Source organism: Croceicoccus hydrothermalis (assembly GCF_022378335.1).
In the GTDB taxonomy this organism is placed as follows: domain Bacteria; phylum Pseudomonadota; class Alphaproteobacteria; order Sphingomonadales; family Sphingomonadaceae; genus Croceicoccus; species Croceicoccus hydrothermalis.
Map to the genome: position 1 here is coordinate 57672 of NZ_JAIQCI010000009.1, position 48461 is coordinate 106132.

A 48461-nucleotide genomic window follows, 5' to 3' on the forward strand; every position below is an offset into this window, starting at 1 on the left:
CGCAAGATCCGCAATATTTTCACCCAGCGTAAGCCGGCCGTCGACCGCCGCATCCGCGAACGGGCGATAGCGCGAATATTGTTCGGCGAGGTCCTGCCCCCTGCGGCGAAACTCCTCCGCGTCCGCCGCACCCCACCAATTGCGCATGCGGCCGTCGGCATCGAAGGCCGCGCCGTTATTGTCGAAGCTATGGCTGATTTCATGGCCGATGATCGCACCGATCGCGCCGTAATTTGCGGCCGGGTCGGCCTCCGGATCGTAGAACGGACGTTGCAATATGCCCGCCGGAAAGTTCAATGCATTCTGAACCGGCAGGTTGAGCGCGTTGACCACGTGCGGCGACAGCCACCATTCGCTGCGGTCGAGCGGTTTGCCAATCTTCGCCAAGGCGCGGCGATAGGCCGCCCGCTCCGCCGCGACAGTCATGCCATAGGCCGATTTGCCCGTCAGTTGCAGCCCGTCATACCGGTCGTAACGGTCGGGGTAGCCGATCCCGACCTCGATGCCCTTCACCTTCTTCAACGCCTCGCGCCGGGTCGCGGGGTCGAGCCAGTCGAGCGCACCGACCCTTTGCGCAAAGGCGCGCTTGACCCGTGCGACCATGATCTCGATATCGCGGCGCTGATTGGCGGAGAAGTTGCGCTCCACATACAGGCGGCCCAGCGCATCGCCGAAATTTTCGCCAAGTGCCTTGATCGCGAGCGTTTCGCGCGACGGCTGCGTGTCGAGCCCGCCGAGCACCCGACCGTAGAAATCGAAATGCGCCCGGCCGATCGGCGATGGCAGCACGTTCGCATACTGGCTGAGCCTGTGAAAGCGCAGCCAATCCTTCCACACGTCGAGCGGCTGGCTCGCGACCAGCGCGGAAATTCCGGCTATGGCGTCCGCGTGATAGGCGGCAAAGCGGTCCTGCTCGGCGAGCGATGCCGCACCGAAGAAGGCATCCCAATCGATACCGGGCGCCTTTTCTTCGAAATCGCCGCGCGACCATAGCGTGGAGGATCGCGTAAAATCCTCGCTCTGTTCGCGGGGTACATGCGCGCGTGCGATCGCGGTTTCAAGCGCGATAATATCGTCCGCGCGCGCATATCCGTCCTTCACACCGACGGTGCCGAACATGCGCGCGATATAGTCGCGATATTCGCCGCGGATACGAACCATGTCGCGGCTGTCGGACAGATAATAATCGCGCGAGGGAAGGCCTAACCCGCCCTGAAGCACATAGGGCACGACGTTTTCTTCGGTCAGCGCGCGGGTCACGAACAGGCCGAAAAGGTTTTCGGTATGAAAATCCATCGCGTTCAGCGGATCGACATCGGCGCGCATCTGCCGGCCCAGAACGCGCGACAGGTCCGCGACGTCATCGATCGCGGCATAACGACGAAAATCGTCGCGCATGGGGCGAAGTCCGCGCCGGTTGATCGCGCGCTGATCCATGAAAGCGGTGTAGTAGCGGGCGATCATGCCCTCCGGCGTATCGTCGTCCTGCGGCGTGCCGGCCACTTCTTCGACCAGCATGCGGAGCCGTTCCTCGGCCCGTTCCTGCGCGATGAGAAACGACCCGGTCGAGGACCGATCCGCCGGAATCTGCGTCGCGTTCAGCCAGTTGCCGTTGGCATACAGAAAGAAATCGTCGCCCGGATCGACCGATTTGTCGATCGCCTCGATATCGATGCCCACGCCCGTCCCCTGAATCGGGGAAACCTGCTCGCTCACGTCCGGGGCGCAGGCGGTCACCGCCGCAACCGAGCCGGTCACCAGAAGCAGAGGCAGAACGAGGTTACGATAGGGCAATTATGGGTCCGAAAACGATATGTGGCAAAAATGGGGCGCTCCACCTCTAGGGAAGAGCGCCCCATATCGCAATCGGCCCGGTGCCTGTTTCGCGCCGAAACCGCCGTTTTTCGTAACGAGGGATTATCGCGGCATCACCCCGCGAGACGCCCGAATGCCGCGCGGCCAGGATACCATGCACTCGCGCCGAGCTCTTCCTCGATCCGAATCAGCTGGTTATACTTGGCAAGCCGGTCGGAACGGGCGAGCGAGCCTGTCTTGATCTGTCCGCAATTGGTCGCCACGGCGAGATCGGCGATGGTGCTGTCCTCGGTCTCGCCCGAACGATGGCTCATCACCGCGGTGTATCCGGCGCGCTGCGCAATCGTGACAGCCTCCAGCGTTTCGGTGAGCGTCCCGATCTGATTGACCTTTACCAGAAGCGAGTTGGCCAGCCCCTTGCCGATGCCCATGGTCAGACGCTCCGGATTGGTCACGAAAAGGTCGTCACCGACAAGCTGGACCCGGTCGCCGACCTTGTCGGTGAGCGCCTTCCACCCGTCGAGATCGTCCTCACCCATGCCATCCTCGATCGAGAGGATCGGATAGGCCTCGCACAGTTTTGCCAGGTAATCGGCCATTTCGGCCCCGTCGAGGGAAAGCCCCTCGCCCGAAATCTCATACTTTCCGTCGCGGTAGAATTCGGTCGCCGCGCAATCGAGCGCGATGGCGACATCCTCGCCCGGCTTGAAGCCCGCCTTCTCGACCGACTGCATGATGAAATCGAGCGCGTCGCGCGTGCCCGCAAGGTTGGGGGCAAAGCCGCCCTCGTCGCCCACCGCGGTCGAAAGCCCCTTTTCCGACAGGCCTTTTTTCAGCGTGTGAAAGATTTCCGCGCCCCATCGCACCGCCTCGCTCAGCGTGTCGGCGCCGACGGGCATGACCATGAATTCCTGAAAATCGATGGGGTTGTCGGCATGTTCGCCGCCATTGATGATATTCATCATGGGCACCGGAAGCGTGTGCGCCGAAACCCCGCCGACATAGGAATAAAGCGGCAGGCCGCGCGCCGCCGCCGCCGCCTTCGCGACAGCGAGGCTGACGCCAAGCATGGCATTCGCGCCGAGCCGCCCCTTGTTCGCCGTGCCGTCGAGGTCGATCATGGCGAGGTCGATGTCGCGCTGATCCTCCGCGTCGAGGCCCATGATGAGGTCGGCGATTTCGCCGTTCACGCCATCGACGGCCTTCGTGACGCCCTTGCCCATGTAGCGATCCTTGTCGCCATCGCGCAGTTCGACAGCCTCGTGCGCGCCGGTCGACGCGCCGGAGGGGACCGCCGCCCGCCCCATCGAACCATCTTCGAGAAGGACGTCGACCTCGACCGTGGGGTTGCCCCGGCTGTCGAGAATTTCACGCGCATGGATGTCGATAATGGCGGTCATGGCTCAATCGTTCCTTCTGTCTGGCGATACCCGGCACGGGCCGGTTGGCGACCATCGGCAAGATATTGGAAAAGCGTCGCAGGCAATATGCTTACGTCTCTATCCGTAAAGCGCCCTAATTCCCGGAACCTTGACTGGCAACAGCCGTTAATGCGGCAACAAGCGCGGGAGAATAGCGCTCCCCCCGTGCACGATTGAAAGAACCGCCGGAAATATTGCGCATCCGGCCACAAGACCGCCCGAACGCCGGGGCGAACAACGAAGGGATTACAATTATCATGGCAGACCCCATCAGCACCGAACCGACCGCAACCACCACCCCGGCCATGGGCGCGACCACCGCGACCGACCGCGAAACGCTGGGCGTCGATCACAAGACGGAGGCGAAGTCGCGCTTCTCCAACGCGCTGAACGAAGCGAAGGCGGGTGCCGCCGCGCTAAAGGCCGAGGCGTTCGATCGCGGCAATCAGTACAAGGAACGCGCCAACGAAAAGGGCGGCCAGTTCAAGGGCGACGCCGCCGCCTATGGCGATCAGGCAAAGGCCAAGGCCAACGATTATGCCTATCAGGGCAAGGCGAAGGCCAGCGAAGGCCTGACCTCGCTCAGCCGCATGATCAACGAAAACGCCGCGACTCTCGATGAAAAGCTCGGCCCGAAATATGGCGATTATGCCCGTTCCGCCTCGCGCACTCTCGAAGAGCAGGCCGCCAAGCTTGATTCCAAGAGCATCGAGGAGCTGACCGAGGATACGCGCACCTATATCCGGTCCAACCCCGGCACCGCCGTCGGCATCGCTGCCGCGACCGGTTACATGCTTGCTCGCCTTTTCCGTTCGGGCAAGTGATCGCCTCGACATCGAAAACGATGATCCGATCGACGGGCGCCATTTCGGCCCGCGATAATCTCCAGGCGATCGAAACGGGGCCGCTGGCATGACACAAAGCTATACCGACGCAGGCGATCCGCGGGTGAACCCCGCGGACCCCTACGATACCCATATCGAAACCGATCCGGCGGCCGAACGCTCGCTGCTCGATGACGTTCGCGCGCTCATCGACGATGGCAAGATGGTGGCCGAGGCGGAACTCGATTTTCAGAAGAAGCGCGTCGCCTATGGCGCCGGACAGGCTGGAGGTATCGTCGGCAGGTTCGGTGCGGCGGCGGTCGTTGCGCTGTTGGCCGGTATTGGCTTTACGGTCGGGCTCATCATCGCGCTGGGCACGCTCATCACGATCTGGGGCTCCACCGCCGTTGTGACACTGGTCTATCTGCTCGTGGCTTTGGGCCTGGCGAAGTCCGGTCAGAAGCGGCTCCGCCATGTGCAGACCGTCATTTCCACCACCGACCGGACGGAGAGCCGTTAATGCCTGTCACAGAAAGCGAAGTCCTGGAGGCGAAACGGCTGCGCGGCGCCGCCCATACCGTGTTCGACACGCAAAAGGCGCTCGTGCAAGCCGATCTCGACGCAGCCGGCGTCGGCACGCGGATCAAGAACCGCCTCACCGAAGAAGGCAGGCACCTGTCGGACAAGGCGAGCGAAACGGCATCCGAACATCCCCAGGCGGTCAAGGCCGGCGCGGCCGCGCTCGTTGCGTGGTTCGTGGGACGGCCGGTGCTCGGTGCCATGATCGGCGGTATCGCCGGCCTGTTCGGGTTCGGATCGGACGACGAGGACTATTGATCCCGCGCGAGGCCATACCCCCCAATTACAAGGAATTTTTCATGCAGAACCAAGCCAATACGGAGCTTTATCCCGAACCCGAAACCAAGCCGACCCTGTCCGACCGCGTGTCCGCGGCGCAGGATCGGATCGCCGAAAGCACCGCCCCTGCGCGCAGCAGGGCCGGCGACGCGGCGGTTGCCACGAAGGATTTCGTGAGCGAACACCCGTTCATCGCGGTCGCGGGCGCGCTCGCGGTCGGCGCAATCATCGCGGTGTCCCTGCCCGGCCGTCCGGGCCGCAAGGTCCGTGGTTCGGTCATGGCCGCGGGCGGCACGATTGCCGAACTGGCCGCGACCTATGGCGCGCAATTGCTCGAAATGGCAGAGGACGCCAGCAATGCGAGTCAGGAAAAGCTCGAGGAAATCGGCGACAGCATCGCCGAGGCGACGAGCGCCCTTACCGGAAGCGCGCGGATCGCGGGCGAAAGCGCCATCGACAGCGCATCGCGCGCGGGTGAGCGGACCGCCGACACGCTGGAACGCGCGGCCCATTCCACCATGCGCGAGGGCCGCACCCTTGTCTCTCGTCTGCGCCGCTGATTGCGTAACGTCGAAAAACCGGCTTTGGGGCAAGGCTTGCAAGTCTTGCGCCGAAGCCGTTTTCGTTTACCGCACGCAAGCGAACTGCGAGGAACGACGCGCGGTCGCTTCTCGTCAACAATATTCCGCAGCATAAGGTAGCAACGCGCGATGGGACAGAAATTGCATCTCGTTCTGGGCGGCCGGGTCAAGGACCCGCGCGGCATCGAATTCGAGGATCTCGAGCAGGTCGATCTGGTCGGTGTCTACCCCGATTTCGACAGCGCCGAGAACGCCTGGCGTAGCGCGGCGCAGCGCACGGTGGACGATGCCGAAATGAAATATGTGATCGTGCATCTTCATCGCCTGCTGGAGCCGCATCTCGCCGATCATGAAAAGATTGCCGACCCCGAATAAGAAAAAGGCCCCGGATCGCGCGATCCGGGGCCTTTTTCCATGTCCTATCCGGCATGGTTCAGATGAATTCGATCTTGTCGATGAGGTAGAACCTTTCACCCGACGGCACGGTGACCTCGATTTCCTCGCCAACCTTCTTTCCGATCAACGCACGGCCCATCGGACTGGAATAGCTGATGCGGCCTTTTTTCGCATCGGCCTCCGTCTGTCCGACGATCTGATAGCGGATCGGTTTGTCATCCTCGTCCAGCATGCTGACGGTTGCGCCAAACACGACCTTGTCGCCGGAAAGCGTGGCGGGGTCGATGATCTGTGCACGGCTGACGCGATCCTCAAGATCGGCAATGCTCGCCTCGACCTGTCCCTGACGCTCCTTCGCCGCGTGATATTCGGCGTTTTCGGACAGGTCGCCATGCGCACGCGCCTCTTCGATGGCGTCCACGATCCGGGGGCGTTCCTCGCGCAGCGCCTTCAGATCCGCCGTCAGCTTTTCGTAGCCCTCGGCCAGCATGGGGACTTTTTCGACGGCCATTTTGAAACCAATCCTTACTCTTGTGGGACAGGAAAACCGGCCGCCTTGCCAGATGGAAGGCGACCGGTTTGCCCGCTAAATGCGATGTGTCGTCAATTCATCCGCTATAATAGGACTGAAGCGATCGTACTTCAAGCTTTCCGCCGCGTTGTGCGATGATCGCATCGGCGGCGGCCACACATGCCGCCGCGGTGGTATAGGAGGGCACGCGCTCTTCCAGCGCGGCGGTGCGGATCGACTTGCTGTCCTTCAGGCTTTGCCAACCCTCGGTCGTGTTGAAGATGAGCGCCACATCGCCATCCACGATCCGGTCGACGATATGCGGACGGCCTTCCGCGACCTTGTTCACGATATCGACGGCAATGCCGTTTTCGGACAGGAAGCGCGCGGTCCCGGAGGTGGCGATGACATCGAAACCATTGTCGGAAAGCTTGCGCACCGCGGGCAGGATCGTCTGCTTGTCCGTCGACTTCACCGATACGAACAGGATGCCCTTTTCCGGAAGGCTCGCGCCCGCCCCGAACTGCGACTTGATGAAGGCGGCGGTGAAGTCGGCATCGATCCCCATGACCTCGCCCGTGGATTTCATTTCCGGCGACAATACGGGGTCCGTGCCGGGGAAACGGGCAAACGGGAACACGGCCTCCTTCACCGCGACATGGTCGACATGCCGGTCGATAACCGGAAGATCGGCGAGCCTTTCGCCCGCCATCACGCGCGCGGCGATCTTTGCGATCGGCTGCCCGATGGCCTTCGCGACGAAAGGTACGGTCCGGCTCGCACGCGGGTTCACCTCGATCAGGTAGACCTCCCCGTCCTTCACCGCGAACTGAATGTTCATCAGCCCGACGACTTTCAACGCATGGGCGAGTGCCTCGGCCTGACGCTCCATCTCCGCGATGACCGTGGCGGGCAGGCTGTAGGGTGGGAGCGAGCAGGCGCTGTCGCCCGAATGCACGCCCGCTTCTTCGATATGCTGCATCACGCCGGCAACGACAACGTCGGTCCCGTCGCAGATCGCATCCACATCGCATTCGATCGCATCGCGCAGATACTGGTCGATCAGAACCGGCTGATCGCCCGACACGTGCACGGCGGTTTCCATGTACTGATCGAGCTGCGCCTCGCTATCCACGATTTCCATCGCGCGCCCGCCAAGAACATAGGACGGGCGGATGAGCACGGGAAAGCCGATGCGCGCCGCGATCGCCCGCGCCTCTTCCTGACTGCGCGCCATGCCGTTCGCCGGCTGCTTCAGCCCCAGCTTGTTGACGAGCGCGGAAAACCGCTCCCGGCTTTCGGCAAGGTCGATGGCGTCCGGCGAAGTGCCGAGGATGGGAATGCCCGCATCCTCCAATGCCTGCGCGAGTTTAAGCGGCGTCTGCCCGCCGAACTGTACGATCACACCATGCAGCGTGCCACGCGACCGCTCCACATCGAGAATCTCAAGCACATCCTCCGCCGTCAGCGGTTCGAAATAGAGCCGGTCGGAGGTGTCGTAATCGGTGCTGACCGTTTCCGGGTTGCAATTGATCATGATCGTTTCGTAACCGACCCCGCCCTTGTCCGCATCGCCGAGCGCGAAACAGGCGTGGCAGCAGCAATAGTCGAACTCGATCCCCTGACCGATCCGGTTCGGACCGCCGCCAAGGATCACGACCTTCTTCGCGTCGGTGGGGTCAGCTTCGTTCTCCGCCTCCCCGAACAATGGCTGTTCATAGGTGGAGTACATGTAGGGCGTGATCGCCTCGAACTCCGCGGCGCAGCTGTCGATACGCTTGAAGACCGGCCGCACGCCGAGCTTGTGGCGCAATTCGCGGATCTCGTCTTCAGACGTGCCGCCCGCCATCGCCTTGATCGCATCGTGCAGCAGGCCGGACCGCTTCGCCTGTGTCTCCGCCATGCCGCCCGCCACGCCAATGCTGCGCACGGCAAGCGTCGAGAGCCGCTTGTCCGAAAAGCCCATCGCCTTGAGCCGGAGCAGACCCTCGCGCGTGCGGGGCACACCTTCCTTCAGGATGATGCTTTCCTCGGCGATGATCTGGTGAATGTGGCGCAGGAACCATTTGTCATATTTCGTGACGGCATGGACCTCGTCCACGCTCAGCCCCTCGCGAAACGCCTGCGCCGTGACGACCAGCCGTTCGGGCCGCGCAACCGACAAGGCCTCGACGATCCGATCCTTTGTCGCCCCTTCGAGTTCCTCGATCCGGTTGAAACCGTCCAGCCCGATCTCCAGACCGCGCAGCGCCTTCTGCATCGATTCCTTGAAATTGCGGCCGATCGCCATGACTTCGCCCACTGATTTCATCGCGGTGGAGAGGCGATTGTCGGCGCCCTTGAACTTTTCGAAGGCAAAGCGCGGGATCTTCGTCACGACGTAATCGATCGTCGGCTCGAAACTCGCCGGAGTGGCGCCCGTGATCTCGTTCGTAATCTCGTCCAGCGTATAGCCCACCGCCAGCTTCGCGGCGACGCGCGCGATCGGAAAGCCCGTTGCCTTGGACGCCAGCGCCGACGACCGCGACACGCGCGGGTTCATCTCGATCACGATGAGGCGGCCATCGTCCGGGTTGACGGCGAATTGCACGTTCGAACCGCCGGTTTCCACGCCAATCTCGCGCAGCACCGCGATGCTGGCGTTGCGCATGATCTGATATTCCTTGTCGGTCAGCGTCAACGCGGGCGCCACGGTAATGGAATCGCCGGTGTGCACGCCCATCGGATCGACGTTTTCGATGGAACAGATGATGATGCAATTGTCGTTCCGGTCGCGGACGACTTCCATCTCGTATTCTTTCCAGCCGAGCAGCGATTCCTCGATCAGAACTTCGGTCTTGGGGCTGGCCTCCAGCCCCTCGCGCACGATCTTCTCGAACTCTGCGCGGTTATACGCAATGCCGCCGCCCGTGCCGCCCAGCGTAAAGCTCGGCCGGATGATCGAGGGCAGGCCCGTGCGTTCCAGCACGGCGAGCGCGTCCTCCATCGAATGGGCGATGCCCGAGCGTGCGCTTTCGAGGCCAATCTTGTCCATCGCCTCGCGGAAACGCTGGCGGTTTTCGGCCTTGTCGATGGCGTCGGCATCGGCGCCGATCATCTGCACGCCATATTTGTCGAGCACCCCCGTTTCGGCCAGCGTCAGCGCGCAGTTCAGCGCGGTCTGCCCGCCCATGGTCGGCAGGACGGCATCGGGCCGCTCCTTCGCGATCACCTTCTCGACAAATTCGGGCGTGATCGGCTCGACATAGGTGGCGTCGGCCATTTCCGGGTCGGTCATGATCGTGGCCGGATTGGAATTGACGAGGATGACGCGGTAGCCCTCCTCCTTCAAAGCCTTGATCGCCTGCGTGCCCGAGTAGTCGAACTCGCAAGCCTGCCCGATAATGATCGGCCCCGCGCCAATGACGAGGATGGATGAGATGTCAGTGCGTTTGGGCATAATTAAGGCTATTAACCTCCGATAATCGCAAGAGGAGCTTTTGGATGGATATCATCAGGAGAATAGAAGCCGTTGCAACCTCGGGCACGGAGATACCCAAGCCCGAGGCAAAAACTCGTTTTTGGGTAAAAGGCTGGGGCCGGAGGCGGGGCGAACGTGCTTTGATCTACCTTATCCCTAACAACCGCGGCGGACGACCATATGAAGAAGGCGTCACCGAATCCGAATTAATCAGAGCCTATGAACAGCTCTTTCGTACAGGTTCGTTCACAAAGTCTTTGTTCAATTCTGAACTACCCGGAGCTGCGAAAGAGGGTGGCTGTAACTTCACCACCATCGGAGGGGTCTTTCGCCTTGTTGGGGAAGCCAGACATGCAACGCGTGGTATCTATTCAAAGATCTGACCCTCACCCCAACTCACCCACGAACCTCTCGAACAGGTAGAAACTGTCCTGCGGTCCCGGCGAAGCCTCTGGGTGATACTGCACTCCGAACGCCTTCTTGCCGCGGATCGAAATCCCGCAATTGGTCCCGTCGAAAAGCGAGCGGTGCGTTTCCACCACTCCATCGGGCAGCGTGTCGCCATCGACCGCAAAGCCGTGGTTCATGCTGGTAATCTCGACCAACCCTTGGGTGTCGCCCCAGGTTTCGCCGACGCGCTGCACCGGGTGGTTGGCGCCGCGGTGCCCCTGATGCATCTTGGTCGTCTTCGCACCGGCGGCCAGCGCCAGCATCTGATGCCCCAGACATATGCCGAAGATCGGCACGTCGCGATCGAGCAATGCGCGGATCACCGGCACCGCATATTCGCCCGTCGCCGCCGGATCGCCCGGCCCGTTCGACAGGAACACGCCATCGGGTTCGAGCGCCATGATCTCATCCGCCGTGGCGCGTGCCGGGACCACGGTCACCCGCGCCCCTGCCCGCACCAGATTGCGGAAAATGTTGTCCTTCGCCCCGAAGTCCATGGCGACAACATGCGGGCGCGCCTCGTCCGCCGCGGCGCCATAACCGGTGCCCAGTTCCCACACGTCGCCGGTCCAGCTTTCCTGCACCTCGCGGCTCGCGGGTCCGGCAAGGTCCAGTCCTTCGAGCCCCTGCCACCCCTGCACCCGGGCAAGCAGCGCGGGAATGTCGAAATTGCCATCGGGATCGTGCGCGATCGCGACATTGGGCGCCCCCTGCACGCGGATGCGGCGGGTCAGCGCGCGCGTGTCCAGCCCGGCGATGCCGATCTTTCCATTCTCCCGCATCCAGGCGGGAAAGTCGCCCATGCTGCGAAAATTGGACGGGTCGGTGACATCCTCGCGCACGACGCATCCGACCGCGCTATCCACCGCGCCCTCGACATCCTCCGCATTCGATCCGACATTGCCGATATGCGGGAAGGTGAAGCACACCACCTGCGCGGCATAGGAGGGATCGGTCATCACCTCCTGATACCCGGTCATGGCGGTGTTGAAACACATCTCGCCAACCGCGTGGCCGGTCGCGCCAAAGCCCCTGCCCCACGCCACATGACCATCCGCGAAAACCAGAGCGGCGGTCGCTCCCTTTGGTTGTGGCGCATGCGTAGTTGCGGCGTCGGCCATGTGTGGGCGCTCCGTTCTTGTCCAGTGGTTCGGCGATGTTCGCTAAGGCCCAGCGGCTAGCCTCGCGCGGGGCGGCGGTCAAGCTAGGAACGCGACGTTTTTACCGCTACCGACGCGGTTCAACCAATCTCCTATACGAATGGACATGGCACATGCTGCGCGACACGATCAAATCCGCCCAGATTCAGGCAATGAAGGACAAGGACAAGGAACGGCTGGCCGCGGTCCGCCTGATTCTCGCCAAGATCAAGGACCGCGACATCGAGATGCGCGCTGGGAACGCATCGGGCCAGCCGGCCGATGACGATGCCATGGTGATCGAGGTGCTTCAGAAAATGGCGAAGCAGCGCAAGGAATCGATCGCGATGTATAATGAGGGCGGCCGCACCGAACTCGCACAGGCGGAACAGGGCGAGCTCGCCGTGATTGAGGAATTCCTGCCGCAGCAGATGAACGAGGCGGAAACGAAGGGCGCGATCGAAAAGATCAAAACCGACACCGGCGCCACCGGGATGAAGGACATGGGCAAGGTCATGGCGGAATTGAAAGCGCGGCACGGCGCGGTCCTCGACATGAGCAACGCCAGCCGCCTGGTAAAGGAAAGCCTGGCCTGATGATGGGGCGGATTGCAGAAACGCCGCGCCTCGTCGCGATGGGCGCATTGACCGTCGTGCTCGGCGCGTGTTCGCAGGGCGAACCGGCTCGGCAAGAAACCGTTGCCGAGCAGGTGATCGACGATGCCGAGCCGGAAGATGGCGAGCTTCTCCATACCGAAGATTTCGCGCGAAGCATGATTGGCCCCCGCATTCAGGGTCCGCGCGGGCCGATGATACGGTCCAGCTTCGAAGGGCCGGACGGAACCACGGGCACGATCGAATCCTTCGTCGCCTGTCCGATCGAGACCAGCGGAACCGCCTGCAACCCGGCCGAACTGCCCGAAACCACGATCTTCACCTATGTAATGCGCGTGACCCCGGACGAACGGGCGAGCGCGTTTCGCACCGCCGTCCCCGTCTTCGGCTATGCGGGCGTGGCCGGGTTCGCGGAAGCCGAGGCACAGGCCGCGCTCGGCGGCGATGCACGGCTCGAGGTTCGCTGCGTCAATGGCGGGCTGTTCTATTCCGTGGTCGGCGGTGAGGGTTGGCGCGCAGGGTCGCCGATCACGTTCTTCTGGCAGGGCACGCTGCCGCCCGCCGGTCCGGCGCAGGCCTATCAGCTTATCGCCGGCGGCAGGATCGGCACGGCCGAGGGCCCCGCCCCCGCACAACAGGCGACGGGCGGCTGCTGAATCGGCGAACGTCGGCGGAGCCGCGAGGGGGCGTCGCAAGCGCGGCTTGATTTCGGCGCTTCATCCGCGCAGGGAGGCGGCCATGGCGCTTTCCCCGCAATGGCTGGACGAATTGCGATCGCGGATCACGCTTTCCGCGGTCGTCAACCGGACCACGCGCCTGCAGAAGGCGGGGCACGAGTTCAAGGCGTGCTGCCCCTTCCACAACGAAAATACGCCCAGTTTCTACGTCAATGACGCAAAAGGGTTCTACCATTGCTTTGGCTGCGGTGCGCATGGCGATGCCATCCGCTGGCTTACGGATCAGCGCGGCCTGCCCTTTATCGACGCGGTCAAGGAGCTGGCGAGCGAGGCGGGCCTTGAAATGCCCGCCCCCGATCCCCGCGCGGCGCAGGCGGCCGAACAGCGCGCCACGCTGCACGACGTGCTCGCCGAGGCGCAGGCGTGGATGGTCCGCAATCTTGCCTCCGACATGGGGCACATGGCGCGGCAATACCTTGGCCAGCGGGGCTTTTCGGAAAAAGCGGTGCGCGAATTCGGGTTCGGCTATGCACCCGATTCGCGCGGCGCGATAAAGGAAGCGCTGTCGGGCTTTCCGACCGAAATGCTGGTCGAGGCGGGCCTGCTCATCGATGTCGAGAACAAGCCCCCCTATGACCGGTTTCGCGGGCGGCTCATGCTCCCGATTCAGGATCGCCGGGGACGCGTCGTCGGCTTTGGCGGGCGGATACTCGATACCGCTATCAAGGCGCCGAAATACCTCAATTCGCCCGAAACGCCGGTCTTCGACAAGGGCCGCACGCTCTATAACCTCCACCGTGCCGCACCTGCGTCGCGGCAGGCGAACCGGATCGTCGTCGTCGAAGGGTACATGGATGTCGTCGCACTCGCCGATGCGGGAATTGCGGATGCCGTGGCCCCGATGGGCACCGCGCTGACCGATGCGCAGCTGGAGATATTGTGGCGGCTCGTTCCCGTGCCAGTGCTGTGTTTCGATGGCGATGCGGCGGGGCAACGCGCGGCGATGCGGGCGATATCGCGGGCGCTTCCGATGCTGCGCCCGGGACACAGCCTTCGGATCTGTACCCTGCCCGAAGGCATGGACCCCGACGATCTCATCCGCCGCGACGGCGCCGGTGCGTTTGCCGAACTTCTCAAACAAGGCGAGGGGCTGGCCGAGATCATCTGGCGCCACGAACGCGCCGCCGCGCCGCTTTCGACGCCGGAGGACAAGGCGGGTTTGAAGAGCCGCCTGCTCGCCCATGTCGACACCATCGCGGACAGTGACATACGCTCGCTCTATCGCCGCGAACTGCTCGATCGCTACGGGGCGTTCGCCTTTCCCCGGCGCGAACGGGGCCAGGGTTTCGTGCGGCCACCGGCGGGAAATCGCGGTTTCGACCGGCGGCCCGCGATTGCTCCACCCTCAGCTAGTATCAAGGCCAACACTCTACGCGCAGCCGCAGGTCGTCTCACAGCCGCGATCCTCGTCGGATTGATGCGCCATCCCGAATGCCTGGACCATTATGCCGAGCGGCTCGCCCGGCTTCATCCCGACAATCCGCAGCATGCTGCCTTGCTGGACGCGATGCTCTCGCTTGTCGATGAGAGCATGGCCAATGACGGGACAGGGCGCAGAAAACCGCTTGAAACAAATGATATTGCGGCCATATTGCAAGCACGTGGACTGGCCCTGCCCGACAGGGAGACGATCGGCGGCATGCGATTTGCCTTCTTGACCGATCGAACAACGCCGGCCGAAGCCACGCAAGAACTGGCGGAAGCCATCGGACTGCTGGTCGAAAAACCGGCGATCGAGGCGGCGCTGGCCGACGCGACCGCGCGTTTCGCAGAAGATCCGCAGGGAGCTTTTGTGGAGCAGCAGCGTTTGCTTAACAGAAAACTGGAATTCGAACGCCGTCTTGTGCAAATGGCAGCCTCGCGAGGGACACCATCCGCAAATGTCGCGGACGATACGGCAGGAAAGAGCAGAACGACCGAACATGGCTGACAAGGGCGAAACCGGCGATGCGCCGCTCATCGATCTGAACGAAGGCGCGATCAAGAAGCTGATCGCGCGTGCCAAGAAGCGCGGCATCATCACCTATGACGAACTGAACGAGGCGCTGCCCCAGGATCAGATGTCGTCCGAGCAGATCGAGGATGTGATGTCCGCGATCAGCGAGATGGGTGTCAATATCGTGGAAAGCGACGACGATTCCGAAGGCGACGGCGATTCGGACGGTTCGGATGCGGGCGGCGTCGATGAAATTGCCGACGATGCCGCGGATGCGAAGGATCCCAAGACCGAGCATCAGGCCCCGGCCAAGAAGAAAGAGACGAACGAGCGGACCGACGATCCGGTCCGCATGTATCTGCGCGAAATGGGCGCGGTCGAACTGCTCAGCCGCGAGGGCGAGATCGCCATCGCCAAGCGAATCGAGGCGGGCCGCGACATGATGATCATGGGCCTGTGTCAGAGCCCGATCACCTTCCACGCGATCATCCACTGGTCCGAAGCGCTCAATAACGAAGAAATGCAGCTTCGCGAGATTCTCGATCTCGACGCGATGCTGTCGAAGGAGCCGGCGCCCGAAAACCTCGAGAACGAGGATGACGGCAAGGACGGCGAAATCAGCGAGGAAACCGCCGGCCCGTCGTTCAAAGACGACGATGACGACGACGACGACAGCGATTCCGAAGATGGCGAGGACGGCGAAAAGTCGAAGCGCGACGACGAGGAGGAAGAGGACAACACGCTCTCCCTCGCGCAGATGGAAGCCGCGCTCAAACCCGATGCAATCGAACGTTTTGCCCGGATCACGACGCTGTTCCGGCAGTTCGAGACATTGCAGACCGACCGGATGGAATCGCTGGCCCGCGGCGACAGCTTTCCCGAGGCGCGCGAGACGCAATATGAGAACCTGTCGGACGAGCTCACGGCCGAGGTCGAGAGCATGCAGTTCCACGCGACGAAGATCGAGTTTCTCGTCGACAATCTCTATGCCTTCAACCGCCGTCTGACCGCGCTTGGCGGGCAGATGCTTCGCCTTGCCGAACGGCACAAGGTGAAGCGCGCCGACTTCCTCAAGGAATATATCGGCAAGGAACTGGACGAAAACTGGCTCTCCGAAATGGCGGGCAAGGACAAGAAATGGGCCGCCTTCGCCGAGAAGGAGGCCGATTCGGTCGAGCGTATCCGCATCGAGATTTCGGACATCGCGGCACAGACCGGCATGAGCCTGCCCGAATTCCGCCGCATTGTGAACATGGTGCAGAAGGCGGAGCGCGAGGCACGGATCGCGAAGAAGGAAATGGTTGAGGCGAACCTGCGCCTCGTGATTTCCATCGCCAAGAAATACACCAATCGCGGGCTGCAATTCCTCGACCTCATTCAGGAAGGCAATATCGGCCTGATGAAGGCGGTCGACAAGTTCGAATACCGCCGCGGTTACAAGTTCAGCACCTATGCGACATGGTGGATTCGTCAGGCCATCACGCGGTCCATCGCCGATCAGGCGCGCACGATCCGCATCCCGGTCCACATGATCGAGACGATCAACAAGCTGGTCCGTACGAGCCGGCAGTTCCTGCACGATCAGGGCCGCGAACCCACGCCGGAGGAGATGGCCGAAAAGCTGTCCATGCCGCTTGAAAAGGTTCGCAAGGTGATGAAGATCGCCAAGGAACCGATCAGCCTCGAAACGCCGATCGGCGACGAGGAGGATTCGCATCTTGGCGATTTCATCGAGGACAAGAACGCGATCATTCCGGTCGATGCCGCAATTCAGGCCAATCTGAAGGAAACGGTCACCCGCGTCCTCGCCAGCCTGACCCCGCGTGAGGAACGCGTTTTGCGCATGCGGTTCGGCATCGGCATGAACACCGACCATACGCTGGAGGAGGTCGGGCAGCAGTTTTCCGTCACGCGCGAACGTATTCGCCAGATCGAAGCGAAGGCGCTGCGCAAGCTCAAGCATCCAAGCCGCAGCCGCAAGATGCGCAGCTTCCTTGACCAGTAGGCCCGCCTGATCCAAGCCCCTCTCCGACCGTTCGGAGAGGGGTTTTTTGCATGATGTCCAACATGATTCGCATGGGATTTCCCATGGCCGCCATGATCGGTGCGCTCTTCGCCGCGCCGGCCCACGCGGATGAACAAAGCGCGCTCGCCCTCGCCCGGCAGATTGTTGCCGACGCCTATCCGGAGGAAGAGCGGGCCGCAATGTTCGGCGGTGCCGCCGATGCCGCGGTGGCGCAGATGATGAGCGCCGTAGGCGCAGATGTCCCGCCCGGCGTGCGCGCCATCGTGGAGGAGGAAACGAACCGTTTTCTCGCCGATAGCAAGGACGTGCTGGCGCGGCACATACCCGCGCTCATGGATTCATATGCGATCGCCTATCGCGACGAGTTCACCGAAGCGGAATTGCGCGACATTGCCGATTTCGTCAAAACACCGACCGGTTCGACCTTTCTCACGCGGTCGGTGAAGATGATCGGCAATCCCGCATTTGCCGCCGCGAACCAGGCCTATATGGCTGAAATCATGGCCATGATGCCCGAACTGCGCCAACGCGTTGAGACGCGGGTGGTCGCCTATCTGAAGACGCAGGACGCGGAATGAGCCGCGGTTTCGGTCGATAAATCGCCGCTGCCATGCGCCAAGGGGGTGGCGCATCGCGGGATCGCGCCCTATGGGCGGGCGCATCTGTTGCAGGAGCTTCTCTCATGCTTATCGCCATCGCCTCCGACCATGCCGCCGTCGCGTTGAAGGCGGAATTGCGCGACTGGCTGATCGAGCAGGGGCACGAGGTCGCCGATCTCGGCCCTGAAACCGACGCGCGTGTCGATTACCCCGATTACGGCTACGCCCTCGCCTCCGTAATCGCCGATGGCACCGCGCAATTCGGCGTGGCGCTGTGCGGCTCCGGCATTGGTATTTCCATGGCGGTGAACCGGAACGCCGCGTGCCGCTGCGCACTGGTATCCGAACCGCTTTCGGCCGCGCTGGCCCGCGAACACAATGATGCGAACTGTATCGCCATGGGTGCGCGGCTGACCGGCCCGGACATGGCGAAAGCCTGCCTCGACGCCTTTCTCTCGACCGAATTCGGCGGGGGCCGCCATGCGGGCCGCGTCGACAAGCTCTCCAATCCTTCCTGCTGAACCGCCGATCCCTCTCGTTGCAACGGACCTGATGCCATGACCACCCAAACCGCGATCCGCGCCCCCGGCTTCTTCACCGACGACCTTGCCAGCACCGATGCCGCCGTGGCCGACGCCATCGGCGCCGAGTTGAATCGCGAGCAGAAGCAGATCGAGCTGATCGCGTCGGAAAACATCGTGTCGAAGGCGGTGCTGGAGGCGCAGGGCTCGGTCCTCACCAACAAATATGCCGAGGGCTATCCCGGCAAGCGTTATTACCAGGGTTGCGGCCCGTCCGATGCTGTCGAAACGCTGGCCATCGATCGGGCAAAACAGCTGTTCGGATGCGACTATGCCAACGTACAGCCGCATTCGGGCGCGCAGGCGAACGGCGCGGTCATGCTCGCCTGTGTGAAACCGGGCGACACGATCCTGGGCATGAGCCTAGACGCGGGCGGGCATTTGACGCATGGTGCGCGCGCCGCGATGTCAGGAAAATGGTTCAACGCGGTGCAATATGGCGTGCGCAAGGACGACCATCTCATCGATTATGACGAGGTAGAGCGCCTCGCGACGGAGCATCAGCCCAAGCTGATCATCGCGGGCGGAAGCGCCTATCCCCGCATCATCGATTTTGCCCGCATGCGCGAAATCGCGGACAAGGTCGGCGCGATCCTGCATGTCGACATGGCGCATTTTGCAGGGCTGGTCGCGGCCGGTGCCCACCCCTCCCCCTTCCCCCACGCGCATGTCGCGACGACCACCACGCACAAGACATTGCGCGGTCCGCGCGGCGGCATGATCCTGACCAATGACGAGAAGCTGGCGAAGAAGCTCAATTCCGCCGTGTTTCCCGGCCTTCAGGGCGGGCCGCTCATGCATGTCATCGCCGCGAAGGCCGTGGCGTTCGGCGAAGCGCTGCGCCCCGAATTCAAGGATTACGCCGCGCGCGTGATCGAGAATGCCCGCACGCTTGCCACCACGTTGAAGGAACGTGGCGCCGAAATCGTGTCGGGCGGCACTGATACGCATGTCGTGCTGGTCGATCTGACCCCGCTCGGCGTGACGGGCAAGGATGCGGACGAGGCGCTGGAACGCGCCGGCATTACCTGTAACAAGAACGGCATTCCGTTCGATCCGCTTCCGCCGGTCAAGACGAGCGGCATTCGCGTCGGCACGCCGGCGGGCACCACGCGCGGTTTCGGTCCGGAGGAGTTCCGCGAGATCGGCAACATGCTTGCCGATGTGCTCGACGGATTGCGCGCGAAGGGTGAGGACGGCGACGCCGATGTGGAACGCAATGTCCGCGAACGCGTCGAAGCCTTGTGCGATCGATTCCCGATCTACGCATGAGGACCGATGATATGAACGATTACGACAAACGCCCGAACGAAGGCATGACGCCGGAAACCAAGACCGCTTTGAAATGGGGTGCGATCGGCGCCTTGATCGCCATTCCGGTGCCGTTCGTCGGCCCGCTTATCGGCGGCGTCGTGGGTGGCGGCCTCGGCTATGCGAAGGCAAAAGGAAAGATCTGATTGCGCTGCCCATTTTGCGCCAATGACAACAGCCAGGTAAAGGACAGCCGCCCGACCGAGGATAACACCGCGATCCGGCGGCGGCGCCAATGCGAAGGCTGCGGCGCCCGCTTTACCACGTTCGAGCGCATACAGCTTCGCGAGATCACCGTGCTCAAGAGCGGTGATCGCCGCGAGGCGTTCGACCGGGCGAAGATCGAACATGCCGTATCGCTCGCCTGTCGCAAGCGCGACATCGCGCAGGAGCGCATCGATCAACTGGTGTCCGGGGTGCAGCGGCAGGTGGAAACCCGCGGCGAGCCGGAAATCGACGCGGCGGCAATCGGCGAAATGGTGATGGAAGGCCTTCGTCAGCTCGACCCTGTTGCCTATATCCGTTTCGCCAGCGTCTATCGCGATTTCAGCGAAGCCCGCGATTTCGAACAATTCGCCAGTGCGGTAACCGGCGCGGCGGCAAAACCATGACCGCCCCCGTCATCGTGCTCGTGCGGCCGCAACTGGGCGAAAACATCGGCAAGGCGGCGCGCGCCATGCTGAATTTCGGTCTGGTCGAAATGCGGCTCGTCGCCCCCCGCGACGGATGGCCCAACCCTTCGGCCGGGCCGGCGGCGGCGGGCGCGGATGTCGTGCTCGAACGCGCGCGAGTGTTCGACACGGTGGCGGATGCGGTGGCCGATTGCGAGCATGTCCATGCAACGACCGTGCGAAAGCGCGGCGTCACGAAGCCCGTCCTCACTCCGGAAGCCGCCGCCGATGCGATGATCCGCGACGATGGGCGACACGCCATCCTGTTCGGGCCGGAACGGTCGGGCCTCGAAACCGACGACGTCGCGCTTGCCCGCACGATTGTGACGGTGCCGATCAATCCGGAGTTTGGTTCGCTGAACCTCGCGCAGGCGGTCATCCTCCTGTCCTACGAATGGTCGAAGGCGGCGGGACGCGAGCGCCCCCTCGCCCAACCGACGCAGGAGGACACCCTGCCTCCCGCTCCGCAGGCCGAGCTTGAGGGGATGATCGGGCAGCTTGAAACCATGCTGGAGCCCAAAGGCTATTTCCTGCCGCCAAGCCGCGCGACCGCGACGCGGCGGACCCTGCGCACGATGCTGACCAAGCCTGGCTGGAATGCGCTGGAGGTGCGGGCGATGCGCGGGGTGCTCTCGGCGCTGGAGCGGAGCCCGCGCGACTGATCCGGGCGTCTATCCGCCGCGGCGCGCGTCCCAGTGGCGCATTTCATATGCGATCGACGTTTCGACCATGTCCTCCCACATGCGGGCGACGAAATCGGCGGGTATCTCGTGATTCTCCGCCTCGGCGATGGCGGCGTCGATTACCGCACGCTTGCGCGGTTCGTCGCGCACCGCGTCGCGCGTCGGCTTGATCCGGGAGGCTGCGCGCATATAGGCAAAGCGTTCTGCGAGAAGCGCGACGATGCGCCGGTCGGTGTCATCGACGCCGGCGCGCACCTCTTCCATGGTGGTGCATTGGCTGGCGGGTATTGTCGTATCGGTCATGCCCCACGTCTGCCTGTACCGCGCGCCATTGTCGAGACGCTTGACGCCGCGGCGCATATCTGCGATGGGCGCGCCACGCAAAATGGCTCCGCACCCCGGTGAAGCGGCAGCCACGGCGGGCATTGCGGCCCGCCGGAGCGATACCGGGTTGAAGCGCCGCCATTCCGGGCGGCGATTGCATTTTTGAAAGGACATGTCATGTCGAAGCGCAAGAGCGCCAAGCACAAGCTCGATCGCCGGATGGGCGAAAACATCTGGGGTCGTCCCAATTCCCCGGTGAACAAGCGTTCCTACGGCCCCGGTCAGCACGGCCAGCGCCGCAAGAGCAAGGTCAGCGATTTCGGCCTGCAGCTTCGCGCGAAGCAGAAGCTCAAGGGCTATTACGGCGACGTCACCGAGAAGCAGTTCAAGAGCACCTATCAGGAAGCCGCGCGCATCAAGGGCGATACCAGCCAGAACCTCATCGGCCTGCTCGAGCAGCGTCTCGACATGATCGTCTATCGTGCGAAATTCGCGCCGACGATCTTCGCCGCGCGTCAGATCGTCAACCACGGCCACATCAAGGTCAATGGCGTGAAGTGCAACATCCCCTCGCGCCGTTGCTTCGTCGGCGACGTGATCTCGCTCGGCGACAAGGCGAAGGAAATGGCGCTCGTCATCGAGGCGCAGAGCCTGCCCGAGCGTGAAATTCCCGATTACGTGTCAGTCGACGGCGACGACAAGGTGACCTTCACCCGCGTGCCGACCCTCGACGAGGTGCCCTATCCGGTGAAGATGGAGCCCAATCTGGTGGTCGAGTTCTACTCGCGCTGATCGGTGTTTCCGACACGCTACGAACGATGGAAAGGGCGGGTTATTCCCGCCCTTTTTCATGGGCGGCGTACGCCTGCTATGCCCTTATGTTTCAATGTGTTTCGCCGGGAACCGTCTGCGATGTTTGCGCATTGTTCCGCTACTATGGAATATCGCTTCATCACTCCGAACAAGACCGGCAAATGGTATCCGACCCTTGCCATTGCACAGCGTCACGCCTGTTCGATCGGCGCCGGCTATCTCAACGACGGCAGCGGCGAATTCTTCCAATATTGCGAAACGAGGCTGGAGATGCGCGAGGTCGAACCGGCGGCCGCAACGTCGATTGCCGCATGACCGCGCGAACCGGCTGCTATTACCGCAGGTAATCGCTCCGGAATTGCGCCGCGAATTGCGCAAAACGCCCCGCGCCGATCGCGTCGCGCATCGCCTGCATCAATTGCTGATAAAACGACAGGTTGTGTTCCGTCATCAGCATCGCGCCCAAAATCTCGCCGGAACGGACAAGGTGGTGCAGATACGCCCGCGTATATTTGCCGCAGGTCGCGCAGGCGCAGCGCGGATCGACCGGGTCCGTATCTTCGGCAAAGCGCGCATTGCGAATATTGATCGGCCCATTCCATGTGAAGGCCTGCCCGTTGCGGCCCGACCGCGATGGCAACACGCAATCGAACATGTCGACACCGCGCTCCACAGCGCCGACAAGGTCGTCGGGCTTGCCCACCCCCATGAGATAGCGGGGCCGGTCGTCCGGCAATTGCCCCGGCGCGAAATCCAGCGTGGCGAACATGGCCTCCTGCCCCTCACCCACGGCGAGCCCGCCGATGGCATAGCCATCAAAGCCGATCTCGGTCAGTTTTTCCGCTGAAATCCGGCGCAAATCCCGGTCCAGCGCGCCCTGCTGTATGCCGAACAGCGCGGCGCGCTGCGCATGCTCGCCCCCCGCGTCGAAACCGTCGCGGCTGCGTCTGGCCCAGCGCATGGACATTTCCATGGAGGCCGCGATGACATCGCGCGACTGATCCGCCCGCGGGCATTCGTCGAACGCCATCACGATGTCGGAGCCGAGCAGACGCTGTATCTCCATCGACCGCTCCGGGGTCAGCGCATGCTTCGAACCGTCGAGGTGGCTTTTGAACGTGACCCCTTCCTCGGTGATCTTGCGCAGATCCGACAGGCTCATCACCTGATAACCGCCGCTGTCGGTCAGGATCGGGCGGTCCCACCCCATAAACGCATGCAACCCGCCGAGCCGTGCCACACGTTCAGCGCCGGGCCGCAACATCAGGTGATAGGTATTGCCAAGGATGATGTCCGCGCCGGTCGCGCGCACGTCCTCCACCTTCATCGCCTTGACCGTGGCGGCGGTGCCGACGGGCATGAAGGCGGGCGTGCGGATCGTGCCGCGTTGCATGGTAATGGCGCCGGTGCGCGCCCGGCCGTCGCGGGCGTCGATGGAAAACGAAAATCGGGTCATGCGGCCGTTCTTAGCCGCGTTGAAACGCGCCGTCACGCCTGGCGTTGCGGGCCAGCGAACGGAATGTCACCGACCAACGCGGCGCGTTCATGGGGAGGATGGAATGCTCCCAATCGCGCCGCGCCACGCCGTCGAGCCGGTAGGCCGCACGTGGGATGAGCGGCACGCTGAACCGCTCAAACCCGCCATCTGTGCGCCGCAAACGCAGCCGCATCTCCGCCGCCGCGCCGAGCGAAAGCCCCATCACGCGCCCGAACTGCGGTCTGTCGCGATGCCAGCCGATCCCCGCCCCCGGATCGTAGCGGATGACCAAAGCCTGCTCGAACGCCGCGGCATCTTCGCCGAATGACGCCGCAATGGTGCCGCGCAACCGCAGCAGCCAGTCGGGCAGCGGCTCGCCCCGGCGCAGGCCGCCGCCCGTAAAATCGTAATGCCACCCGAACGAGCGGGTCAGCCGCTTTCCCGTCCACTGTTGAAAGCGAAAGGGTTCCAAACCGCTGTCGTCGATCTTGCGCGCCAGACGGCGTTCCCATTCCGCGTCGATCGCCGGTTCGGCGAAAGTCAGGCCGGGCGGCGCTGCGGGCGGCGCTTCGTCGGCGAAAAGGTCGGGCTGAACAGGCATTTCGCGCGATATGGTTGCGCCGCCTTCTCTGCGCAATGGGTTCACAGACGGCACGATTACGCTAAGGCGCATGGCATGGAACTCGAACTATGGGTCATTGCGGCCCTCGCCCTTGTCGCGGTGCTCACCGGCTTTATCGATTCGATCGCGGGCGGCGGCGGGCTTATCACGGTGCCTGCGCTGCTGTTTGCTGGGCTGCCGCCGCAACTGGCGCTCGGCACGAACAAGACGCAGTCGATCTTTGCCACCACCATGGCGTTCCGCAACTATACGAAGGCCGGGCTCGTCGACTGGCGACACGAAAAATGGCTGGCCTTGCTGGCGTTTGCGGGCGCGGCATTGGGCGCGTTCATGGTGCAGCGGATCTCGCCGGCGGTGCTGCAACTCATCGTGCCGCTGTTCCTGATGGCGGTCGCGCTCTACGTGCTGCTTTCCCCGCGCATGGACGACGTTCCTTCGCAGGAGCGCCTGTCGCGGCGGGGTTATGCGCCGGTGGCGACGGGGATCGGGTTCTACGACGGGTTCTTCGGTCCTGGAACGGGCAGCTTCTTTGCCGCATCGCAGGTCGGATTGCGCGGCGAAGGGCTGACGCGGGCGACGGCGAATGCAAAGCTTTTCAACATGCTGACCAATCTTGCCAGCGTGCTGCTGTTCGCGTTCGGTGGCAAGGTCATCTGGGCTGTCGGGCTGAGCATGGCGGTGGGTTCGATGACCGGCTCCTGGATCGGTTCGCACTTCGCGGTGAAACACGGGGCGAAGTTGATCCGGCCGCTGCTCGTGGTGATCAGCATCGCACTGACGGCGCGGCTGGTATGGGACTGGTTTTCCGGCTGATCGCTTAAAAATCGTAGATCAGCGTGAAACGCGAAAGCGTGTCTGTCTTGAGCGCGCCATCCGGCGGCCCGGTTTCATGTTGCAACGAATAGGACAGCCGCGCCTTCAGCCCGTCGCCGATCCCCGCTTCCACCCCGCTCAGCGTGTTGAAACTGCTGTTACCGGAGCGCAGGAACATGTTGGCCTCCTGCGTCACGCCGATAACCTCGGTCACCTGCCAGTCGAGGTCCATCGCCCCTAGCGCCGCAATGAAGCGTTCGTTCCCCTCCGGCACGAGCTCTGCCGAACGCAGCGCCGGCCCGCCCTTCACCGACAATTGCAGCCCGTCGCGTTCGAACACGCGATACCCCACCCCGCCAGACGCGGAATAGCGCGAGGTAAATCCCTGAAACCGGTCGCGCTCATACTGGAACAGACCGAATACGAAGCCTTTTTCGGAGAAATTGTAATTGGGTTCATACGATGCGCGATATTGTTCGCGCGTGGTATTGCCCGAACTGCGCTGATAATCGACGCGGGCGGCGATCCGGTGCTGCCAGTCGATCCCCACACGTTCGAGTGACAGCGCGCCAGTAAACCCCGTATTGCGCGTGTTCCCGGTTGACCGGAATGCGCCGACCTCACCCTTCCCTTTCCAGTAATCGAAGAGATGGGCGTTGCGGATCGCCTTTTCCTTGCGCCGCTGCTCTTCGGCAAGGCGCGTGCGGCGGCGATCCTGAAACTCCTGATACAGCGTGTTGATCTCACGCGTGTCGGCCGGGTGGGTCTGCCGCGCGAGTTCGACCACCGTTTCCACCTTTGCAAGGTCGCCCGTCGCGATCGCCGCCTCCACCATGGCGCGCACACCGTCGGGCAACGCGGCATGGGCCGGTGCGGGCAGCATGGCGGTGGCGAGGATCAGCGGTGCGGCAGCAATCTTCATGCCAGCGCGCTTACCAATCAGTCGCGCAGACGCCAACCGGTCTTGAAGATCCACGCGATGATCGCGATGCAAAGCGCGAGGAACGCCAGGGTCAGCCCCGCCGCGACGCCAATGCTGACATCCGCCTCGCCATAAAAGGTCCAGCGCAGCCCGCTCACCAGATAGACGACCGGGTTGAACAGCGCGATGGTTCGCCACGGTTCGGCCAGCATGTCGATCGAATAGAACGTGCCCCCGAGGAAGGTCAGCGGGGTGAGGACAAGCAGCGGAACCATCTGCAATTTTTCGAACCCTTCGGCCCACAGGCCAAGGATGAACCCGAACAGCGAAAAGGCGCAGGCCACCAATATGATGAAACCGAAGGCCAGCAGCGGATGCTCGATCCGGTAATCGACGAAGATCGTCGCGGTCGCGAGGATGATCGCGGCGAGAATAAGCGATTTCGTCACCGCCGCCCCGATAAAGCCGATGAGCGTTTCGCCCACCCCCACCGGAGCCGACAGCAATTCGTAAATCGAGCCGGTAAAGCGCGGCATGTAGATGCCGAAACTGGCATTGGACGTGCTTTCGGACAAAAGCGTGAGCAGGAGCAGGCCCGGCACGATGAAGGCGCCGTAATCCACGCCGCCGACATTGTTCATCCGCCCGCCGATCGCCGCGCCGAACACGACGAAGTACAGACAGGTGGTGATGACCGGCGACACGATCGTGCCGAACACGGCCCGCCATGCCCGGTATAATTCATTGCGATAGATGGCGAGTGCGCCGCGTGCGTTGAAACCGGCGTTCATGCGTCCTGCCCTTCGGAGATGTCTTCTTCATTCTGGACGAGATCGACGAAGATATCCTCCAGGCTGGATTCCTTCTGATCGAGCGCGGTGAACACGATTCCCTCGATGGTGAGCGTGCGGGCGAGTTCGGCCACCTCCTGCTTGCCCTTGCCCGATCCGTCGCCGCCGCGATAGCACAGCACCGTGCCCCCGTCGGCGAGCGTCACGGGGAAACGGTCCAGTGCCCCGGGAACGTCGCGCATCGGTTCGGCAAGAGTAAAGCGCGCCTCGGTCCGGCCGAGCCGGGCCATCATCGCATCCTTTTCATCAACGAGCAGGATGCGCCCCTTGTCGATCACGCCGACCCGGTCGGCCATTTCCTCGGCCTCCTCGATATAATGGGTGGTGAGGATGATCGTCGTGCCATTGTCCCGCAATTGCGCGATGAGCCGCCACATGTCGCGGCGCAGTTCCACATCGACACCCGCGGTCGGCTCGTCGAGGAATAAAAGATCCGGATCATGTGACAGCGCCTTTGCGATGAGCACGCGCCGCTTCATCCCGCCCGAAAGCGTGCGGATCTGTGCGTCCCGCTTGTCCCATAGTTGGAGGGACCGCAGCACTGCCTCGATCCGGTCCGGGTCCGCCGGCGCGCCGAAAAGCCCGCGGGAATAGGCAATGGACCGGCCCACGGTTTCGAACATGTCAAAGCCCAGCTCCTGCGGAACCAGCCCGATCTTCGCCCGCGCCCGGCGCCAGTCGTCGGCCATGTCGTGCCCGAATGCGACGATGCGCCCGGATGTCGGCCGCACCATTCCGCACACCGCCCCGATCAACGTGGTCTTGCCCGCGCCATTGGGGCCGAGCAGCGCGAAAATCTCGCCCCGGCGTATGGTAAGGTCGGCATTGTCCAGAGCCTTTACCGCAGGAGCGCCGCCGCGCCCCGCGTATTGCTTCGTCAGCCCGCGAATTTTCAGAATGTCAGCCACGTCCGCTTAGTGGGGCCGCAACCGGCGCATTACAAGTCAGGGAATGAGAAGCGAGGCATCGCCATAGCTGTAGAACCGGTAACGTTGCGCAATGGCGTGCGCGTAAATCGCCTGCATCCGGTCCAGCCCCATCAATGCGCTCACCAACATGAACAGCGTCGACTTGGGCAAGTGGAAATTCGTCATAAGGCCATCGATTGCGCGAAAGCGATAGCCCGGCGTGATGAAGATGTCGGTATCCCCCTCGAACGGGCGGATAATGCCGTCGTCCCCCGTCGCGCTTTCCAGCACGCGCAGCGACGTCGTGCCGACCGAAATCACGCGCCCGCCCGCGCTGCGCACCGCATTCAGCCGGTCCGCCGTCGCCGCATCGATCCGGCCCCATTCCGAATGCATGGCGTGGTCGGCGGTGTCGTCGGCCTTTACCGGAAGAAAAGTGCCCGCCCCCACATGCAGCGTCAGCGTTTCACGGCCCACGCCCGCATCGTCAAGCGCGGCGATAAGCTCCGGCGTGAAATGCAGAGCGGCGGTCGGTGCGGCGACGGCCCCGTCCTTTTGCGCGAACATGGTCTGATAATCGCGCCGGTCCTGCGCATCCGTGCCGCGCTTGCCCGCGATATAGGGCGGCAAGGGCATGGTTCCCGCACGTTCGAGCAGCACCTCGACCGGCTCCTCGCCCGCGAAACAAAGCGTCCAGCTGCCGTCGTCGTGGCGGGTTTCCGCAGTCGCGGTCACCTCGGCGGGAAAGCGGATCTCGTCTCCTTCGCGCAGGCGCTTCGCATTCTTGACGAAGGCCTGCCACCGGCGCAGGTCCACCCGCTTGTGCAGCGTGGCGCCGATGCGAGCCTCCCCGCGATAACCTTCGAGCCGGGCGGGAATGACGCGCGTGTCGTTGAAGATCAGCACGTCCCCGCGCCGCAATACGGCAGGAAGATCGCGGACGCCTGCATCGCGGATCCCGGCGGCACCCTCCGCGACGAGCATGCGCGCGGCATCGCGCGGCCGCGCCGGGCGCAGCGCTATGTTTTCGGGCGGAAGTTCGAAATCGAAAAGGTCGACACGCATGGCGCGCCCTTAGGCCGGGTGCGCCTTATTGCAAAGCGCCGGATTTCGAAAAACGGACCCTGGCGCCGACGCTTATTCGTTTGCGTCCGCCACCGGGGCGTTCAACATGTCGGCGGTCACGTCGCTCGTGGGCGCGGTGTTGATCGCCGGGCGCGGTGCGTTCTCGCTGCCGAGAGAGGCCTGTACGATGCGTGTCGGATTGGCGGGCGGTTCGCCGCGATTGATCGCGTCGGCATATTCCATGCCGCCGATGACGCGCCCGAAATTGGTATAATCCCGGTCGAGCGCCATGCGCGGATAGAACACGATGAAAAACTGGCTATTGGCCGAATCGGGATCCTGCGTGCGCGCCATCGATACCGTGCCGCGCAAATGGGGCACGCGGTTGAATTCCGACTTCAGATCGGGGAGCGAGGAACCGCCATTGCCGGTGCCCGTCGGGTCGCCGGTCTGTGCCATGAAACCGTCGATCACGCGGTGAAAGATGATGCCGTCGTAAAACCCTTCGCGGGTCAGCGTCTTTATCCGTTCGACATGGTTCGGCGCCCATTCGGGTTTCAGGCGGATGGTCACCCGCCCGCCATTCGACAGGTCGAGCAGCAGGACATTGTCGGGATCGACGCTCGCATCCGTTTCGATCTGAAAATAGGTGGGGCCGATCGCCGGCGCAATGGCGGGCCGGTCGGTGCCCGATGCCTGCGCGGGTGCTTCCTGCGACGCTGTATCTGGCGCGGCGTCCTGCGCCGTGGCGGGGGCGGCCGCGAACAGGGACGTGGCCATGCCCAGACCGGTCAGCATGCGAAATTTCATTGCAGTGTCGTTCCTGTATCGACGCATTGGGAAAGCTTGCGGTTAGAGGCGCGATGCTGACGATACAATGAATATTCCCGGTTCAGGCGCCCGCAACGCCAGCCGCCACATCGCCGCCCGGTTTCGCTGTCAATAATCGCCCTTCTGCCCGTCGCGCGCGACGCGGGCAACGACCTCGCCCCGCACGTGATCGCTTACGAAAGGGGAAATATCGCCGCCGAACCAGGCGATCTCCTTCACCAGCTTCGACGCGATCGGCTGAAGGCAGACATCGGCCATCAGGAAGATGGTTTCGATCGTATCGTTGAGCTGCTGATTCATGCCCGCCATCTGATACTCATACTCGAAATCCGCGACGGCGCGCAGGCCGCGCACGATGACCGTGGCACCTTGCGTCTCGGCGAATTTCATGAGCAGGGCATTGAATCCGACCACGCTCACATTGTCGATCCCCATGGCCGCGATCTCGCGCTCGACCATGCCGATACGCTCGGCCGGGCTGAACATCGGGTTCTTCGACGGGTTGGTGGTGACACCGATGATCAACCGGTCGACGAGCTTTGCCCCGCGGCGGATAATATCGCAATGGCCGCGGGTGATCGGATCGAACGTGCCGGGATAGACTCCGGTTCTTGGTTCACTCATCGTTTCGGCCTCCCCCGGCCCTTATTGTTTTCGTTCGATAACGAATTGCGCCAATGCGCGCAGAAGATCCGCCTCGTGGTCGTAAACGGCGAGATGGCCGATCGCCTGCGTGATCAGCGCCTGCGCCTGTTCGCGCGCGCGTTCGGCGCCGAGCAGCGACACGAACGTCGCCTTGCCCGCATTCGCATCCTTGCGCAGCGCCTTTCCGGCAAGCGCCTCGTCGCCTTCGTGATCGAGCAGATCGTCCGCGATCTGAAACGCAAGGCCGATGTCATGCGCATAGAGCCTGAGCGGGGTGCGCGCATCCACCGGCACCCGGCCCAGGATCGCGCCCATTTCCACAGACGCGCCGAGCAAGGCCCCGGTCTTGAGCTGCTGCAAGCGCGTCACCGTCGGCAAGTCGAAGCTTTGCTCTTCGGCGACGATATCCATCATCTGCCCGCCGGCCATGCCGGCCGACCCGCTAGCCCCCGCCAGCGTCATCATCAGCTCGGCGCGAAGGATCGGGTCGGTCACGATGTCGGGCGCGCCCAGAATTTCGAACGCCAGGGCATGCAGCGAATCGCCCGCCAGCACCGCCGTGCCCACGTCGAAGGCGCGATGCGCCGTCGGCTTTCCATGGCGCAGATCGTCGTCGTCCATGCACGGCAGATCGTCATGCACCAGCGAATAGGCGTGGATCGCCTCGATCGCGCAGCCCACGCGCACCGCGACATCGCGCGACACGCCGAACATTTCCGCAACCGCGACACACAGCAGCGGGCGCACCCGCTTGCCCCCGCCGATCGCGGCATAGCGCATCGCCTCGATCAGCCGCTTGCGCGCGTCGTCCGGCACCGGCAGCATCGCATCGAAACAGGCATCGACCTCGCCTGCGATGCGGGACAGTGCGCCCGAAAGGCTGTTGCTGATGTCCGTCACGCGGGCCGGCCCGACATCGCCATGGTCAACCCTGCGCCTCGTCAAACGGGCGGGTCGCCGTCGGCTTTCCCTCCGCATCCGCGACAATCGCCTCGATCCGGGCCTGCGCCGCGTCGAGCCGCGACTGGCAATGCTTGCGCAATTTTTCGCCGCGCCCGTAAAGCGCGATCGATTCGTCGAGCCCGGCTTCCCCGCTTTCCAGCTTGCGGACCGTATCCTCAAGCTGCTTGAGCGCCTGCTCGTAGCTCAGCGCGGCGATATCGTCGTTGCCCTCGTCCATGGCGCGCAGCTTTGGCGGGGCGCGGCGTCACGGTCAAGCCTGCGGATCGAGGAACCGGGTGTCGAAAGCCCGGCAAAAATGCTGGCAGTCGGCGCGCGGCGTGGCTAAGGCGCGGCGCATGGCTGAAATCACTCCCGACGTCGTCGAGGCCCATGGCCTTTCCACCGAAGAATATCAGCGCGTGCTCACAGCGCTCGGCCGTGAGCCCAATCTGGTCGAACTCGGCATATTCTCCGTCATGTGGTCGGAACATTGCAGTTATAAAAGCAGCCGCTTTCACCTGAAGCAGCTTCCGACCGAGGCGGACTGGGTCATCTGCGGACCGGGCGAAAACGCGGGCGTCATCGACATCGGCGCCGGGCCGGACGGGACGAAGCTGGCGGCGATCTTCAAGATGGAAAGCCACAACCACCCCAGCTATATCGAGCCGTATCAGGGCGCGGCGACAGGCGTCGGCGGGATCCTGCGCGATGTGTTCACGATGGGCGCGCGCCCGGTCGCCAACATGAACGCGCTGCGTTTCGGGCGGCCCGATCACCCGAAGATGAAGCATCTGGTGCAGGGCGTCGTTGCCGGCATCGGCGGATACGGCAATTGCGTCGGCGTGCCGACCGTGGGCGGGGAGACGAATTTCGATCCCGCCTATGATGGAAATATCCTCGTCAACGCGATGACGGTGGGCGTCGCCGATGCGGACAGGATATTCTACTCCGCCGCGACGGGCGTGGGCAATCCGATCGTCTATGTCGGGTCGAAGACGGGGCGCGACGGCATTCACGGCGCCACCATGGCGAGCGCCGATTTCGGCGACGACATCGAGGAAAAACGCCCCACCGTGCAGGTGGGCGATCCCTTCGTGGAAAAGCTGCTGATCGAGGCGTGCCTGGAACTGATGGCGACGGATGCCATCGTCGCAATTCAGGACATGGGCGCCGCCGGCCTCACCAGCAGCAGCGTCGAGATGGCCACCAATGGCAAGACCGGCATCCGGCTCGACATGGATGCCGTGCCCTGCCGCGAGGATGGCATGACGCCGTACGAGATGATGCTGTCCGAAAGCCAGGAGCGCATGCTCATGGTCCTCAAACCCGGGCGTGAGGCCGAGGCGGAGGCGATCTTCCGCAAGTGGGAGCTGGATTTCGCGATCATCGGCGAGGTCACCGATACGCAGCGGATGGAGCTGACCTTCGGTGGGGAAACGGTGTGCGACATCCCGCTCGGCCCGCTTGCCGACGATGCGCCGGAATATGAGCGCCCCTTCGTGTCGGACGCCGAATACAGGGCATGGGCCGATGTGGCCCCGCTCGGCCATATCCCCGAAAGCGACGTGGGCGCGGACCTGCTGCGCCTCATGGGTACGCCTGCCCTCGCCTCCCGCCGTTGGATATGGGAGCAATACGATTCGCAGGTCGGCGCCGACACGATGCAGAAATCGGGCGGCGATGCGGCAGTGGTGCGCGTGCATGGCACGGACAAGGCGTTGGCCATGACGACCGATTGCACCCCGCGTTACTGCTATGCCGATCCGTACGAAGGCGGCAAACAGGCCATTGCCGAGGCCTATCGCAATCTGTGTGCGGTGGGCGCGCGGCCGCTCGCGGTGACCAATTGCCTCAATTTCGGCAATCCGCAGCGGCCCGAGATCATGGCGCAATTCGTCGGTTGCCTGAACGGGATGGGCGATGCGTGTCGCGCGCTCGATTTCCCGATCGTCTCCGGCAATGTCAGCCTTTACAACGAGAGCAAGGCGACCGGTGGCGGCAGCGCGATCCTGCCCACCCCGGCGATCGGCGGGGTGGGACTGCTCGACGATCTTTCGAGCATGGCGACCATCGCGTTCCGGAACGAAGGCGATGCCATCTGGCTTGTCGGCGGCGAAGGCACCGACCTTGGTCAGTCCGTCTGGCTGCGCGAGATTCACGGGCGCACGGCGGGCGATGCGCCGCGTGTCGATCTCGCCGCAGAGGCCCGCAATGGCGCCGCGGTGCGCGAGGCCATCGCCGATGGCATCGCAAGTGCCGTCCATGATGTGAGCGATGGGGGATTGCTTGTCGCGCTTGCCGAAATGGCGATGGCGGGCGGGCTTGGCTGCACGCTCGATGCCCCGCTCGACGCCGCGCGGGCGTTTGCCGAGGATCAGGGCCGATACATCGTCACGATCGCGTCCGATGCGACATTGCCGGATGCGGTGCGCATCGGGACGGTGGGCGGCGACGCGGTTGCGGGTGTTTCACTCGCCGCGCTGCGCGATGCGCATGACAGCTTTTTCCGCGACTGGATGGCGGGTTAGTCGACCCATTCATCCTTGGGAATGTCGAACAGTTCGAGCACGGCGGTAAGATCGCCGCGCTCGATCCAGCCATTGGCCGCCTCGCGCGCCTTCGGCTTCGCGCGATAGGCGATGCCGTAATCGGCAGCCTCCAGCATCGGAATGTCGTTCGCGCCGTCCCCCATCGCGAGGCTGCGCGCATTATCGCCGAGCCGGTCCATCTCCTCGCGCAAGGTCCGCGCCTTCACCCCCGAATCCACGATGGCGGAGGCAAGCTTTCCGGTCAGTTGCCCGTCCGCGATGGCGAGCCGATTGCCAACCACCCGTTCAAATCCGATCATGGCCGCCACCGGGTCGGCGAAACTGTGGAAACCACCGGTGACCAACACCGTATGGGCCCCGCGCGACCGAAGCGTCTGCACCAGCTTGCGTGCGCCGCGAACCGGCTCGATCCGCTCGGCCAGGCATTGCGCGATGGTATCCTCCGCCAATCCGGTCAACAGCCCGACACGTTCGGTCAGTGCCGCCTCGAAATCCAGTTCGCCGCGCATGGCCCGCTCGGTAATGGTGGAAATCTCGTCCTTCAATCCGGCAAAATCGGCGAGTTCGTCGATGCATTCCTGCCCGATCATGGTGGAATCCATGTCGGATACCAGGAGATGCGGCACCTCGATCGGGCGGTCCGACATCAACAGATCGCACGGGCCGAAAGATTGGTCGAGAATGGCCGCGACCGCCGATGGCTCACCCTCGGGCAGGGAAATCTGAAGGACGTCGCCGCAGAAATCCATCATCTGCGCACCCGCGATCGTCCAGCCGCGCTCGGCCAGCTTCGCCGCCGCGGTGTCGATGCCGGTTTCCAGTTTCGCGCTGTCTGCTATCAATCGGGCAATGAGCAAGGCTTCGAACTCCGCAGATCATGTTGGCATGTGCCGTCCGGTTGGCGGCCATTCCGGCGGCGAAACGCACGATGGCAAGCCGCCGCTCATGCTCATCGCAGGACCGACGGCCAGCGGCAAGAGCGATTGCGCCGTCACACTCGCGCAGGCCGCGGCGCGTCACGGAACCCGGGCCGTCATCATCAATGCCGACAGCGCGCAGGTCTATGCCGACTTGCGCGTGCTGTCGGCCCGTCCGTCGGCGGACGAGATGGGCGGCATCGAACACCGGTTGTTCGGCGCATGGGACGGGGCGAACCCATGCTCCGCCGCGGATTGGGCCGAAGCGGCGCGACACGAGATCGATGCGGCGCATGGCTCCGGCGTCGTGCCCATCCTCGTCGGGGGCACGGGGCTCTATCTGCGCAGCCTGATCGACGGCATCGCCCCTGTTCCCGCCATCGACCCCGCCATTCGCACCGCAGTGCGCGCCCTTGCCGTCGCCGACGCCCATGCCGCGCTCCTGCGCGAGGATCCGGAGGCCGCCGCCCGCCTCGCCTCCGCCGACACGACGCGGGTGGCGCGCGCGCTGGAGGTGGTGCGCTCCACCGGGGTGCCGCTGCGCCAGTGGCAGGAGCGCAAGGCCGGCGGCATCGGGGGCCGGGTCGCGCTCTCCGCATTCGTGCTCCTTCCCGACCGCGAGGAATTGTTCGCGCGTTGCGACCGTCGCTTCGCGATGATGATGGACAACGGCGCCGTCGCGGAGGTCGAGGGGCTGCTGTCTCGCGGGCTGGACCCCGGGCTGCCTGTCATGCGCGCCATCGGCGTCCCCGAAATTGCCGCATGGTTGCGGGGGGATTGGACGCGGGAGGAAGCGATCGCCGCAGGCGCGCAGGCGACTCGCCGCTATGCCAAGCGGCAATTCACCTGGTTCCGGCACCAACCCCCCGCCGATTGGACCCGGCTCGACTGGGATTCGAACAGCATGGACGGTAATTTCGCAATTATATTGCGTAGCTTGGGCTTGACATGACATTACATTTCACTTAGCAGCCGCCCATCGAACGTTTTCACATGGGGCCCGGACGATATGCGTCCGGGCCTGATGTTTTAGGCGAACGAATTTGTTCGAGTGATGGAGAATGCACGTGACCAGCCGCACCGGCGCCGAAACATTGATGGACAGCCTCGTTGCGCAGGGTGTCGAAGTGGTATTTGGCTATCCCGGCGGCGCGGTGCTTCCCATCTATGACGCGCTGTTCAACGATCCGCGCATCCGTCACATCCTCGTCCGCCACGAGGCCGGCGCCGCCCATGCGGCGGAGGGTTACGCGCGTTCCACTGGAAAGCCGGGCGTCGTGCTCGTGACATCCGGCCCCGGTGCGACCAATGCGGTCACGGGGATCGCGGATGCGTTCATGGATTCGATACCCATGGTCGTCCTTTCGGGACAGGTCGCGACCGCGATGATCGGCACCGACGCCTTTCAGGAAGCCGATACCGTCGGCATCACGCGTCATTGCACCAAGCATAACTATCTGGTGAAGGACCCCGCCGACCTCGCCGCCACGGTCGAGGAGGCGTTCCAGATCGCGACCACCGGCCGCCCCGGCCCCGTCGTGATCGACATACCCAAGGACGTGCAGGTCGCCGAACAGCCCGCCGCCCATTCCGAACCGAAAATGCGCGCCGCCCGTCGCCGCTACGTTCCGGCCTCGCTCGGCGCCGATGACGCGGTCGCCCGCGCGGTCGAGCTTCTGTCCGCGGCGCACGCGCCTGTGCTCTATACCGGCGGCGGGGTCATCAATTCCGGGCCGGAGGCATCGCGCCTTCTGCGCGAATTGCAGGAGATGAGCGGCGCGCCCGTGACCTCCACGCTGATGGGGCTGGGCAGCTTCCCGGCGCAACATCCGGCGTGGCTCGGCATGCTCGGCATGCATGGCACGTATGAAGCGAACATGACGATGAACCGCGCCGATCTCATCCTGTGCGTCGGCGCGCGTTTCGACGACCGCGTCACGGGCAAGATCGACGATTTCGCACCCGATGCGACCAAGATCCACATCGACATCGACCGATCCTCCATCAACAAGACGGTGGAGGTCGACCTTGCCATCGTCGGCGATTGCGCACGCGTCCTGCAACAGATGATCGACCGGTGGCGCGATACCGGCAAGGCGCCGCAGGACCTGTCCGAATGGTATGCCCGGATCGAGGGGTGGCGCGCGCGTCATTCGCTGGAATATCCCGCTTCGGATAGCGAGATCATGCCGCAGCATGCGATCGAACGCCTGTTCGAGCTGACCCGGCATCGCGATCCGATCATCAGCACCGAGGTCGGCCAGCATCAGATGTGGGCTGCGCAGCATTTCCATTTCTTCGAGCCGAACAAATGGCTGACCAGTGGCGGGCTCGGCACGATGGGCTATGGCCTGCCCGCCGCAATCGGCGCGCAGATCGGCAATCCCGACGCGCTGGTCATCGACATCGCGGGCGAGGCATCGATCCAGATGAACATTCAGGAGATGGGCACGGCGAGCCAGTATCGCCTCCCCGTCAAGGTCTTCGTGCTGAACAACGAATTCATGGGCATGGTCCGTCAGTGGCAGGAGCTGACCTATGAAAGCCGCTACTCCAACAGCTATTCGGAATCGCTGCCCGATTTCGTGAAACTGGCGGAGGCTTACGGCTGGAAGGGTATCTGCATCGACGACCCCGCCGAACTCGACGCCGGGATCGAGGCGATGATTGCCCATGACGGCCCCGTCATCGTCGATTGCCGCGTTGCGAAGCTGGCCAATTGCCTGCCGATGTTCCGTTCCGGCGCGGCGCACACCGACATGCTGCTTTACGGGGACGAAGCGCCCGCCGCCGTCACCGAAGAAGCGAGGGCCGCGGTATGACCGATCTCGACACCCGTCCGTCCGAACGCCACGTTCTCGCCATCACGGTCGACAATGAAAGCGGCATCCTGGCCAAGATCGCCGGTCTTTTCACCGCGCGCGGATATAATATCGACAGCCTGACCGTCGCCGATATTTCCGAAGATCACGAGATCAGCCGCATCACCATCGTGACCCACGGCCCGCCCAAGGTGATCGATCAGATCCATGCGCAGCTGGGCCGGCTCATCCCCGTGCACAAGGTCGACGACCTCACCGAGCTTGGCCCGCATGTCGAACGCGAACTCGCGCTCGTGAAGGTGGCGGGCAAGGGTGACAACAGGGTCGAGGCATTGCGCCTTGCCGATGTGTTCCGCGCCAAGGTCGTCGATTCCACGACCGAAAGCTTCATCTTCGAAATTACCGGCGCGCCGGAGAAGATCGACAGCTTCGTCGCCTTGATGCGCGATCTGGGCCTGGTCGAGGTGGGGCGCACCGGTATCGTGGGCATGATGCGCGGCATCGACTGACCCTTTTTCGACAACATCCTTTTTCGATACCATCCGGACGACGGCGCCTGCGGGCGCGACGCAAACCAACCACAGAAGGAACCAGTAGTGAAAGTCTATTACGACGCCGATTGCGACACCAACCTGATTGCGGACAAGAAGATCGCGATCGTCGGCTATGGCAGCCAGGGCCACGCCCATGCGCAGAACCTGCGCGATTCGGGCGTGAAAGATGTCGCCATCGCCCTTCGCGAAGGGTCCGCCACGCGCAAGAAGGCAGACGACGCCGGTTTCAAGGTGATGAACAATTCCGAGGCCGCCGCATGGGCCGACATCGTGATGATCCTCGCCCCCGACGAACATCAGGCCGCGATCTGGAACGACGACATTGCCGGCAACATGAAGGCAGGCGCCGCGCTCGCATTCGCGCACGGGCTGAACGTGCATTTCGGCCTGATCGAACCGCCCAAGGACATCGACGTCATCATGATCGCGCCCAAGGGCCCCGGCCACACCGTGCGCAGCGAGTACAAGCGCGGCGGCGGCGTGCCCTGCCTCATCGCGGTGCATCAGGACGCGACCGGAAACGCGCATGACGTGGCGCTCGCCTATGCGAGCGGGGTCGGCGGTGGCCGTTCGGGCATTATCGAGACCAATTTCCGCGAGGAATGCGAAACCGACCTGTTCGGCGAGCAGGCCGTGCTGTGCGGCGGGATCACCCATCTCATCCAGGCCGGTTTCGAAACGCTTGTCGAGGCAGGCTATGCCCCCGAAATGGCCTATTTCGAATGCCTCCACGAAACGAAGCTGATCGTCGATCTGCTTTACGAAGGCGGCATCGCCAACATGCGCTATTCCATCAGCAACACCGCCGAATATGGCGACATCGTCACCGGCCCGCGCATCATCACGGACGAGACGAAGGCGGAGATGAAGCGCGTTCTCGACGATATTCAGTCGGGCCGTTTCGTGAAGAACTTCGTCCTCGACAACCGCGCCGGGCAGCCCGAGCTGAAAGCCTCGCGCAAGCGGGCCGAGGCGCATCCCATCGAAAAGACCGGCGCACAACTGCGTGCGATGATGCCGTGGATCGGCGCGAACAAGCTGGTGGACAAGGACAAAAACTGATCTTCTCCCCCGAGCAGCCAGGTAACGAAACCCCGTACGGCCCCGCACCGTGCGGGGGTTTCGTTTGCGTTTCATGCCTGATGACTTGCGAATGAATGGCAATACGGCCATCCTGCCGCAACGTAAAACCCGAAGGAACCCGACATCATGCGTCTTGCCTATCTCGCTCCGCTCGCCGCGCTGACCGCCGCGCTCGCCGTCCCCGCAATCGCCGACCATCACGAAGAACCGCAGCTCCCCGGTGTTGCCGACGTAAGCCGCGTCACCGCCGGCACCTATGCGACCGATCCTGCTCACACCATTGTCGGCTGGACCGTCAATCACTTCGGTTTCAACGATTACTTCGGCCTGTTCGGCGATGCGGAGGGCACGCTTGCCATCGACCCCGCCAATCCCACCGCGGCCGAAGTCGAAATCAGCATCCCGATCACGAGCGTCGCGGTGGTAAGCGAAGGTCTGCGCGATCACCTCCTCCGGCCGGGGCAGGACGGCGGCGAGCCCGATTTCTTTGGCCCCAATCCGGGCATGGCCGTGTTCCGTTCCACCTCGGTTACGATGGGCAACACCCCGACCGAGGCGATGATCACCGGCAATCTCACGATGAACGGCCACACCAATCCCATCGTCATCGCCGCCCAGTTCACCGGCGCCGGCGCCAATCCGATGAGCAAGGCGGAGACCATCGGCTTCGAAGGGCGCGCGACCATTCTGCGCTCGCAATTCGGGATCGACACGGCGCTGCCGCTCGTCTCGGACGAGGTGGTGCTCGATATTTCGGCCGCTTTCGAGAAACAGTAACCCGCTGCGGGCCGGCTCCTGCCTCGATACGGCCGGGGCCGGTCCTCACGCCATGATTGTTTGCCGCATTCCCGAGGCTGCGCAACAATTGGGTGTGCGACCGCCACGATCAATCCTCTTTTCGGTCTGGACAATCCGGTGCCGCGTGCCCATAGGGGCGGTGATGAACGGCATTAAGACCTTTACGGCCATCGGCCTGCTCCTGCGACTTACGCGCCCTCGGGCGTGACATTCGCGTTGCCTGCGGGCGGCGTGCATCGCCCGGGGGAACGACACGAACCATCGCCGCAGTCCAGCGCCACCGACACGGCGCCATCGCAGTAGAGATTTCCCATGCCCATGCTTTCCGACCCTTCGGCCAAATATCGCCGGTTTCCGCCTGTCGCCCTCGACGATCGCACCTGGCCCTCGGCCATCATCGAACAGCCGCCACGCTGGCTTTCGACCGATATGCGCGACGGGAATCAGTCGCTGATCGATCCGATGGACAGCGTGAAGAAGAACCGGTTTTTCGACTTGCTGCTTTCGGTCGGATTGAAGGAGATCGAAATCGGCTTTCCCGCCGCCGGCGCGACCGAGTTCGACTTCATTCAGGGTCTGGTCCGAAATGGACGCATCCCCGACGACGTGCTGGTCCAGGTGCTGACGCAGTCGCGTGAGGATCTCATTCGCACCAGTTTCGAAAGCCTCGACGGGGCGCGTGCCGCGATCGTGCACCTCTACAATGCCGTGTCGCCCGCGTGGCGTGACATCGTGTTTCGCATGACGAAGGACGAGGTGCGCGAAATCGCCGTCACCGGCGCGAAAATCATGCGCGACGAAGCGGCGAAGCGTCCGGACACCGACTGGCATTTCCAATATTCGCCCGAGACATTCTCGACCGCCGAACTCGATTTCAGCATCGCGTGCTGCGAAGCGGTGATGGACGTCTTGCAACCCACGCCGGAGCGTCCGCTCATCCTCAATCTCCCCGCCACGGTGGAGGCCTCGACGCCGAACATCTACGCCGACCAGATCGAGTATTTCTGCCGCAATATCCCCCGCCGCGACAGCGTCGTCGTCAGCCTGCACACCCATAACGACCGCGGCACCGGCGTCGCCGCGGCGGAGCTTGGCCTGATGGCGGGGGCGGACCGGATCGAAGGCTGCCTCTTTGGCAATGGCGAGCGCACGGGCAATTGCTGTCTCGTGACGATGGCGCTCAACATGTACACGCAGGGTGTCGACCCCGGCCTCGATTTTTCCGACATCGACGCGGTCATTGAAACGGTCGAATATTGCAACCGGATTCCCGTCCATCAACGTCACCCCTATGGCGGTGAACTGGTCTTCACCGCGTTTTCGGGCAGTCATCAGGACGCGATCAAAAAAGGATTCGAGGCGCACGAACGTCAGAACGACGAAAGCTGGCGCGTGCCATACCTGCCGATCGACCCCGCCGATCTTGGCCGCAATTACGAGGCGGTCATCCGCGTCAATTCGCAAAGCGGCAAGGGCGGTTTCGCCTGGGTGCTGGAGCAGGATCGCGGGCTGAAACTGCCCAAGCGGATGCAGGCGCATTTTTCGAAGGCGGTGCAAAGGCTTGCCGACGAAAAGAAACAGGAAGTCACCGCACAGGACATCTGGGACGCCTTCCGCAGCGAATATCACCTGTCGCGCCCCCGCCATTTCCACCTCGTCGATTACGAGGAATCGCGCGCCGCCGACGGCACGCGGACCTTTGCCGGAACCATCGCCGTAGCGGGCAAGGAACGCAGCGTATCGGGCCGGGGCAACGGCCTCATCTCATCGGTCGTGGCAACCTTGCGCGAAAGCTTCGACGTCGCGCTCGACGTGCTCGATTACAGCGAACATGCCCTGTCGAAAGGGTCGGACGCCCGTGCGGCCGCCTATGTCGAGTGCATGACGAAGGACGGTCGAACGATATGGGGCGTCGGCATCGACGAGGATGTCGCGACCGCAAGCGTACGCGCCATTCTGAGCGCCGGGAATTCCGCCGTTTCGGCCTAGCCGACCTTTCCGCATACGGGGATGGTCGCGATTTCGCGCGGCGGATCCTCGTATGCGGTGTCGTTCCAAAGCTGCTCTGCCATCGCGTCGAGTGTTCCGAAATCGATCCCGTGCCCAATCGGATCGCGACGGTTCAGCGTGAGCGGCGAATTCCCTTCGCGGGACAGACGCCGGCGCAAGGCTTTTTGCAGAAGCCGCAACCGGCCCGCCGCTTCGCAATCGGCGAGAGCCGGCCGCGACTGCCCCTTGGCCCAGGACGATTCGATCGCACCGACACGCTCGCCGACGGCATCACTGTATTCCCGGTGCGGACCGCGGTGGAGCGGCAGGTTTTCCTTTGCCGCGATGGTTTCGGTGGCGGGGAGCAGGACACCGTTGAAATGGAAATCGTCAATGGATACCCCATGTCTGCGCATGGCCGTCCAGAACGGCGCAAGCGAAGAAATACCCGACAATTGCCGTGGGAGCAGATGATGTTTCTGCCACCCGGATCTGAATCCCGGGTTCGACGGACGATTGACACGTCCAAATGAAATCCCACTCCGGCAATCTGGAGCTGGCTGCGACCACTGCTCATATCCCAAGATAATCTCCTGCTTCTGCGATACGCAAAGGCTTATCTTAACCGGATATTATCGCAATAAGTAAACAATGTTATAATCCCGCTTCGGCTGGACGCGGAATTTTCCAATGCCATCGATTTCGACTAGCGTTTCGTCGTCCGAAAGACCCTCGCGGATGATGTGATCGACGAAACGCGACGCGACTTTTGCCTGCTGCGCATTGCTCATCCCCGGTGCCGGGGCCACGGCCACCTCCCAACCAGTCAGCGCGCGCACCCCCACGCTTTGCATGAAGCCGTTTTCGTCGAGGTGAAGCGCCGTCAGACCGAGCGCCGGAAACGCCCCCCCGTCGAGCCAGCTCTGCGCGACCTTGCGGAAATAGCCGACGCCCATCGCGGTACGCGCACGCGCCCACCCGACCGCGAGGCATCCCGCCGTGTCCGAAATGCGCAATGCCGCCGCGACCTGATCGCGCAGTCCGTTCAGCCCCTCGTTTTCGGATTTGAGCAGGAAGCAGACCGCGTTCGACAAGGTCGTGCCATCAACCCCGAAAAGGTAGCGCGGATGCACGCAGGCGCTTTGCCCCATCGACACGGGCGACATCAGCCCCGCCACCGCGGGGGGAAGCGAGGATATGTCGGTCCGGTCTGGGTCGAAGAAGATCATGAGTCCGTTTTCGTTGATCGTTTCAATCTCCGGTGACGAGCGCGCCTTCCGATCAGACATGGCTTTAACCTTTGTTGCGAATTATAGTCGCTAACGACATACCCGCCCCCAGGTCGAGATTAGTTTACATACATGTCCATAATGGTTCAGATTCTGCGCGATCATCCCCTTTCGCAGATCAGAATATGCCCAATCGCAACCCCTCGGCCATCGCGGCGCCAAGTTCTTCACATCGCGCGAGCTGTTCCTCTGCGATCGTCTTGGGCGCGAGGATGGCGGCCGCATCCTGCGCCTCGCAATTCACGATGAGCGGGTCGGCCACACGTTTCAGCCTCCATCCCTTCGCGATGCGGTCGATCTGCCGTGTGGCGCCCTCCCCGTCCGACCCCGCCGAAATGGCGGTTGCATAGGCCCGCCCCTCGATCCGGCCGAGCACGGGGTAATAGCACCTGTCGAAAAACTCCTTCATCATGCCCGACATGGTGGCGAGATTTTCCGGGCACGCAAAAATATACGCCTTTGCACTGAGCATGTCGTCCGGCCGCGCATCGCTTGCCCGCAAGACCCGAGCATCGCCGTTCGCGCCTATCGACGCGGCATCGGCCATCGCCTCGGCCGCGCCGGTGCGGCTGTGCCAGACGATCAGCAATGGCGCATCCGGGTTCGTCGTCATCTGCGCATCACCTTGAATTATCGAAAGGACGCCCTCGCGGCGCCGTTGGCAGAACAATAATTTATCCCGTCCGGCCATAGCATGATTTCGCTCGCACCGGCATTGCTGTAATCCACTGGCATGGCAATTCTTACCAATGGTTACGTCTGCGGCGTCGAACACTCTCTTTCGGGTCGCGCATGGCGGTGGCGCGGGGGCAATGTCGATTGCGCCGCACCGGACGAGGCAGGCTCTGCGGAACTGGTGACGCAGCTGCTCTTGTCGCGCGGCGTGTCGGTGGAGGATATGGACCGGCATCGTTCCCCGACGATGCGGGGATTCCTTCCCGATCCGGCGATTTTCGCCGACATGGAAAACGCGGCGGACCGGCTGGCGCAGGCGGTGCTCGCACGCGAGGCGATGACGATCTACGGCGATTACGACGTGGATGGCGCGACCAGCGCGGCGCTTATGATCCGGGTCCTGAGGATGCTCGGCGCAGATCCCGGTCATTACATTCCCGATCGTCTGCTCGAAGGATATGGCCCATCGGGAGAGGCGCTTGTTCGGCTCGGCGAACAGGGCAGCAGCCTTGTCGTCACCGTCGATTGCGGCGCCATGGCGCATGAGGCGCTCGACATGGCGCGCGAGGCGGGCGTCGATGTCATCGTCGTGGATCACCATAAATGCAGCAGCGTCCTGCCGCGCGCCGCCGCGCTTGTGAACCCCAACCGGCTGGACGAATGCGACGAGGCGGCGGCGCACGGGCACCTCGCCGCGGTGGGCGTTGCGTTCCTGCTCGCGGTCGCGCTGGTGCGCAAATTGCGCGCGCGCGGCTATTTCGCCGAACGTGCCGAGCCCGACCTGATGGCGCTGCTCGATCTCGTGGCGCTCGGCACGGTGGCCGATGTGGCGGCGCTCCACGGGTTGAACCGGGCCTTCGTTGCGCAGGGGCTGAAGATCATGGCGCGGCGGCAGAATGTCGGGCTGTCCGCGCTTATCGACGCGAGCCGGTTGAAGCGTGCACCGGTGTGCAGCGACCTTGGTTTTGCGCTTGGCCCACGCATCAATGCTGCGGGCCGCATCGGCGAATCCACGCTGGGCGTGCGCCTTCTGACCACCGAGGATCCGGAGGAGGCCGCCGAAATCGCCGACCGGCTCGACATGCTGAACGAGGAGCGGCGCGCGGTCGAGGCCGAGGTGCAGGAGGCCGCAGAGCAACAGCTCGCCGCGCAGCATAATCGTGCGGTGGTGGTGATCGCGGGGCACGGCTGGCATCCCGGCGTCATCGGGATCGTCGCGGGCCGCATCAAGGAAAAGGCCGGCCGCCCCGCGCTCATCATCGCGATGCAGGATGACGACGACGGCGTGTTGATCGGCAAGGGTTCGGGCCGCTCGATCCCCGGCGTCGATATCGGCGCCGCCGTTATCGCCGCGCGCGATGCGGGTCTCGTGATGCAGGGCGGCGGCCACGCGATGGCGGCGGGGCTGACCATCGCGGCGGAGAAACTGGACGCATTCCGCGATTTCCTCGACGAGCGCCTGTCCCGCGATGTGGAGCGTGCGCGGACCTCGCAAACGACGACGATCGACCTCTCGCTTGCGCCCGGCGGATTGCAGCCCGCGCTTGTCGATACGCTCGAAAGCGCGGGCCCTTATGGCGTCGGCTGGCCCTCCCCCCGCGTCGCGGTCGGGCCGGTGAGGCTGGTGAAGGCGGATGTGGTGGGCAACGGCCATGTGCGCATCATCGCGGCGGGCGCGGACGGCGCCCGCTTCAAGGGCATCGCCTTTCGCGCGGAGGAAAGCGACCTTGGGCAGGCGTTGCTCCACGGCGCGACCGGGCGCCGGGTATGGCTCGCCGGACGTGCGAAAATCGATGACTGGGGGCGGGTTCCCGCGGTCGAATTGCATATTGAGGACGCCGCCTGGGCCGGTTAGAAAAGAAAATTGCGTTTCTTCGCAATTGGCCCTTGACCGCCCGGCTCATCCTTCGTAATTGCGCGGCCTGCACCGGACGTGGCCCCTTCGTCTAGCGGTTAGGACGCGGCCCTTTCACGGCTGAAACACGGGTTCGATTCCCGTAGGGGTCACCACCGGTGCACAGATATTTCCGACCCCTCGCGGCCCTGCCGCCGGTCGGCAAGGCCCCTTCGTCTAGCGGTCAGGACGCGGCCCTCTCACGGCTGAAACACGGGTTCGATTCCCGTAGGGGTCACCATCGGTGGCGTTTGCTCCCGAAATTTCGGGATTTCTCGGAAAATCAATGTCTCGTTAGGCGCCCGGTGCTACAAAGGGGTGCTACAAATGGGACGTCGAATGCCGCATTCGGTAAAACGATCGAAATCGCGATACGAGCAATTCCGCATGGCCGTGCCAGCGGACGTCCGACATATCATTGGAAAGACCGCTTGGACCGAGTCACTCGGAACTACGGATCGTGCAATAGCTGATGAGATGCGCCTCAAACGAGCTGCCGAATGCTACGCTCTCATTCGCGAAGCCCGAGCAGGTATCGTTCGGGACGAAGTGAAAAGCGCCATTGCTACAATGGATAGCGCTTTAGCGATAATGGCGTCGAAATGGGGATCCAAGGACAAAGCCTATGCCACCTGTCTCAGTCTGATAGCTACGAATGTTGTGGACAGTTGGTCTCGTTCAGACGAGTCCCAACACCAGACTTATGGCGATGCGCTAGTTCGCGAACCCACTCCTGCTTTCGATCCCATCAAGGCTTTTGCGAACGATACCGCGCGTAGCGAGTTTTCGGCGCGTCGCGATCTGATCGAAGGAACCGGGCGTGCGGACGGTTTGATACACCGAGAGCTTGCGGCATGGATTCTCCAGAACGAGATGTTCGATCCCGTTTGGTCCGCTCTGAGCTACCTGTCGTCAGTCGATGGTAGGTTTCGGCTCAACCGGCCCGAGCACTTCAATAGCCTCGCCAGGGCGTTCCTCGAGCGCCTTTGCAACCACACATTTTCCAACTGGTCGGCTAATGCCTCGCTCGCGTTCCCGGGCGCAGACAATGCCAATGAACCTCCGACGATGAATCTCTCGACTGGACCGAAGAACGTCACGCCGATCCGCGAGGAATCATCAAAAATTGCATCCAGTAAGTGGCAGAAAACGCTTAGCGAGGCACTACACTACTGGAAGGAACAACGTCGACCGGGGCGTTCCGCAATAACCGAGGCGACCCGTTCGGTTGAACGCTACATCAACCTTTTCGGCGACCCTTGTATCGCAGACATTTCGAGCGACGATATCCTCGAATTTCGTGATCTTTTGGCTGACATGCCACCACAAACCGAATTGGCGAAACTGACCGCCGCCGGAATCACCTTACGTGAGAAAATTGAAGAACATCGTGCTCTTCGTGAAGCGTGGGAAGTTTCAAAAATTGGTCCAGAACCAGCGAGAGTTTCACCTGGCACAGTAAAGAAAGATATTGGTTCTTTATCCGCTATTCTAGGTAAGATCAAAAAAGACGCCAAATGCGGAGAAAACCTTGCTTCTGATATAGAAATTGCTGGATACAGTAAGACCCGATCGGGGCAGAAAAAACCTCGCCTTCCTTTTACTCCAAGGATGATGCAAATTCTTTTCGACTCACCTCTCTTTACAGGTTGCGAAGGGCATTCCGATATTAAACGGACGCGCCCAGGAAACCTTGTCATTCAGGACGAGTTATATTGGTTGTTTTTTTTCGGAGTGATGGCTGGCCCTCGCCTCGGCGAGATGAGCCAGATCTTATTAGATGATATTGAAGAAATCGATCTTAGAAGAACCTTTGGAAATAAATTCTCCGGAAAGGCAACATGTATCCGAATTACTGGAACAGGAAAAAACCAATCCACGAAGACAGAATCTTCTGAGAGAAACGTAGTTATTCACGATAAACTCATTGAAATAGGATTTAACGAGTATGTTTGTGAGAGACGAAATTCCGGACACGATAAACTCTTCGACATCGATACAGGTCCAAACTCTTATGGAAAAAAGGAACTGAGTCGTCGGCTCAATCGCTATGTCGATCGCGTCATCATTGATGATGGGCGATACGTTTTTTACTCGACCCGACATGAATTCAATGATCGCGCGGAAATGAGCAAAATCCCACTAAGGGTCGTGAATTCAATTAAAGGCCATGCCAACAAAACCGTAGGCGAGAATTATGGCCTCGTTTCGATCGAGGCTCAATACATGTTTTTGAAAGATCTTCGAGTGGATTTTATCGACTGGAAAAAATTGAAGGAAGCCAAGGCGAATTCGGATAGATTAAGACAGTAAGTGTTGAACTTTTATCACGAATTTCCTCTTATGGACGATCCGCAAACACGTTATCAAGGTATGCCGCCAACCTGACGCCGCTCTGCTTCAGTTGCATCTCCGCCGTGTCGAGATGCTCGTATTGATAGGCGTAGCTCAGGTTCGGACTGGCTACTCCCGTAGCCGGATAGATCGTATCGCGGATCTGCGTGCCCTCCGCGATCCAGACCTGCGGATCGGCGGTCCACCACGCGATGGCATCGCTTGGTTGGATCTCGCGCCCGAGCCAACGGGCGTATTCGCTGTAGGACCGGTTCCGGCTGTCGATCAGCCGGCTATCCCAAACCGAAGGCAGGTTGGTTTCGTCGCCGAACCAGCGGACCTTCACATCGTTGCCGCCGCGGTCCTCGCCATTGCCGTGACGTGCTCTCCTGATTGTTACCATTCAGAGGTAGAGTCTCGCTCCTTCATGATTGATGTTTGATGGGATGGCAACGTGTCTGGGGGCATGCCCCCAGACACGTTCGCCGGCGATCTCGGCAGGGGTCTTCCCACCCAGTTTCGAGTGTGGCCTGACCGTGTTGTAGTCGTGCCGCCAAGCGGCCAGCACGAACCGGGCGTGGGCCAGCGAGGTGAAGAGGGTCTCGTTGAGGCACTCGTCGCGCAGACGGCCGTTGAAGCTCTCCACGAAGCCGTTCTGCATCGGCTTGCCCGGCGCGATGTAATGCCACTCGACGCGCCGTTCCTGCGACCAGCGCAGGATGGCAGACGAG

50 protein-coding genes, 2 tRNA genes and 1 pseudogene (1 of these 53 only partly in view) are annotated in these 48461 nt (G+C 62.9%); 31 read left to right on the forward strand and 22 right to left on the reverse strand.

All coding sequences use genetic code 11. The features are described from left to right. Together K4G67_RS08410 and eno are read right to left on the reverse strand one after the other, a co-directional pair. Positions 1 to 1758, reverse strand: the 5' portion of a protein-coding gene (locus K4G67_RS08410) for a M13 family metallopeptidase (RefSeq protein ID WP_239805941.1). 288 nt of this gene lie to the left of the window's left edge; only the first 1758 of its 2046 coding nucleotides appear in the window; it begins with the start codon at positions 1756 to 1758; its stop codon lies beyond the left edge, outside the window. Between the two features lie 170 nt (positions 1759 to 1928). After that, a complete protein-coding gene (gene eno / locus K4G67_RS08415; protein ID WP_239805942.1) occupies positions 1929 to 3215 on the reverse strand; it encodes a phosphopyruvate hydratase in 1287 nt (428 codons plus the stop codon). 278 nt (positions 3216 to 3493) lie between these two features. Between eno and K4G67_RS08420 the strand changes: the two genes are divergently transcribed. From K4G67_RS08420 to K4G67_RS08440, 5 genes are all read left to right on the forward strand, one after another. Further along, positions 3494 to 4060 carry a hypothetical protein gene (locus K4G67_RS08420; RefSeq protein ID WP_239805943.1) on the forward strand — a complete coding sequence of 189 codons (567 nt, stop codon included), beginning with the start codon at positions 3494 to 3496 and terminating at the stop codon, positions 4058 to 4060. An 88-nt stretch (positions 4061 to 4148) separates the two neighbouring features. After that, on the forward strand, positions 4149 to 4580 hold the full coding sequence (locus K4G67_RS08425) for a phage holin family protein (RefSeq protein ID WP_239805944.1): 432 nt from the start codon (positions 4149 to 4151) through the stop codon (positions 4578 to 4580). Continuing rightward, complete coding sequence (locus K4G67_RS08430) at positions 4580 to 4897, forward strand: hypothetical protein (protein WP_239805945.1); 318 nt, start codon at positions 4580 to 4582, stop codon at positions 4895 to 4897. Before K4G67_RS08425 ends, K4G67_RS08430 begins: the two co-directional genes overlap by 1 nt. Positions 4898 to 4938: 41 nt before the next feature. Continuing rightward, positions 4939 to 5478 (forward strand): hypothetical protein, encoded by a 540-nt coding sequence (locus tag K4G67_RS08435; RefSeq protein ID WP_239805946.1) that lies wholly within the window; start codon positions 4939 to 4941, stop codon positions 5476 to 5478. A 150-nt stretch (positions 5479 to 5628) separates the two neighbouring features. Continuing rightward, on the forward strand, positions 5629 to 5874 hold the full coding sequence (locus K4G67_RS08440; RefSeq protein WP_239805947.1) for a DUF4170 domain-containing protein: 246 nt from the start codon (positions 5629 to 5631) through the stop codon (positions 5872 to 5874). 58 nt (positions 5875 to 5932) lie between these two features. On the opposite strand, the gene greA is transcribed toward K4G67_RS08440, so the two are convergent. Then, the gene (gene greA / locus K4G67_RS08445) at positions 5933 to 6406 is read right to left on the reverse strand and encodes a transcription elongation factor GreA (RefSeq protein ID WP_239805948.1); all 474 of its coding nucleotides are present in this window, start codon (positions 6404 to 6406) and stop codon (positions 5933 to 5935) included. A gap of 97 nt (positions 6407 to 6503) precedes the next feature. Continuing rightward, positions 6504 to 9845 carry a carbamoyl-phosphate synthase large subunit gene (gene carB, locus K4G67_RS08450; RefSeq protein WP_239805949.1) on the reverse strand — a complete coding sequence of 1114 codons (3342 nt, stop codon included), beginning with the start codon at positions 9843 to 9845 and terminating at the stop codon, positions 6504 to 6506. 44 nt (positions 9846 to 9889) lie between these two features. On the opposite strand from carB, the gene K4G67_RS08455 reads away from it, so the two are divergent. Next, complete coding sequence (locus K4G67_RS08455) at positions 9890 to 10249, forward strand: hypothetical protein (RefSeq protein ID WP_239805950.1); 360 nt, start codon at positions 9890 to 9892, stop codon at positions 10247 to 10249. Positions 10250 to 10252: 3 nt separating this feature from the next. Here K4G67_RS08455 and carA read toward each other — a convergent pair whose 3' ends face one another. Next, on the reverse strand, positions 10253 to 11437 hold the full coding sequence (carA, locus tag K4G67_RS08460) for a glutamine-hydrolyzing carbamoyl-phosphate synthase small subunit (protein ID WP_239805951.1): 1185 nt from the start codon (positions 11435 to 11437) through the stop codon (positions 10253 to 10255). 152 nt (positions 11438 to 11589) lie between these two features. On the opposite strand from carA, the gene K4G67_RS08465 reads away from it, so the two are divergent. The 10 genes from K4G67_RS08465 to K4G67_RS08510 all read left to right on the forward strand — a co-directional run bounded on the left by K4G67_RS08465 (position 11590) and on the right by K4G67_RS08510 (position 20592). After that, entirely contained in the window at positions 11590 to 12051 is a 462-nt protein-coding gene (locus K4G67_RS08465; protein ID WP_239805952.1) for a GatB/YqeY domain-containing protein, read from the forward strand. Beyond that, the gene (locus tag K4G67_RS08470; RefSeq protein WP_239805953.1) at positions 12051 to 12725 is read left to right on the forward strand and encodes a hypothetical protein; all 675 of its coding nucleotides are present in this window, start codon (positions 12051 to 12053) and stop codon (positions 12723 to 12725) included. The genes K4G67_RS08465 and K4G67_RS08470 overlap by 1 nt, the downstream gene beginning before the upstream one ends. 82 nt (positions 12726 to 12807) lie before the next feature. Beyond that, a complete protein-coding gene (gene dnaG / locus K4G67_RS08475) occupies positions 12808 to 14736 on the forward strand; it encodes a DNA primase (RefSeq protein WP_239805954.1) in 1929 nt (642 codons plus the stop codon). Continuing rightward, positions 14729 to 16747 carry an RNA polymerase sigma factor RpoD gene (gene rpoD, locus K4G67_RS08480; RefSeq protein ID WP_239805955.1) on the forward strand — a complete coding sequence of 673 codons (2019 nt, stop codon included), beginning with the start codon at positions 14729 to 14731 and terminating at the stop codon, positions 16745 to 16747. The genes dnaG and rpoD overlap by 8 nt, the downstream gene beginning before the upstream one ends. A gap of 83 nt (positions 16748 to 16830) precedes the next feature. Then, entirely contained in the window at positions 16831 to 17346 is a 516-nt protein-coding gene (locus tag K4G67_RS08485) for a DUF2059 domain-containing protein (protein ID WP_239805956.1), read from the forward strand. Positions 17347 to 17450: 104 nt separating this feature from the next. Continuing rightward, positions 17451 to 17888 (forward strand): ribose 5-phosphate isomerase B, encoded by a 438-nt coding sequence (gene rpiB, locus K4G67_RS08490; RefSeq protein ID WP_239805957.1) that lies wholly within the window; start codon positions 17451 to 17453, stop codon positions 17886 to 17888. A 36-nt stretch (positions 17889 to 17924) separates the two neighbouring features. Further along, entirely contained in the window at positions 17925 to 19220 is a 1296-nt protein-coding gene (gene glyA / locus K4G67_RS08495) for a serine hydroxymethyltransferase (protein ID WP_239805958.1), read from the forward strand. Then, complete coding sequence (locus K4G67_RS08500; protein WP_239805959.1) at positions 19217 to 19405, forward strand: hypothetical protein; 189 nt, start codon at positions 19217 to 19219, stop codon at positions 19403 to 19405. The genes glyA and K4G67_RS08500 overlap by 4 nt, the downstream gene beginning before the upstream one ends. Beyond that, positions 19406 to 19870 (forward strand): transcriptional regulator NrdR, encoded by a 465-nt coding sequence (nrdR, locus tag K4G67_RS08505; RefSeq protein ID WP_239805960.1) that lies wholly within the window; start codon positions 19406 to 19408, stop codon positions 19868 to 19870. It begins immediately after the preceding gene. Then, the gene (locus tag K4G67_RS08510) at positions 19867 to 20592 is read left to right on the forward strand and encodes an RNA methyltransferase (protein ID WP_239805961.1); all 726 of its coding nucleotides are present in this window, start codon (positions 19867 to 19869) and stop codon (positions 20590 to 20592) included. Before nrdR ends, K4G67_RS08510 begins: the two co-directional genes overlap by 4 nt. A gap of 9 nt (positions 20593 to 20601) precedes the next feature. Here K4G67_RS08510 and K4G67_RS08515 read toward each other — a convergent pair whose 3' ends face one another. Further along, positions 20602 to 20916, reverse strand: a complete 315-nt coding sequence (locus tag K4G67_RS08515) for a chorismate mutase (protein WP_239805991.1) — start codon at positions 20914 to 20916, stop codon at positions 20602 to 20604. 198 nt (positions 20917 to 21114) lie between these two features. On the opposite strand from K4G67_RS08515, the gene rpsD reads away from it, so the two are divergent. Next, positions 21115 to 21729: a 30S ribosomal protein S4 gene (rpsD, locus tag K4G67_RS08520; protein ID WP_239805962.1), complete on the forward strand. Its 615-nt coding sequence runs from the start codon at positions 21115 to 21117 to the stop codon at positions 21727 to 21729. 144 nt (positions 21730 to 21873) lie between these two features. Beyond that, positions 21874 to 22065 carry a hypothetical protein gene (locus tag K4G67_RS08525; protein WP_239805963.1) on the forward strand — a complete coding sequence of 64 codons (192 nt, stop codon included), beginning with the start codon at positions 21874 to 21876 and terminating at the stop codon, positions 22063 to 22065. Between the two features lie 19 nt (positions 22066 to 22084). Here K4G67_RS08525 and tgt read toward each other — a convergent pair whose 3' ends face one another. Together tgt and K4G67_RS08535 are read right to left on the reverse strand one after the other, a co-directional pair. Next, positions 22085 to 23206 (reverse strand): tRNA guanosine(34) transglycosylase Tgt, encoded by a 1122-nt coding sequence (gene tgt, locus K4G67_RS08530; protein WP_239805964.1) that lies wholly within the window; start codon positions 23204 to 23206, stop codon positions 22085 to 22087. A gap of 10 nt (positions 23207 to 23216) precedes the next feature. Then, a complete protein-coding gene (locus tag K4G67_RS08535) occupies positions 23217 to 23828 on the reverse strand; it encodes an alpha-ketoglutarate-dependent dioxygenase AlkB (RefSeq protein WP_239805965.1) in 612 nt (203 codons plus the stop codon). A gap of 75 nt (positions 23829 to 23903) precedes the next feature. Here K4G67_RS08535 and K4G67_RS08540 point away from each other — a divergent pair, with 75 nt between their 5' ends. Further along, complete coding sequence (locus K4G67_RS08540) at positions 23904 to 24662, forward strand: TSUP family transporter (RefSeq protein WP_239805966.1); 759 nt, start codon at positions 23904 to 23906, stop codon at positions 24660 to 24662. 4 nt (positions 24663 to 24666) lie between these two features. Here K4G67_RS08540 and K4G67_RS08545 read toward each other — a convergent pair whose 3' ends face one another. From K4G67_RS08545 to K4G67_RS08580, 8 genes are all read right to left on the reverse strand, one after another. Continuing rightward, positions 24667 to 25584: a DUF481 domain-containing protein gene (locus K4G67_RS08545; protein WP_239805967.1), complete on the reverse strand. Its 918-nt coding sequence runs from the start codon at positions 25582 to 25584 to the stop codon at positions 24667 to 24669. A gap of 17 nt (positions 25585 to 25601) precedes the next feature. Then, positions 25602 to 26375: an ABC transporter permease gene (locus K4G67_RS08550; protein ID WP_239805968.1), complete on the reverse strand. Its 774-nt coding sequence runs from the start codon at positions 26373 to 26375 to the stop codon at positions 25602 to 25604. After that, positions 26372 to 27343, reverse strand: coding sequence for an ABC transporter ATP-binding protein (locus K4G67_RS08555; RefSeq protein ID WP_239805969.1), 972 nt, complete (start codon positions 27341 to 27343; stop codon positions 26372 to 26374). Before K4G67_RS08555 ends, K4G67_RS08550 begins: the two co-directional genes overlap by 4 nt. A gap of 36 nt (positions 27344 to 27379) precedes the next feature. Then, on the reverse strand, positions 27380 to 28408 hold the full coding sequence (queA, locus tag K4G67_RS08560) for a tRNA preQ1(34) S-adenosylmethionine ribosyltransferase-isomerase QueA (protein WP_239805970.1): 1029 nt from the start codon (positions 28406 to 28408) through the stop codon (positions 27380 to 27382). Between the two features lie 72 nt (positions 28409 to 28480). Continuing rightward, positions 28481 to 29218, reverse strand: a complete 738-nt coding sequence (locus K4G67_RS08565; protein WP_239805971.1) for a peptidylprolyl isomerase — start codon at positions 29216 to 29218, stop codon at positions 28481 to 28483. Positions 29219 to 29347: 129 nt separating this feature from the next. Continuing rightward, positions 29348 to 29863 carry a pantetheine-phosphate adenylyltransferase gene (gene coaD, locus K4G67_RS08570; RefSeq protein ID WP_239805972.1) on the reverse strand — a complete coding sequence of 172 codons (516 nt, stop codon included), beginning with the start codon at positions 29861 to 29863 and terminating at the stop codon, positions 29348 to 29350. 21 nt (positions 29864 to 29884) lie between these two features. Beyond that, complete coding sequence (locus K4G67_RS08575) at positions 29885 to 30784, reverse strand: polyprenyl synthetase family protein (RefSeq protein WP_239805973.1); 900 nt, start codon at positions 30782 to 30784, stop codon at positions 29885 to 29887. A 25-nt stretch (positions 30785 to 30809) separates the two neighbouring features. Beyond that, positions 30810 to 31064: an exodeoxyribonuclease VII small subunit gene (locus tag K4G67_RS08580; protein WP_202084818.1), complete on the reverse strand. Its 255-nt coding sequence runs from the start codon at positions 31062 to 31064 to the stop codon at positions 30810 to 30812. Between the two features lie 118 nt (positions 31065 to 31182). On the opposite strand from K4G67_RS08580, the gene purL reads away from it, so the two are divergent. Continuing rightward, on the forward strand, positions 31183 to 33354 hold the full coding sequence (gene purL / locus K4G67_RS08585) for a phosphoribosylformylglycinamidine synthase subunit PurL (protein WP_239805974.1): 2172 nt from the start codon (positions 31183 to 31185) through the stop codon (positions 33352 to 33354). On the opposite strand, the gene serB is transcribed toward purL, so the two are convergent. Then, the gene (gene serB, locus K4G67_RS08590) at positions 33351 to 34232 is read right to left on the reverse strand and encodes a phosphoserine phosphatase SerB (RefSeq protein ID WP_239805975.1); all 882 of its coding nucleotides are present in this window, start codon (positions 34230 to 34232) and stop codon (positions 33351 to 33353) included. The genes purL and serB overlap by 4 nt on opposite strands. Before the next feature lie 28 nt (positions 34233 to 34260). On the opposite strand from serB, the gene miaA reads away from it, so the two are divergent. The 6 genes from miaA (at position 34261) to leuA (ending at position 41538) form a co-directional block, all read left to right on the forward strand. Then, positions 34261 to 35244: a tRNA (adenosine(37)-N6)-dimethylallyltransferase MiaA gene (gene miaA, locus K4G67_RS08595; protein ID WP_239805992.1), complete on the forward strand. Its 984-nt coding sequence runs from the start codon at positions 34261 to 34263 to the stop codon at positions 35242 to 35244. 109 nt (positions 35245 to 35353) lie between these two features. Beyond that, positions 35354 to 37114: a biosynthetic-type acetolactate synthase large subunit gene (gene ilvB / locus K4G67_RS08600; RefSeq protein ID WP_239805976.1), complete on the forward strand. Its 1761-nt coding sequence runs from the start codon at positions 35354 to 35356 to the stop codon at positions 37112 to 37114. Then, on the forward strand, positions 37111 to 37623 hold the full coding sequence (gene ilvN / locus K4G67_RS08605) for an acetolactate synthase small subunit (protein ID WP_239805977.1): 513 nt from the start codon (positions 37111 to 37113) through the stop codon (positions 37621 to 37623). Before ilvB ends, ilvN begins: the two co-directional genes overlap by 4 nt. Positions 37624 to 37710: 87 nt before the next feature. Then, a complete protein-coding gene (gene ilvC / locus K4G67_RS08610) occupies positions 37711 to 38730 on the forward strand; it encodes a ketol-acid reductoisomerase (RefSeq protein WP_239805978.1) in 1020 nt (339 codons plus the stop codon). 147 nt (positions 38731 to 38877) lie between these two features. Continuing rightward, positions 38878 to 39528 carry a YceI family protein gene (locus K4G67_RS08615; protein ID WP_239805979.1) on the forward strand — a complete coding sequence of 217 codons (651 nt, stop codon included), beginning with the start codon at positions 38878 to 38880 and terminating at the stop codon, positions 39526 to 39528. 333 nt (positions 39529 to 39861) lie between these two features. Next, entirely contained in the window at positions 39862 to 41538 is a 1677-nt protein-coding gene (gene leuA, locus K4G67_RS08620; protein ID WP_239805980.1) for a 2-isopropylmalate synthase, read from the forward strand. Here the strand turns inward: leuA and K4G67_RS08625 are convergent. The 3 genes from K4G67_RS08625 to K4G67_RS08635 form a co-directional block, all read right to left on the reverse strand. Then, entirely contained in the window at positions 41535 to 42122 is a 588-nt protein-coding gene (locus K4G67_RS08625) for an AHH domain-containing protein (RefSeq protein ID WP_275588801.1), read from the reverse strand. The two genes, leuA and K4G67_RS08625, sit on opposite strands and share 4 nt — an antisense overlap. A gap of 48 nt (positions 42123 to 42170) precedes the next feature. Further along, on the reverse strand, positions 42171 to 42827 hold the full coding sequence (locus K4G67_RS08630) for a hypothetical protein (protein WP_239805982.1): 657 nt from the start codon (positions 42825 to 42827) through the stop codon (positions 42171 to 42173). Positions 42828 to 42945: 118 nt separating this feature from the next. Then, on the reverse strand, positions 42946 to 43440 hold the full coding sequence (locus K4G67_RS08635) for a flavodoxin family protein (RefSeq protein ID WP_239805983.1): 495 nt from the start codon (positions 43438 to 43440) through the stop codon (positions 42946 to 42948). Positions 43441 to 43560: 120 nt separating this feature from the next. Here K4G67_RS08635 and recJ point away from each other — a divergent pair, with 120 nt between their 5' ends. The 5 genes and pseudogenes from recJ to K4G67_RS08655 all read left to right on the forward strand — a co-directional run bounded on the left by recJ (position 43561) and on the right by K4G67_RS08655 (position 47709). Continuing rightward, complete coding sequence (gene recJ, locus K4G67_RS08640; protein ID WP_239805984.1) at positions 43561 to 45357, forward strand: single-stranded-DNA-specific exonuclease RecJ; 1797 nt, start codon at positions 43561 to 43563, stop codon at positions 45355 to 45357. An 80-nt stretch (positions 45358 to 45437) separates the two neighbouring features. Then, positions 45438 to 45512: transfer RNA gene (locus K4G67_RS08645), tRNA-Glu, on the forward strand. 50 nt (positions 45513 to 45562) lie between these two features. Then, positions 45563 to 45637 (forward strand) — tRNA-Glu (locus K4G67_RS08650). 98 nt (positions 45638 to 45735) lie between these two features. Then, positions 45736 to 45912 (forward strand): annotated as a pseudogene (locus tag K4G67_RS17755) (DUF6538 domain-containing protein); the annotation flags it as partial. Positions 45913 to 45945: 33 nt separating this feature from the next. Then, positions 45946 to 47709, forward strand: coding sequence for a site-specific integrase (locus tag K4G67_RS08655; RefSeq protein WP_239805985.1), 1764 nt, complete (start codon positions 45946 to 45948; stop codon positions 47707 to 47709). Positions 47710 to 47737: 28 nt separating this feature from the next. On the opposite strand, the gene K4G67_RS08660 is transcribed toward K4G67_RS08655, so the two are convergent. Continuing rightward, a complete protein-coding gene (locus tag K4G67_RS08660) occupies positions 47738 to 48133 on the reverse strand; it encodes a S1/P1 nuclease (protein WP_239805986.1) in 396 nt (131 codons plus the stop codon). Continuing rightward, positions 48134 to 48461, reverse strand: a 328-nt coding sequence (locus tag K4G67_RS08665) for an integrase core domain-containing protein (protein ID WP_239805987.1), incomplete at its 5' end; no start/stop codon positions are given.

Coding starts and splice junctions, on each gene's coding strand:
- eno (WP_239805942.1), bottom strand. CDS start 3,215: ATGACCGCCATTATCGACATCCATGCGCGTGAAATTCTCGACAGCCGG.
- K4G67_RS08420 (WP_239805943.1), top strand. CDS start 3,494: ATGGCAGACCCCATCAGCACCGAACCGACCGCAACCACCACCCCGGCC.
- K4G67_RS08425 (WP_239805944.1), top strand. CDS start 4,149: ATGACACAAAGCTATACCGACGCAGGCGATCCGCGGGTGAACCCCGCG.
- K4G67_RS08430 (WP_239805945.1), top strand. CDS start 4,580: ATGCCTGTCACAGAAAGCGAAGTCCTGGAGGCGAAACGGCTGCGCGGC.
- K4G67_RS08435 (WP_239805946.1), top strand. CDS start 4,939: ATGCAGAACCAAGCCAATACGGAGCTTTATCCCGAACCCGAAACCAAG.
- K4G67_RS08440 (WP_239805947.1), top strand. CDS start 5,629: ATGGGACAGAAATTGCATCTCGTTCTGGGCGGCCGGGTCAAGGACCCG.
- greA (WP_239805948.1), bottom strand. CDS start 6,406: ATGGCCGTCGAAAAAGTCCCCATGCTGGCCGAGGGCTACGAAAAGCTG.
- carB (WP_239805949.1), bottom strand. CDS start 9,845: ATGCCCAAACGCACTGACATCTCATCCATCCTCGTCATTGGCGCGGGG.
- K4G67_RS08455 (WP_239805950.1), top strand. CDS start 9,890: ATGGATATCATCAGGAGAATAGAAGCCGTTGCAACCTCGGGCACGGAG.
- carA (WP_239805951.1), bottom strand. CDS start 11,437: ATGGCCGACGCCGCAACTACGCATGCGCCACAACCAAAGGGAGCGACC.
- K4G67_RS08465 (WP_239805952.1), top strand. CDS start 11,590: ATGCTGCGCGACACGATCAAATCCGCCCAGATTCAGGCAATGAAGGAC.
- K4G67_RS08470 (WP_239805953.1), top strand. CDS start 12,051: ATGATGGGGCGGATTGCAGAAACGCCGCGCCTCGTCGCGATGGGCGCA.
- dnaG (WP_239805954.1), top strand. CDS start 12,808: ATGGCGCTTTCCCCGCAATGGCTGGACGAATTGCGATCGCGGATCACG.
- rpoD (WP_239805955.1), top strand. CDS start 14,729: ATGGCTGACAAGGGCGAAACCGGCGATGCGCCGCTCATCGATCTGAAC.
- K4G67_RS08485 (WP_239805956.1), top strand. CDS start 16,831: ATGGCCGCCATGATCGGTGCGCTCTTCGCCGCGCCGGCCCACGCGGAT.
- rpiB (WP_239805957.1), top strand. CDS start 17,451: ATGCTTATCGCCATCGCCTCCGACCATGCCGCCGTCGCGTTGAAGGCG.
- glyA (WP_239805958.1), top strand. CDS start 17,925: ATGACCACCCAAACCGCGATCCGCGCCCCCGGCTTCTTCACCGACGAC.
- K4G67_RS08500 (WP_239805959.1), top strand. CDS start 19,217: ATGAGGACCGATGATATGAACGATTACGACAAACGCCCGAACGAAGGC.
- K4G67_RS08510 (WP_239805961.1), top strand. CDS start 19,867: ATGACCGCCCCCGTCATCGTGCTCGTGCGGCCGCAACTGGGCGAAAAC.
- K4G67_RS08515 (WP_239805991.1), bottom strand. CDS start 20,916: ATGACCGATACGACAATACCCGCCAGCCAATGCACCACCATGGAAGAG.
- rpsD (WP_239805962.1), top strand. CDS start 21,115: ATGTCGAAGCGCAAGAGCGCCAAGCACAAGCTCGATCGCCGGATGGGC.
- K4G67_RS08525 (WP_239805963.1), top strand. CDS start 21,874: ATGGAATATCGCTTCATCACTCCGAACAAGACCGGCAAATGGTATCCG.
- tgt (WP_239805964.1), bottom strand. CDS start 23,206: ATGACCCGATTTTCGTTTTCCATCGACGCCCGCGACGGCCGGGCGCGC.
- K4G67_RS08535 (WP_239805965.1), bottom strand. CDS start 23,828: ATGCCTGTTCAGCCCGACCTTTTCGCCGACGAAGCGCCGCCCGCAGCG.
- K4G67_RS08540 (WP_239805966.1), top strand. CDS start 23,904: ATGGAACTCGAACTATGGGTCATTGCGGCCCTCGCCCTTGTCGCGGTG.
- K4G67_RS08545 (WP_239805967.1), bottom strand. CDS start 25,584: ATGAAGATTGCTGCCGCACCGCTGATCCTCGCCACCGCCATGCTGCCC.
- K4G67_RS08550 (WP_239805968.1), bottom strand. CDS start 26,375: ATGAACGCCGGTTTCAACGCACGCGGCGCACTCGCCATCTATCGCAAT.
- queA (WP_239805970.1), bottom strand. CDS start 28,408: ATGCGTGTCGACCTTTTCGATTTCGAACTTCCGCCCGAAAACATAGCG.
- K4G67_RS08565 (WP_239805971.1), bottom strand. CDS start 29,218: ATGAAATTTCGCATGCTGACCGGTCTGGGCATGGCCACGTCCCTGTTC.
- coaD (WP_239805972.1), bottom strand. CDS start 29,863: ATGAGTGAACCAAGAACCGGAGTCTATCCCGGCACGTTCGATCCGATC.
- K4G67_RS08580 (WP_202084818.1), bottom strand. CDS start 31,064: ATGGACGAGGGCAACGACGATATCGCCGCGCTGAGCTACGAGCAGGCG.
- purL (WP_239805974.1), top strand. CDS start 31,183: ATGGCTGAAATCACTCCCGACGTCGTCGAGGCCCATGGCCTTTCCACC.
- miaA (WP_239805992.1), top strand. CDS start 34,261: ATGTGCCGTCCGGTTGGCGGCCATTCCGGCGGCGAAACGCACGATGGC.
- ilvB (WP_239805976.1), top strand. CDS start 35,354: ATGCACGTGACCAGCCGCACCGGCGCCGAAACATTGATGGACAGCCTC.
- ilvN (WP_239805977.1), top strand. CDS start 37,111: ATGACCGATCTCGACACCCGTCCGTCCGAACGCCACGTTCTCGCCATC.
- K4G67_RS08615 (WP_239805979.1), top strand. CDS start 38,878: ATGCGTCTTGCCTATCTCGCTCCGCTCGCCGCGCTGACCGCCGCGCTC.
- leuA (WP_239805980.1), top strand. CDS start 39,862: ATGCCCATGCTTTCCGACCCTTCGGCCAAATATCGCCGGTTTCCGCCT.
- K4G67_RS08630 (WP_239805982.1), bottom strand. CDS start 42,827: ATGTCTGATCGGAAGGCGCGCTCGTCACCGGAGATTGAAACGATCAAC.
- K4G67_RS08635 (WP_239805983.1), bottom strand. CDS start 43,440: ATGACGACGAACCCGGATGCGCCATTGCTGATCGTCTGGCACAGCCGC.
- recJ (WP_239805984.1), top strand. CDS start 43,561: ATGGCAATTCTTACCAATGGTTACGTCTGCGGCGTCGAACACTCTCTT.
- K4G67_RS08660 (WP_239805986.1), bottom strand. CDS start 48,133: ATGGTAACAATCAGGAGAGCACGTCACGGCAATGGCGAGGACCGCGGC.